This is a genomic window from Mammaliicoccus sp. P-M58, assembly GCF_022386165.1.
Taxonomy (GTDB): domain Bacteria; phylum Bacillota; class Bacilli; order Staphylococcales; family Staphylococcaceae; genus Mammaliicoccus; species Mammaliicoccus sciuri.
In genome coordinates, this window is record NZ_JAJNJI010000009.1 from 1 (window position 1) to 57,671 (window position 57,671).

Annotated in this window: 60 protein-coding genes and 1 pseudogene (2 of these 61 only partly in view); 49 read left to right on the forward strand and 12 right to left on the reverse strand. The window is 31.7% G+C overall.

Annotation, left to right across the window (positions count from 1 at the left end):
• From LQ694_RS10400 to LQ694_RS10570, 35 genes and pseudogenes are all read left to right on the forward strand, one after another.
• On the forward strand, positions 1-230 hold a 230-nt coding region (locus LQ694_RS10400; RefSeq protein WP_239772028.1), incomplete at its 5' end, for a hypothetical protein.
• A gap of 69 nt (positions 231-299) precedes the next feature.
• Positions 300-491 carry a hypothetical protein gene (locus LQ694_RS10405; protein WP_058591535.1) on the forward strand — a complete coding sequence of 64 codons (192 nt, stop codon included), beginning with the start codon at positions 300-302 and terminating at the stop codon, positions 489-491.
• A 1-nt stretch (position 492) separates the two neighbouring features.
• Positions 493-690 (forward strand): hypothetical protein, encoded by a 198-nt coding sequence (locus LQ694_RS10410; RefSeq protein ID WP_152291813.1) that lies wholly within the window; start codon positions 493-495, stop codon positions 688-690.
• Positions 691-789: 99 nt separating this feature from the next.
• Positions 790-1,023, forward strand: a complete 234-nt coding sequence (locus LQ694_RS10415; protein ID WP_172965078.1) for a hypothetical protein — start codon at positions 790-792, stop codon at positions 1,021-1,023.
• A 4-nt stretch (positions 1,024-1,027) separates the two neighbouring features.
• Positions 1,028-1,195 (forward strand): hypothetical protein, encoded by a 168-nt coding sequence (locus tag LQ694_RS10420; protein WP_172965077.1) that lies wholly within the window; start codon positions 1,028-1,030, stop codon positions 1,193-1,195.
• Entirely contained in the window at positions 1,162-1,620 is a 459-nt protein-coding gene (locus LQ694_RS10425; protein ID WP_152291811.1) for a hypothetical protein, read from the forward strand. Before LQ694_RS10420 ends, LQ694_RS10425 begins: the two co-directional genes overlap by 34 nt.
• Before the next feature lie 202 nt (positions 1,621-1,822).
• Positions 1,823-1,984: a hypothetical protein gene (locus LQ694_RS10430; protein ID WP_172965076.1), complete on the forward strand. Its 162-nt coding sequence runs from the start codon at positions 1,823-1,825 to the stop codon at positions 1,982-1,984.
• 10 nt (positions 1,985-1,994) lie between these two features.
• The gene (locus LQ694_RS10435) at positions 1,995-2,429 is read left to right on the forward strand and encodes an HNH endonuclease (protein WP_152291810.1); all 435 of its coding nucleotides are present in this window, start codon (positions 1,995-1,997) and stop codon (positions 2,427-2,429) included.
• A gap of 239 nt (positions 2,430-2,668) precedes the next feature.
• The gene (locus tag LQ694_RS10440) at positions 2,669-3,124 is read left to right on the forward strand and encodes a phage terminase small subunit P27 family (RefSeq protein ID WP_058591531.1); all 456 of its coding nucleotides are present in this window, start codon (positions 2,669-2,671) and stop codon (positions 3,122-3,124) included.
• Positions 3,121-4,821 carry a terminase large subunit gene (locus LQ694_RS10445; protein ID WP_152291808.1) on the forward strand — a complete coding sequence of 567 codons (1,701 nt, stop codon included), beginning with the start codon at positions 3,121-3,123 and terminating at the stop codon, positions 4,819-4,821. Before LQ694_RS10440 ends, LQ694_RS10445 begins: the two co-directional genes overlap by 4 nt.
• 10 nt (positions 4,822-4,831) lie before the next feature.
• Positions 4,832-5,038: a hypothetical protein gene (locus LQ694_RS10450; protein ID WP_096791162.1), complete on the forward strand. Its 207-nt coding sequence runs from the start codon at positions 4,832-4,834 to the stop codon at positions 5,036-5,038.
• A 22-nt stretch (positions 5,039-5,060) separates the two neighbouring features.
• Complete coding sequence (locus LQ694_RS10455; protein ID WP_152291807.1) at positions 5,061-6,314, forward strand: phage portal protein; 1,254 nt, start codon at positions 5,061-5,063, stop codon at positions 6,312-6,314.
• Complete coding sequence (locus LQ694_RS10460) at positions 6,307-6,894, forward strand: HK97 family phage prohead protease (protein ID WP_096791164.1); 588 nt, start codon at positions 6,307-6,309, stop codon at positions 6,892-6,894. Before LQ694_RS10455 ends, LQ694_RS10460 begins: the two co-directional genes overlap by 8 nt.
• A 165-nt stretch (positions 6,895-7,059) precedes the next feature.
• Positions 7,060-8,229: pseudogene (locus LQ694_RS10465) on the forward strand (phage major capsid protein); the annotation flags it as partial.
• A gap of 73 nt (positions 8,230-8,302) precedes the next feature.
• Complete coding sequence (locus LQ694_RS10470) at positions 8,303-8,602, forward strand: head-tail connector protein (RefSeq protein WP_185160456.1); 300 nt, start codon at positions 8,303-8,305, stop codon at positions 8,600-8,602.
• Positions 8,586-8,918: a hypothetical protein gene (locus LQ694_RS10475; protein ID WP_185160455.1), complete on the forward strand. Its 333-nt coding sequence runs from the start codon at positions 8,586-8,588 to the stop codon at positions 8,916-8,918. The genes LQ694_RS10470 and LQ694_RS10475 overlap by 17 nt, the downstream gene beginning before the upstream one ends.
• Positions 8,909-9,301, forward strand: a complete 393-nt coding sequence (locus LQ694_RS10480) for a hypothetical protein (protein WP_185160454.1) — start codon at positions 8,909-8,911, stop codon at positions 9,299-9,301. The genes LQ694_RS10475 and LQ694_RS10480 overlap by 10 nt, the downstream gene beginning before the upstream one ends.
• Complete coding sequence (locus LQ694_RS10485) at positions 9,298-9,693, forward strand: hypothetical protein (RefSeq protein WP_231493075.1); 396 nt, start codon at positions 9,298-9,300, stop codon at positions 9,691-9,693. The genes LQ694_RS10480 and LQ694_RS10485 overlap by 4 nt, the downstream gene beginning before the upstream one ends.
• Positions 9,694-9,714: 21 nt before the next feature.
• On the forward strand, positions 9,715-10,311 hold the full coding sequence (locus tag LQ694_RS10490) for a major tail protein (protein WP_058591522.1): 597 nt from the start codon (positions 9,715-9,717) through the stop codon (positions 10,309-10,311).
• Positions 10,312-10,405: 94 nt separating this feature from the next.
• The gene (locus LQ694_RS10495) at positions 10,406-10,891 is read left to right on the forward strand and encodes an Ig-like domain-containing protein (protein WP_185160453.1); all 486 of its coding nucleotides are present in this window, start codon (positions 10,406-10,408) and stop codon (positions 10,889-10,891) included.
• Between the two features lie 76 nt (positions 10,892-10,967).
• Positions 10,968-11,327 carry a phage tail assembly chaperone G gene (gene gpG, locus LQ694_RS10500; protein ID WP_152291802.1) on the forward strand — a complete coding sequence of 120 codons (360 nt, stop codon included), beginning with the start codon at positions 10,968-10,970 and terminating at the stop codon, positions 11,325-11,327.
• 15 nt (positions 11,328-11,342) lie between these two features.
• A complete protein-coding gene (gene gpGT / locus LQ694_RS10505) occupies positions 11,343-11,852 on the forward strand; it encodes a phage tail assembly chaperone GT (protein ID WP_185160550.1) in 510 nt (169 codons plus the stop codon).
• A gap of 32 nt (positions 11,853-11,884) precedes the next feature.
• Positions 11,885-16,657, forward strand: coding sequence for a tape measure protein (locus tag LQ694_RS10510; RefSeq protein ID WP_185160452.1), 4,773 nt, complete (start codon positions 11,885-11,887; stop codon positions 16,655-16,657).
• Positions 16,654-17,487 (forward strand): phage tail family protein, encoded by an 834-nt coding sequence (locus LQ694_RS10515; RefSeq protein ID WP_185160451.1) that lies wholly within the window; start codon positions 16,654-16,656, stop codon positions 17,485-17,487. The genes LQ694_RS10510 and LQ694_RS10515 overlap by 4 nt, the downstream gene beginning before the upstream one ends.
• Before the next feature lie 10 nt (positions 17,488-17,497).
• The gene (locus LQ694_RS10520; RefSeq protein WP_185160450.1) at positions 17,498-19,051 is read left to right on the forward strand and encodes a prophage endopeptidase tail family protein; all 1,554 of its coding nucleotides are present in this window, start codon (positions 17,498-17,500) and stop codon (positions 19,049-19,051) included.
• Entirely contained in the window at positions 19,044-19,562 is a 519-nt protein-coding gene (locus tag LQ694_RS10525) for a hypothetical protein (protein ID WP_185160449.1), read from the forward strand. The genes LQ694_RS10520 and LQ694_RS10525 overlap by 8 nt, the downstream gene beginning before the upstream one ends.
• 12 nt (positions 19,563-19,574) lie before the next feature.
• A complete protein-coding gene (locus LQ694_RS10530) occupies positions 19,575-21,281 on the forward strand; it encodes a phosphodiester glycosidase family protein (RefSeq protein ID WP_204179312.1) in 1,707 nt (568 codons plus the stop codon).
• Between the two features lie 14 nt (positions 21,282-21,295).
• A complete protein-coding gene (locus LQ694_RS10535; protein WP_185160447.1) occupies positions 21,296-22,951 on the forward strand; it encodes a BppU family phage baseplate upper protein in 1,656 nt (551 codons plus the stop codon).
• 2 nt (positions 22,952-22,953) lie between these two features.
• Positions 22,954-23,451, forward strand: a complete 498-nt coding sequence (locus tag LQ694_RS10540; RefSeq protein ID WP_231493076.1) for an XkdX family protein — start codon at positions 22,954-22,956, stop codon at positions 23,449-23,451.
• A 69-nt stretch (positions 23,452-23,520) separates the two neighbouring features.
• On the forward strand, positions 23,521-23,973 hold the full coding sequence (locus LQ694_RS10545) for a phage holin family protein (RefSeq protein WP_058591511.1): 453 nt from the start codon (positions 23,521-23,523) through the stop codon (positions 23,971-23,973).
• An 84-nt stretch (positions 23,974-24,057) separates the two neighbouring features.
• Positions 24,058-24,912 carry a peptidoglycan recognition protein family protein gene (locus LQ694_RS10550; protein ID WP_185160446.1) on the forward strand — a complete coding sequence of 285 codons (855 nt, stop codon included), beginning with the start codon at positions 24,058-24,060 and terminating at the stop codon, positions 24,910-24,912.
• A gap of 473 nt (positions 24,913-25,385) precedes the next feature.
• Positions 25,386-25,583 (forward strand): hypothetical protein, encoded by a 198-nt coding sequence (locus LQ694_RS10555; protein ID WP_185160445.1) that lies wholly within the window; start codon positions 25,386-25,388, stop codon positions 25,581-25,583.
• Positions 25,584-25,761: 178 nt separating this feature from the next.
• Entirely contained in the window at positions 25,762-27,249 is a 1,488-nt protein-coding gene (locus tag LQ694_RS10560) for a glycosyltransferase (protein ID WP_185160444.1), read from the forward strand.
• A 26-nt stretch (positions 27,250-27,275) separates the two neighbouring features.
• Positions 27,276-29,435, forward strand: a complete 2,160-nt coding sequence (locus LQ694_RS10565) for a bifunctional glycosyltransferase/CDP-glycerol:glycerophosphate glycerophosphotransferase (RefSeq protein WP_204184929.1) — start codon at positions 27,276-27,278, stop codon at positions 29,433-29,435.
• Entirely contained in the window at positions 29,419-29,580 is a 162-nt protein-coding gene (locus LQ694_RS10570; RefSeq protein WP_204184928.1) for a hypothetical protein, read from the forward strand. Before LQ694_RS10565 ends, LQ694_RS10570 begins: the two co-directional genes overlap by 17 nt.
• Positions 29,581-29,804: 224 nt before the next feature.
• Here LQ694_RS10570 and LQ694_RS10575 read toward each other — a convergent pair whose 3' ends face one another.
• The gene (locus tag LQ694_RS10575) at positions 29,805-30,215 is read right to left on the reverse strand and encodes a YolD-like family protein (RefSeq protein ID WP_204184927.1); all 411 of its coding nucleotides are present in this window, start codon (positions 30,213-30,215) and stop codon (positions 29,805-29,807) included.
• A gap of 526 nt (positions 30,216-30,741) precedes the next feature.
• On the opposite strand from LQ694_RS10575, the gene LQ694_RS10580 reads away from it, so the two are divergent.
• On the forward strand, positions 30,742-31,068 hold the full coding sequence (locus tag LQ694_RS10580) for a fibrinogen-binding protein (RefSeq protein ID WP_159315219.1): 327 nt from the start codon (positions 30,742-30,744) through the stop codon (positions 31,066-31,068).
• Between the two features lie 230 nt (positions 31,069-31,298).
• Positions 31,299-31,931, forward strand: a complete 633-nt coding sequence (locus tag LQ694_RS10585) for a hypothetical protein (RefSeq protein ID WP_196968627.1) — start codon at positions 31,299-31,301, stop codon at positions 31,929-31,931.
• Positions 31,932-32,599: 668 nt separating this feature from the next.
• On the opposite strand, the gene LQ694_RS10590 is transcribed toward LQ694_RS10585, so the two are convergent.
• Entirely contained in the window at positions 32,600-32,809 is a 210-nt protein-coding gene (locus LQ694_RS10590; protein WP_058612188.1) for a hypothetical protein, read from the reverse strand.
• A 329-nt stretch (positions 32,810-33,138) separates the two neighbouring features.
• Here LQ694_RS10590 and LQ694_RS10595 point away from each other — a divergent pair, with 329 nt between their 5' ends.
• The gene (locus LQ694_RS10595; RefSeq protein WP_065381051.1) at positions 33,139-33,246 is read left to right on the forward strand and encodes a putative holin-like toxin; all 108 of its coding nucleotides are present in this window, start codon (positions 33,139-33,141) and stop codon (positions 33,244-33,246) included.
• 204 nt (positions 33,247-33,450) lie between these two features.
• Here LQ694_RS10595 and LQ694_RS10600 read toward each other — a convergent pair whose 3' ends face one another.
• Complete coding sequence (locus tag LQ694_RS10600; protein WP_196968626.1) at positions 33,451-33,936, reverse strand: tetratricopeptide repeat protein; 486 nt, start codon at positions 33,934-33,936, stop codon at positions 33,451-33,453.
• A 420-nt stretch (positions 33,937-34,356) separates the two neighbouring features.
• Positions 34,357-35,442, reverse strand: coding sequence for a flavin monoamine oxidase family protein (locus LQ694_RS10605; protein WP_196968625.1), 1,086 nt, complete (start codon positions 35,440-35,442; stop codon positions 34,357-34,359).
• A 495-nt stretch (positions 35,443-35,937) separates the two neighbouring features.
• On the opposite strand from LQ694_RS10605, the gene LQ694_RS10610 reads away from it, so the two are divergent.
• Together LQ694_RS10610 and LQ694_RS10615 are read left to right on the forward strand one after the other, a co-directional pair.
• Positions 35,938-36,405 (forward strand): GNAT family N-acetyltransferase, encoded by a 468-nt coding sequence (locus tag LQ694_RS10610; protein ID WP_058612184.1) that lies wholly within the window; start codon positions 35,938-35,940, stop codon positions 36,403-36,405.
• A 34-nt stretch (positions 36,406-36,439) separates the two neighbouring features.
• Positions 36,440-37,168 (forward strand): alpha/beta hydrolase, encoded by a 729-nt coding sequence (locus LQ694_RS10615; RefSeq protein ID WP_196968623.1) that lies wholly within the window; start codon positions 36,440-36,442, stop codon positions 37,166-37,168.
• A 34-nt stretch (positions 37,169-37,202) separates the two neighbouring features.
• Here the strand turns inward: LQ694_RS10615 and LQ694_RS10620 are convergent, their stop codons facing one another.
• Positions 37,203-38,141: a 1,4-dihydroxy-2-naphthoate polyprenyltransferase gene (locus LQ694_RS10620; RefSeq protein ID WP_025905471.1), complete on the reverse strand. Its 939-nt coding sequence runs from the start codon at positions 38,139-38,141 to the stop codon at positions 37,203-37,205.
• Between the two features lie 205 nt (positions 38,142-38,346).
• Between LQ694_RS10620 and LQ694_RS10625 the strand changes: the two genes are divergently transcribed.
• The 4 genes from LQ694_RS10625 to menB are packed head-to-tail and all read left to right on the forward strand — an operon-like array spanning position 38,347 to position 42,959.
• On the forward strand, positions 38,347-39,681 hold the full coding sequence (locus tag LQ694_RS10625; RefSeq protein ID WP_239772030.1) for an isochorismate synthase: 1,335 nt from the start codon (positions 38,347-38,349) through the stop codon (positions 39,679-39,681).
• A 2-nt stretch (positions 39,682-39,683) separates the two neighbouring features.
• Positions 39,684-41,363 carry a 2-succinyl-5-enolpyruvyl-6-hydroxy-3-cyclohexene-1-carboxylic-acid synthase gene (gene menD / locus LQ694_RS10630; RefSeq protein WP_196968622.1) on the forward strand — a complete coding sequence of 560 codons (1,680 nt, stop codon included), beginning with the start codon at positions 39,684-39,686 and terminating at the stop codon, positions 41,361-41,363.
• Positions 41,344-42,165 (forward strand): 2-succinyl-6-hydroxy-2,4-cyclohexadiene-1-carboxylate synthase, encoded by an 822-nt coding sequence (gene menH / locus LQ694_RS10635; RefSeq protein WP_196968621.1) that lies wholly within the window; start codon positions 41,344-41,346, stop codon positions 42,163-42,165. The genes menD and menH overlap by 20 nt, the downstream gene beginning before the upstream one ends.
• The gene (menB, locus tag LQ694_RS10640) at positions 42,138-42,959 is read left to right on the forward strand and encodes a 1,4-dihydroxy-2-naphthoyl-CoA synthase (RefSeq protein WP_171992079.1); all 822 of its coding nucleotides are present in this window, start codon (positions 42,138-42,140) and stop codon (positions 42,957-42,959) included. The genes menH and menB overlap by 28 nt, the downstream gene beginning before the upstream one ends.
• A gap of 65 nt (positions 42,960-43,024) precedes the next feature.
• Here menB and LQ694_RS10645 read toward each other — a convergent pair whose 3' ends face one another.
• The gene (locus tag LQ694_RS10645; RefSeq protein ID WP_196968620.1) at positions 43,025-44,623 is read right to left on the reverse strand and encodes a M20/M25/M40 family metallo-hydrolase; all 1,599 of its coding nucleotides are present in this window, start codon (positions 44,621-44,623) and stop codon (positions 43,025-43,027) included.
• Positions 44,624-44,638: 15 nt separating this feature from the next.
• The gene (locus tag LQ694_RS10650; protein WP_049319891.1) at positions 44,639-45,796 is read right to left on the reverse strand and encodes an aminotransferase class I/II-fold pyridoxal phosphate-dependent enzyme; all 1,158 of its coding nucleotides are present in this window, start codon (positions 45,794-45,796) and stop codon (positions 44,639-44,641) included.
• A gap of 126 nt (positions 45,797-45,922) precedes the next feature.
• Between LQ694_RS10650 and LQ694_RS10655 the strand changes: the two genes are divergently transcribed.
• Positions 45,923-46,459: a hypothetical protein gene (locus LQ694_RS10655; RefSeq protein ID WP_025905464.1), complete on the forward strand. Its 537-nt coding sequence runs from the start codon at positions 45,923-45,925 to the stop codon at positions 46,457-46,459.
• Between the two features lie 52 nt (positions 46,460-46,511).
• On the opposite strand, the gene LQ694_RS10660 is transcribed toward LQ694_RS10655, so the two are convergent.
• From LQ694_RS10660 to LQ694_RS10680, 5 genes are all read right to left on the reverse strand, one after another.
• A complete protein-coding gene (locus tag LQ694_RS10660) occupies positions 46,512-47,513 on the reverse strand; it encodes an acyltransferase family protein (protein WP_058612177.1) in 1,002 nt (333 codons plus the stop codon).
• Between the two features lie 148 nt (positions 47,514-47,661).
• Positions 47,662-51,357, reverse strand: a complete 3,696-nt coding sequence (locus LQ694_RS10665; RefSeq protein ID WP_275583836.1) for a glucosaminidase domain-containing protein — start codon at positions 51,355-51,357, stop codon at positions 47,662-47,664.
• A gap of 119 nt (positions 51,358-51,476) precedes the next feature.
• Positions 51,477-51,899 (reverse strand): GNAT family N-acetyltransferase, encoded by a 423-nt coding sequence (locus LQ694_RS10670; protein WP_058612204.1) that lies wholly within the window; start codon positions 51,897-51,899, stop codon positions 51,477-51,479.
• A gap of 348 nt (positions 51,900-52,247) precedes the next feature.
• Entirely contained in the window at positions 52,248-52,727 is a 480-nt protein-coding gene (locus tag LQ694_RS10675) for a DUF2538 family protein (protein WP_179296634.1), read from the reverse strand.
• An 18-nt stretch (positions 52,728-52,745) separates the two neighbouring features.
• Complete coding sequence (locus LQ694_RS10680) at positions 52,746-54,020, reverse strand: LCP family glycopolymer transferase (protein WP_049319895.1); 1,275 nt, start codon at positions 54,018-54,020, stop codon at positions 52,746-52,748.
• A gap of 197 nt (positions 54,021-54,217) precedes the next feature.
• Between LQ694_RS10680 and LQ694_RS10685 the strand changes: the two genes are divergently transcribed.
• Positions 54,218-55,066 (forward strand): WecB/TagA/CpsF family glycosyltransferase, encoded by an 849-nt coding sequence (locus LQ694_RS10685; protein ID WP_227531805.1) that lies wholly within the window; start codon positions 54,218-54,220, stop codon positions 55,064-55,066.
• A gap of 122 nt (positions 55,067-55,188) precedes the next feature.
• Positions 55,189-56,562 (forward strand): AMP-binding protein, encoded by a 1,374-nt coding sequence (locus LQ694_RS10690; RefSeq protein WP_218696747.1) that lies wholly within the window; start codon positions 55,189-55,191, stop codon positions 56,560-56,562.
• Positions 56,544-57,671, forward strand: the 5' portion of a protein-coding gene (locus LQ694_RS10695) for a thiolase family protein (protein ID WP_096791251.1). 15 nt of this gene lie beyond the right edge of the window; only the first 1,128 of its 1,143 coding nucleotides appear in the window; its start codon is at positions 56,544-56,546; its stop codon lies off the right edge, out of view. The genes LQ694_RS10690 and LQ694_RS10695 overlap by 19 nt, the downstream gene beginning before the upstream one ends.
• Positions 57,649-57,671, forward strand: the 5' end (the start) of a protein-coding gene (locus LQ694_RS10700) for a hypothetical protein (RefSeq protein WP_065381061.1). Its footprint extends 340 nt past the window's final position; 23 of the gene's 363 nt are visible here — the first part of the coding sequence; its start codon is at positions 57,649-57,651; its stop codon lies beyond the right edge, outside the window. Before LQ694_RS10695 ends, LQ694_RS10700 begins: the two co-directional genes overlap by 38 nt.

Here is a 57,671-nt window from a genome sequence, read left to right on the forward strand (position 1 = left end):
TAACAATATCGCTTATAGCACTATACGCATTTATCAAACGATCATATAAGTATGCGAGTGTGCAGGATGAAGTGGAGGCACCAAATAGTTTTCAAGGATTAAAGCAAGGTGATGTATATAAAGATAAAAGTGGTAATCAAATCATGCTGACTAACCAAACACCGTTAGATTATGAGTCAGATAAGTATAAAGAGGCAGAAACATGGTTCAGTGGAGTTGGTAGACATTGACATTCGGATTAATACTATTCGCAGCAATACTGATAGCACTAATTATTATGGCAGTTAAGGAGTGATTAGATGTTGAATAAAGATATAAAAAATATGATGTTTGAGTTAACTTTAGAAGACTATAAAAAACAAGTACAAACCGAAGAGAATAGATTAGGTTTTTGCCAAATGAAAGTACTCTTTGATGAAATAGTAAGTGTAGGTTTTACTGAAGAACAAGCATTTAAGTATATTATCACGATGATGAAGATGGAGGATTAATATGACATTACCAATTATAGCTTTAATAGCATCTTTGATAGCATTAGTGATTAACCTTACTTTCGTGATTATCAATTATAAACATGAGAAAGCATCTGATGTTTATTCATTTGATGACAAACCTTATGTAACAAAAGGAGAATTATATTCATTACAAAATAATTTGAATTTACTACAAAACAAAATCATTAGTATTTAATCTAAAATATTACCTCTTACAAAAAGTTATGAAGAGGAACAACAAGAAAAATTAATTGAAATACGCAAGGCTCACTGGAAATCATTTAATACATGGAAAATGCAAAAAGAAAGAATGAATCGTGATGCAGGAGATACACCAATATGTGGCGCTTGCTATAACAACAGTTTGGAATTGGATGTTGAGTATAAGACAGTTGAAGGTGAACCATATTGTGCATCGTGGGGAGACGTTGTACATTTAGAGTCAAAGAAAGATTATCCATTATCAGCAGAACAGAAATGTACCATATGTGGACATGTAGCTGATAAGTGGAAGTGTAAGGAGTGTTAATAACATGTGGATAATTATATCAATCATACTAGCCATTAACTCAATGTGGTTACTTAAATTAAATAAAGATTTAATAGAACGTAACGAAGAACTGATAGCAACTATGGTTATTAACAGCATTAATAAGGAGGACGATGAATGTACACACCATCAGAAGTCAGACAAATCATAACGGATTATAATTGGATGAAGAATATAATAGACTCTAAAGTATATGAAAATGATAGTACAAGTATTGGTCAATATGGTATAGAGTCCTCAATGCCTAAAGCGCAGGGTACTACTGGAGATAAGGTATTAGTGAGGGTATTGCGCAATGATAAAGAATATCGTAAGCATCAAGAGTTGATAGATAAAATGGCAGTGATAGATGATAATGAAGAGCTTATCACAAACAATAAAGATTACCACATACTACAGTTGCTCAAGCAGGGAGAGAAACATAAACGTATCATGTCCATAATGAAAGTAGGGAGAGATAACTTCTATGATCGTTTAAGAGATATCGTCATGATTTTATCAAATGCCCAATACGACAGAACCGACACATCGGACACATCGTACACTTCGGACAGTATTAAACAAACGGGGGATTAAGTATTATACTTACCGTATAGGAATAGTTACGGGGTTATCCCGTAGTAAACATATGAAGGCATGCCTAATAAGGTGTGTCTTTTTTATATGGTGCTATAGCCACATACCCATTATGCGAACACTCTGTATACAACGGTACTAGATACCCGACCTTAACAAATATATGCTAATGGGTTATGGCTGCACTAGAAGGAGTGAACACATGGTTAAAGTAAAGGTAGTCAAATACAGCAAGAACAAACTCATACCATTTGAAGAACAAATCAATGAAGTATTAGAAGAGTTACAAAGTGTAGTAAATGATTATACTATTGTTGACTTCAAAGTAATCAATGAATATAAAGTTTTAATTATTTATAAGTAGAAAGTATGTGATGATAATTCCAGTTCGTAAATGCTTTAAAGTAAATTGTAATAATCTTATTCCATTTACTGAGACTTATTGTGATGATCATAAAGATATGAAGAACGAATCAACTAAGAGTTATGAAACATATAGATATGAAAGAGATAAACAATTCATTAAAGAATATAATTCTAAAGTATGGAAACAGACTAGAAAGTCTATCATGTTACGTGATGATGGATTGTGTCAGTATTGCTTAGCTGAAGGTATCATATGTAAAGCAGAAGTAGTTGACCATTTTATACCAATGAGAGACGACTTTGACAAACGTTTTGATGCCGATAATTTAGTAGCAAGTTGTATCAGACACAACACATTGAAAGAGAAAGATGAACAAAGGTTGCGTAATAAACAAATCACCCTAGAAGAATATAAAAACAAATGGAAGTACGGGGATGATTGAACAACTATTGGTTGACAAATCTTCCGAACTAAACTCGAATAAATTTTGATTAACATTCGTAAAAGGGGACTAAACTTTCTACGCCTTGATGTGAAAGGCTTTGAATAACGCCCCGAACTCTTCTTCGAGCAAATGTTGAAAAATAATTTGAAATATTTGTAACTTTTAGTTGATTTAATAGTAAATATACGAACTTTTGGTTATAGTTCGGAATTAATTGAAAGGGGTGAGCCGTTAAAGTGGGTAGACCAAGAAAAACATTAGAAAATCAAAAGGCGCGTTTAACAACTGAACAGCAAGAAATAAAAAAGCAAACTGAAGAAGCTCTTAATGAGCTCACACCTTTACAAAAAACGCCGCCTAATTGGTTAGACAATGTTGCAAAAGCAGAATATAAAAGAATATATCCATTGATACTTGAGTTACCAATTAAGAGTTTGGATTTAGCTTTACTTGCTATGTATTGCCAAACATATTCAAACTACATTGACTCAACTAAGAAACTTGCTCGTGAAAAGGTTGTAGAAACTGAACGAGGTTCTAAATTATCACCATACTACACAATTCAAAGAGATAGTATTACAGCTATGAATTCAATAGCGCCTAAATTAGGGTTAACTTTAGACTCAAGAATGAAAGTTCTTACACCAACTAAAGAAGAAAAAGAAAAGGACATAATGAGTGATTTCTTATGATGGATAGAACAACAGATTATGCCAAAAAAGTAGTTAATGGTGAGATATTGGCAAGTAAAAAGAATATTCAGGCAGCAGAAAGACATTTAAGAGATATGAATCTAAAAGTACTTAATTATCACTTTGATGTTGAAAAAGCAAATAAAGTAATAGATTTTATAGAAGTTTTACCAGTACCTAAAACGATGAAAGAAATGAAACTTAAACAATTCCAGTGTTTTATAATTGGATCGCTCTTTGGTTGGGTTGATGACTTTGGAAATAGAAGATATACGGAAGCCTATATAAGTATGGCACGTAAAAATGGGAAAACACTATTACTTGCTGGTATAGCAATGCATGATTTAATACTTGGTCAAGAACCTAAGTATGAAAGAATGATTGGTATTGTATCTAATACACAAAATCAAGCTACTAAGGCTTGGGGTGATGCACATACGCAATTAAAAGCCTTAAGAGAAAAATCAAGTATTGTTAAAGATATGACGAAGTTAAAACCTAGTGTATATGAACTAATAAATAATGATGACAGAAGTGTTATTAAAGCATTCAGCCGTGAAGCGGATAATCTTGAAGGTGAGCAAATAAGTACAGGTATTATAGACGAAGCTCATTTATTAAAAGATGCTAAGGTGTATGAAGGGATAAAACGAGGACAAACTTTACTTAAGAACCCAAGTCTTTATTTTATTTCAACAGCAGGTACTAATTTAAACGTTCCCTTCTTTGATGAATATCAGTATGTAACTAAGGTGTTAAATGGAGATATTGTAAATGATAATTATTTTATCTTTTGTGCTGAGCAAGATAATGAAAAAGAAATACATGAGCCTGATACATGGATTAAATCAAATCCATTAATTGAAGATGAAGAGCAAGGTGAAATTATAAAATCTAACTTAGCAAAAGAAGTTAAAAAAGGTTTGGAAAAAAATGAATTAAATTCATTATATGTTAAATCATTTAATCTATGGAGGCAAGCTAGTGAAGATACTTTCATAGCATTTAATGATTGGGATGAATGTAAAACAGAAGCAGAACTTGATATTAAAGGTCGTGAAGTATATGTTGGTGTCGATTTATCAAGAAGTGATGACTTAACGGCAATATCTTTTGTATATCCAACTGACAATAAGAAGTATTTTGTCGATTCTCATGTGTTTGTTGGGACTAAGAATGGTATTGAAAGAAAAATTCAACAGGATAAAATTAATTATCACAAATTAGTTGATATGGGTATGGCAACTATTACATCAGCTGAGAGTGGGATAATTGATCCAGAACAACTTTATTATTGGCTTAAAGACTATATAGAAGAATATCAATTGGATGTTAAAGCAATATGTTACGACAGTTGGGAATCTAGTTACTTTGTGACAAAAATGGAAAAAGAAACAGATTATCCATTAGTTGAGGTACCTCAAGATTATAAAAACATGTCACCAGCATTAAAACAATTTAAATTAGATGTTTTAGAAAAAAGAATATTACACAATGGTAATCCAAATCTTAATCTAGCAATTAATAATGCTATTGCTAAACCAGATAATAATAACAATATCATTTTATCTAAAAAGATAAATAGAAATAAAATCGATGCTTTAGTTGCCCTAGTAACAGCATTTACTCAAGCTAGGAACCACGCATTTACAAGTGATATGCAAGATTATATATTATCCGATGATTTCGGATTTTAGGAGGTACCACATGAACAAAAAGAAAAAATCATATATAACGATGGCTACAGAATTTATAACATTTAATTTAGTAGCTATTTTGTTTTTACTAGGACTTATAACAATTGACGTAGGTGCTTTTTTACGTTTTGGATTAGAAATAGGAATGATAGTGGCAGGTGTATCAATTATCTTAATTGCGTTAATCATTCAACATGAAAAAACACTTAAGAAATGATTTAAGGAGGTGTGAATAAAAGGTGGGAATATTCTACGAGACGAGACATAATTACAGTGATAATTCTGATATGAAAGAAGCATTGGGTGTATATCCATTCCAAACCGTACCTTTATCAGCTCTTGATTGGCATGATTTTAAAGCATTAAGAAATAGTGATATATGGACAGCAGTTACTTTACTTTCACGAGACATTGCAAAACTCGATATAAAAGTTAAAGAGAATGGCATATATAAAGATAAAGATTTATTAGAACAACTGATTAATAATAGACCCAATAAACAGTACAACGGTTATATGCTTAAATATATTGTTATGATGAATGCTTTATTAACGAATCATGGTTATATCTATATTGAGAGAAACCCTAAAGGTGGCATTTTAGAATTGTATCATGTAGCAACTAGCAGGGTTAACTTACGATATGATCAATATAAAAATAAGCATTATTATGATTTAACAAATGATGGAGATATTTTAAAAGTACCCTTTGAGGATATTATTGATATCAAACCTTTTTCAACTGATGGACTTAATGGTTTGTCTGTATTAGATGCTTTAGAAGATGATTTAAATGCACAAACATATTCTAAGAAGTTCTTTACTAACTTCTTTACGAATGGCGCACAAGCAGGCTCAGTATTGAAGATGAAAGACGGTAAATTAAGTCGTGAAGCAAGAAACAAAATTAAAGAAGCGTTTCAGAAAGAAAATTCAGGTCAAAATCAAGCAGGTAAAGTTCTTGTTATGGATGAAACGATGGAATATGAACAACTTGAGATATCTACAGACATTTTAGAAGCCATTAATAAGAATACAAGTTCTACTAAAGCAATTGCTAAAGCATTTCAAATTCCTTTATCTAAATTCGGTATGGAAATGACTAACAGTTCTATGAAAGATGTAAACAATGACTACTTGATGAACTGTTTAGGTGGGTACATGAAAATGTGGGAAGCGGAACTTAACTTTAAGCTCATTCCACAAAAGGATGTTTACAATAAAGAATTTAAGTTTGATACGAGTTCGTTTAAACAGATTGATTGGGAAGCATATAAAGAAGGATTAAGAGCTGATTTGGATAAAGGCGGTATTACTCATGATGAATATCGTAACGCAATAGGATTAAAACCTTATCCAAATAATATGGGTGCAATTCCACGTTATGACCTTAATCATATCAGCGCAAATGTCGCTGACGATTACCAATTAAGACAAATATCAACCAACAACTCTGCACCTAAACCGATTGAGGGAGGTGATGATAATGAATAATAAGGAATTTAGAACGTCAGAAAATCTTATAGCAAAAGATGACGAAAAAATGATTGTTGAAGGTTATGCATTACGCTTTAACACAGAGAGTCATTTATTAGGTGAGTTTGTAGAAACTATATCTCCTAAAGCGTTAGAAAATGCTGACTTATCTGACGTAAGATGTTTGATAGATCATAACTCAAGTTATGTATTAGGTAGAACAAAAGCAAACACACTATCATTGAAAGTTGATGATGAAGGTTTATACTTCCGTTGTCAATTACCTAACACATCTTATGCAAGAGACTTATATGAGAATGTAAAATTAGGTAACGTTAATCAATGTTCATTTGGATTTACTGTAGATGAAGACGGAGACGTATTTGAGAAACGTTCAGATGGGTTATTTAAACGAACAGTCAATAAAATTAAAGCATTATTTGATGTAAGTGTTGTGACTTACCCAGCATACGAAGATACAGACGTTGCACCTGCACTAAGAAGTATTGAAAACATTAAAGAAGATGAACATCGTAATAAGATATTAAAGGATAAAGCTAAAATCGAAGTTGAGTTGTTAAAACTTAAGAGGAAGTGATCCATATCTCGGTGAAGGTTAACACCGTTATCAAATAAACTCTGAAGGCATGCCAATTGAGGTAATGCCTATTTTTTATGACTAATTTTAATTAAAAAAGGAGCGATATACATGGATACAGAATTATTAGAACTTCGCACACAACGTGCTAACCTGATTAATAAAGCTAATAGAGCATTAGAAGAAGAAAAAACAGAAGATGCTAATGAAATTATTTCACAAATTAAAGAATTAGATGAACGTATTACGAAAGTAGAAAAAAAGGTCGCTGAGAATGAAAATAACGACGGTGATAATGATGATGAAACAGGAAATCAACAAAAAAATAAGGGAAATGAGGGGGAACAGCGAAATATGAATCCAGCATTCGCAGTACAACCAGGAAATCAAACAAAAGAAGATAGTCAAGAAGTAAGAGATTTTAAAAATTACATTGAAACACGAGCAGATATCCCAGGTGGATCATTAAAAACTGACTCAGGGTTTGTAGTTATCCCAGAAGAAATTGTTACAGACATCTTAAAGTTAAAAGAAGTTGAATTTAACTTAGATCAATACGTAACAGTAAAATCTGTACAAAATGGTTCAGGTAAATATCCAGTCGTACGCCAATCTCAAGTTGCTGCTTTACCAGAAGTTGAAGAATTAGCAGAAAACCCTGAGTTAGCTGTTAAACCATTCTTCCAATTAGCTTATGACATTAAAACGCATCGTGGTTACTTCCGTATCTCTCGTGAAGCTATTGAAGATAGCAAAGTTGACGTGTTAGGTGAACTAAAACAATGGATGGCACGTACAATCGCTGCTACTCGTAACCAAGCAATCATTAATGTTATTAAAAATGGTGGGCCTGGTGAAGATGGTGAAAATACTAAAATCCCAAATGAAGTTGTAAATGGTTCAACTTCTAAGGAAACGATTGACGGTCTTAAAGATGCAATTAACAAGCATATCATTCCTAACTATGAACACAATGTGGCTATCGTGTCTCAAACTGGTTTCAATACGTTAGATAAATTAGCTGATAAAGAAGACCGCTATTTAATCCAACCAGATATTAAAGAAACTTCAGCTAAACGTTTATTAGGTGCAAAAGTAGTTGTATTACCTGATGAAACATTAGGTGAGAAAGGTTCTAACACATTAATATTCGGTAACTTAAAAGATGCTATTACGTTATTTGACCGTTCACAATATCAAGCAGCATGGACTGATTATATGCATTTCGGAGAATGTTTAATGGTTGCAGTTCGTCAAGATGTGCGTTTATTAGACCACAAAGCAGCAGTTGTTATTGACTTAAACGGTGGTTCAACTGAACCAGAAACACCCTAAGCAACCCCAAAACGTTGAGGTAACAGCTAATGCTAAATCTGTTGTTATCTCAGCAGAATAGGGGGTTATACAAATGGAACTCGACAAATTGAAATTGCATATGAAGATATTTCACACAATTGAAGATGATTTGATTAAGGAATATCAGGAATGGGCTGAGGAAGAGATTAAAGATTCTGTTTGTACTGCTCCAAATCGTAATGAAGAGTATTTTGAAAATAACAAGATTTACGACAGAGCAGTTGTTTTATTAACTACGTTTTATTATCAAAATAGAATTGCTTATGATAACGAACAATACCATTCAATGCCTGATGGTGTTTTAGGTGCAATTCAAAAATTAAGGGGGTCATATCATGCAAAGGATGAATAAAATGCACGATATTATCTCCTTTTTTGATATTGTACAAAATGGACCTGAACCAGGTGGGACTATGGTAAAAGTTTTTGACTCATTCGCAGAAATCTATGAACCATCTCAAAAAGACGTTCAACTTGGAAACTTAGAATCATCAACTGTAAATATTACTGTAATTATCAGAAATGCTTATCCAGAATTCGTGCCAACTGTTAATCAACAATTCGAAGTATTAAGTGGAATCTATAATGGCATGAAATTCGACATTAAGCATATCTCGCCTAAAGACAATATTTATTTGAAAGTTGTAGGTGGTCAAAAATGGGAGTAGAAATTAAAGGTTTAGACGACATTGAGAAGACATTAAAGAAGAAATATAGTCCTAAATCCATTGAAGAAGCGGAAAAAAGAGCCGTAAAGTCTGCTGGTAATATGATGAGAAATAAAATCGCAACTGATCTAGATAGTGTTAGAGATACTGGAGAGTTAGCTATTGGAACAGATATTACTGAACCAGAAAAAGTAGGTAATAAAATACAGTCTAAAATATACTGGAGAGGCGAACATAGGACTTTAGCAGCTATTAATGAAAACGGGCATTATGACCGCTCGGGAAAATGGGTTAAGCCAAGAGCTGTTGGGAAAGCTAGCCGACAGTTAAATTTGAATAAGGACCTTTATTTCAAAATAGTCAAAAAGGAACTCGACCGATGAAAGACCTAATGACTGAAATGTACAATGTATTTCTCAAAGATGATATGATTTCTCAATACGTCGATAAACAAGCAATTAAATTTATAACTTATCCAAATGCAAATGATATTAAAAACACAATGATTGTTATTGATGATTTACAAAGTCCAGCCCCTAGAGACTATGCAGATAATGACAATTTAACGTATGAATACGCATATCAAATAGATGTGTTTGTAAAACAGAATAATAATTTCAACAGTCGTTTACTTTGTGAACGGCTTATTTTACGTGTTCAAAAACTAATGCGTGATGAGTTGGGGTTTGTGGTATTAAACACACCTAAACCTAATCATGATGAAGAACACGCTTTGTTTAGACAGACAACAATTTTCAAAGGAAAACAATACTAAAATAATTAGGAGTGAATATAGATGGCTAAATCATACAAAAGTTTTACAGGCCTAACAGGTTTTTACTATAAAACTGAAGGCGGAGAAATTAAAAAAGCAGAACGAATTAAATTCTTACAAGAAATTTCAGTATCAAAAGAACAATCTATTGAAAAAGCTTACGGTGACAATGGAGTTGCTGAGATGGCAGTTACGAATGGAACAGTTGAATTAGAGTCAACATTCCATCACTTACCACTAGAAGACAGAATTAATTTATTTGGATTAGAACAAGATGAGGATGGAATTGTAGCGGTTGGAAATGATACACCACCATATACAGCAGTTATTTTTGAAAAAACAACTGAAAATGGTCCAACCGAATATGTAGGGCTTAAAAAAGGCTTGTTTACATTCCCTGAAGTATCTGGTCAAACAAAAGAAGATAGTGTTGAGTTCTCTCAAGACCAATCAACTGCTGAATTCATGGAAACAGAAATCGAAGGATTTAAAGAGCCAAAAACAATGTTACTTGCAAAAGATGAAAAAGGTTCGACTAAAGGTCGTGACATGTTATGGCAAAAAATCTTCGGAGAAACTTTTGAAGGTGGATCTGAAGAAGAAGGTAATACACCCTAGCACTCCCCAAAATGTAGTAGTAGATGCTAACTCTAAATCGGCATCTATTACTGCAGAATAGGGGTAATCATATGATCATTAAGGAGGTCGTGAAATGGCTGATACATTAAAAATATACAAAGGCGATGATGTAGTAGGTACTGCTGAACGACAAGAGGATGGTAAAGCAAAAGTCACAATTGATGGCTTGGAGGCAAATACCGATTATCCTGCAGGAACTTACAAAGCATCGTTTGAAAACGACAATGGAGAATCAGAAAAAGTTGACGTACCCTCATTCAAAACTAAGCCTATCTCAGTATCAGGTGTGGCATTATCACCTAAAACTGCAAGTATTGAAGTAGGTGGGACAACTAAATTAGAAAGTACAGTTTCACCCTCAACAGCAACAAATAAATCAGTATCATATAAAAGTTCTGATGAAGCAGTCGCTACAGTATCAAGCAATGGAACATTAACAGGCGTTTCAGAAGGTGAAGCAACTATTACAGTTACAACACAAGACGGCAATAAAACTGATACTGCAACAGTAACAGTTAACCCAGTTGAAGAACCAGAAGAACCAAGTACAGAAGAATAACTCTAAAGAGGACGTATAGTCCTCTTTTTTATCTATGCGCATATATAAAAACAAAAATTGAAAGAGGTAATTAAACATGACTAAAAAAACAAAAAGAAATTTTATTGAATTAATTAAAGAAGTAAATGATAAAGGTGAAATAACAAAAACTAAAGTATATTTAACACCTGTATTCATTCCGTTCTCAAAATTTACCAAAAAAATGAAGGAAGTAATTGAGTTAGAAAAAGATACAAAACGTTCCGAATATGAGAAGTTACCTGAATTCTTTGCAATCATTTCAGATTTATATAGTAACCAATTTACTGTTGATGAAATGTTAGATGGATTACACACTCCAGAAGCAATGACAGAAGTTCGTAATCAATTAGAATTCTTCTCAGACGGTATTGTACAGGAAGAAAACGAAGCTAAATTAAAAGAATTATTAAAATGACTGGTGGTGTAAGCCATGAAGAAACACTTTATCGAACTTGTAACTCATTATGATGAAGTTGGAAACATTATTGAAAAGCAAGTTTTTTTTACACGTCCTAATATTAGCTTATCGCTTGTTTACGAGTGTGTGGATTATCTAGAACACTTTGATAATAAAAATGTTGATCATCAAATGTTAGCTGATATTGTATCAAGAATTTATGATAGTCAATTTAGTAATAAGCAACTATTAAATGGTTTGCAGTCATACGAAGGATATAAAATATTAATGGATCAGATTGTTTTTGTTGCTACTGGCAACACTGTAGATTCAAGTGATATCTCTAAAGAACAACAAGAAGAAGTTTCGTCATGGGGAGAATTAAAAAATAATCTACGAAGTATGATTAAAGAAGCAGTTAAGAAAGGAGATAAGGACATTAATGATGTTCTTAATACTCCTTTTTATTTTTTTGTTCAAGAGTTAAATGAAGAATCAAAAGTTGTAAAAAAAGAAGAGTCTATGTTAGATGCATTCATGTAATTTAAATCTCTAATGAAAGGATGGTGAAATAATTGTCAGAAGAAGTTAGAAGTATGTCCATAAGCTTGTCAATGGAAGATGCCGGAATTGATAGAACTTTAGCGCAAGTTAGGCGGTCTTTTAGAACTCTCACAAATGATGTGAAACTAGTTAATAAAGAGTTTCAATATGGAGAAAAAGGCATATCAGATTATGAGAATAAAGTCACAGAGTTAAGTAGTGCTGTCAAGATAGCGAAAGGTAACGTTGGTGATTTAGAAAAACAATATCATACAATCGGTAAGGAACAAGGATATACAAGTTCAGAAGCGTTAAAATTACGTCAAGAGTGGGCAAAACAAAAAAATGAACTTAATTTTCTTCAACGTGATTTAGAAGCTGCAACATCAGATTTAAAAGCATTCCAAAAGCAACAAATGATAGCTAATTCAAATTGGACAAAATCAGGTAATGCTTTTAGTGGTATGAGTAAAAGTCTTGATTCAATTTCAAGTAAGTTAACTTCAACTGGTAAATCACTTACTAATAGTATTACAAAGCCTGCATTAATAGCTGGTACGGCTATAGGTGGTATAACAGCAAAGCTTGGTTTTGATAGGTTAGTAGGACTAGATAGTGCTCAAGCTAAACTCGAAGGATTAGGATATTCTACAAAAGAAGTTGGCGAAATTTCTGATCAAGTAACTAATGCTATTAAAGGTGGAATGACAACAATGGCAGAAGGTACTGACGTTGCAGCTGGTGCTCTTGCATCTGGTGTTAAAGAAGGTAAAGAACTTGAGCATTATATCAAATTGGTTGGCGATGCTGCAGTTGGTGCTAATAGACCAGTTTCAGACATGGCAATGATATTTAACCGTGTACAAGGTCAAGGTAAACTAATGACTGAAGAATTAAACATGGTTGAAGAAGGCATGCCAGGTTTTTCTAAAGCAATGGCTAAACATTTAGGTGTTTCTTATGAAGAGTTCCGAAAAATGGTAACTGAAGGTCAAGTCACTTCGAAAGACTTCTTAACAGTTATGGATGACTTTGCTGGTGGTATGGCAGGAGCCTATAGTAAATCATTTAAAGGTATGGTCTCGAATACAAAGGCTTATATCGGAATGATTGGAGAAAGTTTATTAAGTGGTGTATTTGAAAAATCAAAAGACTCATTGGCAGAGTTTGAAAAATTATTACAATCTCCTAGTGTTCAAAAGTGGGCACAAGAAACTGGAGATAAACTAGGAAACGCTGTAAACAGTATAAGTAATGCAATCGGTGGTATTATAAGTTGGTTTAATTCACTTGATAAAGGCACGCAGAAGTCTATAGCAAGCATCATGAAATGGAGTACTTTGATACTTATTGGTATTGGTCCAGTATTAACCATATTAGGCAAGCTGACCGGTGCACTTGCTGGTACATTTGGAACATTTGGTAAATTCTTAGGATTTATGGGTAAATTATCAGTTGAATCTAAAACAGCAGGGGGACTAATAAAAGGTTTTACTAATTTAATGCCAAAAACTGGCGCAGTAATTGGAGCGGTTGCAAATCCTATTGGTTTAACAGTTGTAGCTATCGCAGCTTTAGCAGCTGGATTAGTTATAGCTTATAAAAAATCAGAAACATTTAGAAATATTGTCAACGGAGCTTTTAATGCAATTGTTTCAGGTTTAACAACTTTGTGGAATGGTATTAAAACATTACTGACACCTGTTGTGAATGCAATTAAAGAATTTGGCGGAGAACTTAAGAAAACATTTAGTACTTTTTGGTCTGAAAATGGACCTCAGTTCATGCAAGCGCTCAATAATATTAAAACTGGTTTTGCTACATTGTGGAATGTAATTAAACCTGTAATAGGAGCAATCGGAGTTGGATTTTCTAAATCATTTGAAGCAATCAAAACTATAGTTACTGCATCAATGCCTGTTATTACTCAAATATTTAAAATAGGTTGGACTTTAATACAATCCATTATTGTTTCTGTATGGAACAATATCAAAGGTGTTATTAATGGTGCTCTAAATGTAATTATGGGAGTAATCAAAGTATTTAGTGGTCTTTTCACAGGAAACTTTAAGTTAATGTGGTCTGGCGTTAAACAAATATTTGTTGGAGCTTTCCAATTTTTATGGAATTTAGTTCAGTTATGGTTTGTAGGTAAAATATTTGGTGTATTTAAACTAGGTTTCGGATTAATCAAAGGAATTGTAAGCAGATCACTAGGAAGTGTAAGAGGAACATTCACAGTTGTGTTAAAAGCGATATGGATAATTGTTAAATCAATTTTCACGAACATATCGACATTTATGAAATTTATTTTTTCAAACATCCTTAAAGCAACTAAAGCAATATGGGGATTTATAAAACTAGCAGTAACAAATCCTACACGAGCAATTCTTACGATAGTACGTAGCACATTTAATATTTTATCTAAAACAGTCCGTACAATCTTTACTGTACTTTCTAAGGCGGTTAAGGCAATTTGGACTGGATTGAAAAATGCAGTCGTTGCTACAGCTAAAGGTATGTATGCTTTATTGAAAAATAGATTCGAGTTATTAAGAAGTATATTATCCAACATCACAAGAGTAATAGCAAAAACTATTAAATCTATATGGACGAGCATCAAGAATACAGTTATTAATTTAGCTAAAGCTTTGAGCAATACGGTTAGAGCTATTTTTGACAAAATGAGAAGTTTAATTACTGGAATAACTACTAAGCTTAAAAATGCAGTAGTAAATGGTTTTAAAGGTATAAAAAATAATGCTATAAACCTAACTAAGAATGCAAGAGACGGTGTAGTAAATGGTTTTAAAGCCATGTATAACAAAGGTAAGTCTTGGATTGATAAACTTAAAAACTTTCTAAAAGATTCTGTTTCTGGATTCAAGAGCATTGCTAAAAAAGTCGGTAATGGTGTAGCAAACGGTGCAATCGGTGGATTAAATGCCATGATTGACGGAATCAATTCATTATCAAATAAAATAATGAGTAAGAAATTAATCAAGAAAAAAATTCCAACTCTATCAACAGGTACTGGTATTCAAACGGATAGTAACGGCTTATTGAAACGTGGTACTAAGGCAATTGTGAATGATAAAGGTCCAGGAAATGGCAAAGGTCCTAATGGTCACAAAGAATTAATATATCGTCGTAATGGAAAAGTTGAACGTCCTATAGGTAACAATAAAAAAGTAAGGCTAAAACGTGGTGATGGAGTTATCAATGGCGCTCAATCACAATCATTACTACCACAATTATCAACAGGAACTGTAATGGATAGGTTGTTTGGATCAGGTGCTAAAGCTAGTAAGAAAAAGCCTAAAGATAAGAAAAAGTGGTATGAAAAAGCTGGAGATAATATTGGCAAAAGTTGGGATGCTACAAAAGACTTTGGAAAAGACGTAGCTACTACAACTGGTAAAGGTATTAAGTCGGTTATGAAAGGTATTGGTGACGTATGGGATTACGCTAGTAATCCTAGTAAGTTAATTAATAAAGTACTAGGCGGATTAGGAATTGATTTTTCAGGTATCAAAGGAGCAATGGGAGGTTTCATTGGCTGGGGTGCCAAAAAGTTAAAAGAAGGTATGGTTGACCTCGTTACGGGTTGGTTTGAAGAAGAAGGTGGAGGCGGAGGAGACGGTTCGTCCTTTACTAAGTTCGCAAAAGTTACACCTTATAGCCCTAATAAGCCTGTTCCCGGATATCCAACATCATTTAATGGCGGACGACATTACGGTATTGATTACGCAACACCAAGTGGAACAGTTTTAACTGCACCAACAAGTGGAGTGGTTAAAGCGCAATCCAATCATGGTGGTGGTACTGTTGCTAGATTGTTGAGTGGTAAGGTTGCACAATATTTCTTACATTTATCAGATATTCTCAAAACAGGTAGAGTTAAGCAAGGAGAAAAGTTTGCTAAAACTGGTAATAGTGGGGCATGGACAACAGGTCCACACTTGCATTATCAAGTTGAAAATCCTGCAAGTTCAGAACTTACTAACAAAAATACTATGGACCCTGAAAAATTCTTATCTGGTAAAGGTGGAGGTAATAAAGCAGCAAGTAAATGGGCACCAGAAATTAGAAAAGCTGCAAAACGAATGAAGGTTACTCTATCTTCAAGAGAACTCCAAGGAATTATTGCTCAGATAGACAGAGAGTCTAACGGTAATGCAGGAGTTACTCAAGGAAATATAGGTGATATAAATAATCGTAATGGAACTCCTGCTCAAGGGTTATTACAATATGTACCTAGTACTTTTAACTCTTATAAAATGAAAGGTCATGGAAATATCAAGTCCGGCTATGACCAATTACTTGCTTTCTTCAATAACAGTAACTGGCGCAAAGATTTACCTTACGGAAAATCTGGTTGGGGTCCTTCGGGTAGTAGACGTTTTGCTACTGGTGGAATTATTAGAGATAACGGTTTATATAATTTAGCAGAAGAAGGTCACGAAGAAGTCGTTATTTCTACTGATCCAAAACGTGCTGCTGATTCTATGAAATTAATAAACTATGTAGCTAATAAAGTACAGGGACGTTCAAAAGGTAACAAGCGACCTAATCAAGTTAAGTCTGGTACTAAGACCTTATCTAATAACAATAATGCTGAATTGTTACAAGCACTAACTGAGTTAGTTGCAGGACAACAAGAACAAATGAAAAAACAAGATAAACAAATAAGTATTCTAACTGAAATAGCTATGAAAGCAGGCTTTAACGAAGGAGACGTTAGTAAAGCACAAGGTAAACGTGCAGAAATGTTAGCTTGGAATATGGGAGGTGCTATCACTTGAGGAACAAAACAGTAAGAATATTCGATGAAAATATGAATATTGTATTAACAGATGAATTTAGTAAATTGAAATTTTTGAAAGCAACTGAGGAAGGTGTAGAAAATAGAATAACGTCAACTGAAATACAAGGTGTTGACGGTGTGCTGGTGTCATCAACATCATTCGGTCCTTTCCCTTTAGTATTAAGCTTTTTCTATCGTGGATCAGATGTGTTTGATTATAAAAGTGTTCAAAAAAGATTAAGGGGTATGCTGTATAGGCGTACTCCCTTTTATATTACACACTCTGATAACCCTGGCGTAAAATACGCAGTTTATTGTGATGAAAATGCAATTACAGATATGGGCTATCAGAATGGTACTTTTGATATAACATTTATTGTATTCAAAGGCTATTCAGAATCACTTATGACAACAGATGATTTTAGTTTAAATAGTGAATATTGGCAGTTTGGCAATGGTTTAGTAACCGATCAGGATATAGTTTATGTTCATTCTAAACGTAAGTTTAAAATTTTTAATGGTTCATCTGATACCGTTACACCCATACATCGTCATCATTTAATTATTAAAATGAATGTTAAAGCGCCAAATGGTTTTATTCTTCATAATAAGACAACTGGAGATAAGTTTAAATATAAAAAGGCTATACGAGATAATGACACAGTTATACTCAATGGAGTTTATCCTTTTAAGAATAAAAAACGATGTGGGATTGATACAAACTGGGAGTACATCACGTTAGCACCTGGATATAATGATTTTGAAGTACTAGGTGATGGCGCAATAGTTAAAGAAATCAAATTTACATTTAATTATGTATATAGGTAGGTGATGATATTTGTATAACTTAATTGTCATGGATCGTAAACGAACGATGGGTGAGATATTAATTGATTTTGATTATAGTTCATTTAAATATGAATACGAGAAGAACAACGAACGTCAAATATCATTCACTGCCTTAAAAACAAATCATAATGCTGATGTATTTAATATGTTACAGAACGAAGCTATTTTAAAGTGGAAAGGTCAAGATTACATTATTAAATCAACGTCGGTTAAATCAAATAATCTCATGCTTACTAACGACATTGTTGGTAAGCATATTTTTATGGAATTTCAAAATCACTATATTGATAAAGATATTGAAAACGAAGAAATGAATGGCGATGTAACAGAAGAAGAAAAACCAAAATATACTTTGGAACAATATCTAGATTTTGGTTTTAGAAATAATCCATTAGGATTTAAATACGTGATTAAAGGCAAGTTTGATAAACGTATTGTGATAGACGAATTAGGTAATAAAAACGGCTTAGAGTATTTAGTTGAAGGTGCTGAACTATTCGGATATATCTACTTTGCAGATAATAAAACGATTTATATTTATGATGAAGCGACATTTTATAAGATGTCAGATGAAGTGATCATGTATAAATATAATACTGACGAAGTACAAGCATCTGTAAGTACTACAGAAATGAAAACAATCATTGAAGGTTATGGTTTAAAGAAAACAGCAAAAGAAACGAAGAACTATAACCCGATTAAAACGCCTGCACTTAATTTTAAAGGTAACTTTATTAAAACGGGTACATGGCGTACTGAATCAGTTGGGGCATCTTTTGAAGTACAAATTGATTGTCGATGGGGCAATGAAACACTGATGTTTAACTTCAAAAAAGGAGAACTAGGTGGCGTTTGGGACTTTTATTTAGACGGAGAATTCTATGAAACAATGAGTGCATGGTCTAGACGTACAATTACTGAACCATTAGTCATTGCTAAGAACTTATCAAAAGGACCTCATACATTTAAAGGTATATTCAGAGGTAAAGACAACAAAATTGATTATAAATCTAAAAAACCGACAGGTTATGTTGGGACAGAAAAATCAACATTATTTAATATCACGGCAGTTTTAAAAGGTAAAGATATCTATAAATTATATAAACAAGTTAAGTCTAAAAATTATGATGTGTTTGGCCATATGAAAGCTGCTACTGTTTTTGATGACAATGTTGAAAGTCTTGACGAACTTGAAGCATTACTTAAAGAACAACTTGTTGATGAACCTGTTGTTGAAGTTTCGACTAATTACTTAGGTTATGAGCAGATACAAGAAAATCATAAAGTACATCTGAAACACAAACCATTACAATACGACACTGATTTAAAAGTTGTGAAGTTAACAGAATCACACCCAATTATGAATGTACCTGTTGAAATAGAATTCAGTAATTCACGTAAAGATATTGTACAGATACAACAACTCATTAATCGTAATGTGCGTAATGTCAAAAGTGCGCTCAAGTACGGAAGTGGTACTTCAGCTAATGTAGGTAATGGCACTAGTTGGGTTTCAACTGGGGTGGTGACGGTTGATGAGTAGAGATGTAGAAATCAAAATGGCGCGTGATCAAAGTGGGGAACAATTCTATACAAGAGCACATGTTGATGGTTTAGATGGTTTTGAAGAATACTATCAATGGCAATTAGACCTACAAAATAGTATTTACGATTTAGCGACATCTATTAGAGATTCAGGGTGGATTGAGTATCAAGTAGGTCCCCCTAAAAATGGCTTATATGCGACAGACGGTTTTAGTTGTGGTATTCGAGAAATCGTACATCAATATGGTGAACGTGGCGAAAAAAGAATCACAAGAAAAATGATACGTGTTAATATACGTAATTTTACAAACGGTGAACAGATTGCACAGTTACCTAATGGGTTTATGAAATATACGCAAGTTTTTTATTCTAGATCAGGTAGTGGTAAACAACCTATCATGGTTGAAATCCGAGGGAATGGTGCTTTGAATGTCTATATCGATAGTTCGAATCAATCGGGAAGTAGCAACAGTAACTGGATATATGCACAATTTGAATGGACAGAATAAAGGAGGGTTTAAATGAAACGATATAATGACAACTTCCCTAGAGAAATTAATGATCAATTCCGAGGGAATGTGATTGATAATGCGAGAATGTCTCAAGAAGATAGAGAAATATTATATAACATGGTTAAAGAATACCGACAATCTAAAAAATCAAGTGATATTAAACATGGAAATTCTACAGTAGAAAAAGAAATTAAGAAATTAAATAATAGAGTGAAAAATCAAATTATCGGTGCGAATGGTAATGCGACTGCTGAAGTAAAAGATATGCGTGTTGATACACAAGGGAACTTACATGAACTTGCACAAGATAGACTTAATGAAGATTTTGGTCGAATAGATGACATTGCAAGTACTGCTAAACAAACAGCTGATACGTTAGAAACACAAATGAATACGGGTGCTTATTATAATGAGGTATCTCATTTTAGAGGACGTAAATTTGATACAACGTATTATATTACGCATATTCCACATTTAGACAGTCAAGGTAATATCATTAAGTTAAAACGTGGTTTATATGGCAATAATCCTAATAAACCAGCACATATGACACCTTCTGATTTTGCGCGTAAGACAAAGGCTACTTTTGTGAGTAATGCCAGTACTGGTAGTGGTAGTCAATTGAAAATGCACGGTCAACAATTATATGAAGGGCAAATATTAGATAGTGTTAAGGGTGATGAGTACCCAGCATTAAATGATAGATGGACACTAGCGATTGGTGACGATAATACATTGACTTCATTCCCACCAGATGTACAAGCTAGTGAGATAAGAAATAAAGGCTATAACAACACAGTCAGTGGATTTGGTCCTATTATTTTAGATGGCAAAATCATTGTGAAAGATGGTGACTATAGTCCTAATACGATTGTAAGTCATCCTAGACAAGTTATCGCGCAATTACCTAATAAAGATTTAATTTTCTTTAGTTGCGATGGTCGTGAGAATAATACACATACCATGGTTGAAAAAGGTATGACACTTCAAGAAGTGGCTGAGACATTACTAGATCACTATGATATTCAATTTGCCTACAATATGGATGGTGGTGGAAGTACAGCATCAGTTGTACGTTCACATAAACTTAATCGTTCAATGGACGAAAACAAAACAACTGAACGTAAAGTGCTAGATTTCTTATATGTTGGAAAAGAAGGCGTACAGTTACGTGACCAAGATATGCAAAATGCTTACCAAGATATCGGAGAAGTAAGGGACATGGTTCAAGAAGTTAGAGGTATGTTATACAGTCTTCGACGTATTAGTGGTAAAGAATTCGGTACTACTGGATATGATGGATATACAGGGTTGTTAGCATTTGATGATGAAGGTAATCCGCGTAAGAAAATTTACCAAGGACCAGAAGGTTGGCGCTTTTGGGATTATGATGTATCTCGTACTATATTTAGAATTCAAGAAGATGAATTGCAATTTAATAATAGAGCATTGGCTCGTATGTTTAGTGCGCCAGAATCAGTTACAGATATAAATTCAGTAAATTATGGTGGCTTTTATCATGTACCAAATACAGCAAAAGGCTCACCATATCCAAAAGTTTCAAGTGCAATGGTGTTACATTTAAATGTAAGTAGAGCCGATTTTGATGATGCGAGTACCGCATTCCAAATGGCTATTCCTTTCGGTAGAAGCAACAACTTTAAAATCAAAAGAAGAACATACGCTCAAGGTGCATGGTCACAATGGTTTGAATAAAAAGGAGGGATTAAATGTATAACAAAGAAGGTCGAATAAAGCTGGAAACAACAGCACATATTCAAAATAGACTAGATACAAATATACAATTTTATAATACTGATGTAGGGACTGCTGATCTAGTGTTTGATGTAACTAGAAATGGTAGTCCTTTATTAGTAAGTTCAGAAAACGCAGATGTATTTCTAATATTAAAAAATGGTAAAAATTATATCGTTGATAATGTTGAACCAATAGACCCTATGAAAGGACGAATGAAGTATACAATCCCAAATGTATTTTTAGGCTTAACAGGTAATGTAAATGGTCAATTGTTTATTGCAGTACATGGCAAAGAGGATATTGTTACAGAAGTTGAGTTTAGTTTTAAGGTTGCTGATAGTTTAATTAATACAATACCAGCAGTTGATAAACTCAACGAAATACGTACCTTCCAAGAGTTTCGAGAAAGTATAATGAATACAATTAATGAAATTAATGAAGCCTTAGCAAATGGTCAAGATTATGTATCTCAAATGGAAACAGAAAAAGCTAGTGGCTTGAAAGCATTAAATGATAGGTCAACTCAAGTCATGCAAGAAATTGCAACATTAGTGAATACATCTAAAAAAGATATAACAGATTTGAAAAATAACACAATGTCAGAATTAGATAATAAAGCTAACCAAATTAAGGCAGACGTTGAAAAATTAAACAAGTACGATACAAGCGATTGGCAAAAAGCAAAATTGATTCAAGATAATGGTCAATTACAAATTGTTTCATTAGCAGATGATTTAAATAAGTTACATGATTTAAAAACAGGTTTCTATTATACGACTACAACACCAATAACAGGAATAGGTGCAACAAGTACAGCAGGATTTTTAGAAGTACTTGAGAGAAATGGCGGTATCTTAAAACGTATTACATTTAGACCTTATAACTCTACTCAAATTTGGCAGAAACGTTTTTACAATACGTGGGAGGACTGGGAAAGAGTTAACCCAGAAGATTATAAAAGAAAATGGTTAGGTACATTAGGACAAGAAGGTAATACTTATACAGATGTTCTTAGCCTACCGGGTGGTAAATATGAATGTACAATTCCTTCTGATGCTTTTAGTGTTAATGCGCCACAAGACCCTAATGGTGGTTCTTATATTGCAGAAATAGATGTAACAGAGTCTGAAAATGGACGTAAACAGTTAAGATTAATTGCTAGTTCAAGAAACAATGAATATAGAGCGACTATTCATACTAATAATGTATTTAGTGGTTGGAAACGAGTACAAAATGCTGAAGAGTTTGAAACATTAAATAACGATACAGGTTGGATAGATTGGGAAATTAAAAATGATGCCACTAAACGTCAAACAGATGCCCCTAATGCTATACAGTGTCAATATAGAGTTAGAATGGTTAATGGTATTAAGATTGCGCATTTAAGAGTGAACGTCAACAATCTTGTGACACAAACTGCGTTTGGTTCAATTCCTTCACATATGGTACCAAGAATAGAACATTTTTATGCAAGAACACCTGTCACAATGAATCCAGCAGTCGTATTAGTAGACGTAACAGGTGATTTGATGTTTTATGTTAATGAAACAGATAAAGCTAAATGGCTACCTGGTCATTATATTGTTGGCGAATTCAGTTGGATAATAGATGAAGTAGGAGGGAATTAACCATGGCAAAAACCGTATATTTATATGATGGCACACCTAGAACAGTTATAAGTGATTGGGATTATCCTAATGAACCTTATACTGAAATTCCACCTTATGAAGGCATATGGCAACCGTTTTATTTTGATCCAGACTATCAGAGATGGATTGGTTCTGAACCACCTTTGAAGAACAGTGATTTAGAAAGATTAGAAGAAGCTATGAATTCTCAAAACGAAAAACTTAAGCTATTCATTGAACGTAGTAATAAAATAGAAGCGCATAACCATCGTCTACTTAAATATGTAGGCGATATTTTATTTCAAATTGCGAATATAAAACAAAATGTTGACATAGCTGATAATGCCATACAGCTTTCAGATGTTCAATATATGTACGACAATGGTATTTATACCAACTTCACCATTAAATTACTGGTTGATAATGGCTCACTTACTAAAAGAGAATACAAAGAAATTACCGGTGAAGATTACCCAGTAAATATAGATGAAAACGAATAAAATCACAAGGCACTTACTTCGGTAGGTGTCTTTTTATTATAGATAGCAAGACTATAAAGGAGTGAGAATATGGAGGAAATAAGAGTGAAATTTACAGAATCAGAAGCATTTCATACATTCATCTATGCAGGAGACATCAAGCTTATGTGGTTTCTGATGATATTAATGGGTTTAGATATTGTTACAGGATTATCTAAAGCTGTAAAAAATAAATCATTGTGGAGTCGAAAGTCTATGTTTGGTTTTGCAAGAAAGATGATGATTTTTTGCATTATTGTTTTAGCAAATATTATTGATCAAATATTAGGACTTAACGGTGGTTTATTGATGATAACAATCTTTTATTACATTGCCAATGAAGGACTAAGCATTATAGAAAATTGTGCTGAAATGGGCGTGTTAGTTCCTAAGGAAATTGCTGAAAAATTGCAAGTTATTAAAAGTGATAAAGGTTCAACAGTCAAACAAGAAATTAAAGAAGAATTTACAACTAAACACAATAAAGAAAATGATATTAAATAAGTCGGCTAAATAGTCGGCTTTTTATTATGACTTGGTTATGACAGTGCAGTTATAGCCAAGAAAAAACTAAAGGAGAGATTTATAATGAAAGATATTTATTCAAAACACATTCAAGGTAGTAAATTAACAGGTAAAAAGGCGAGTATAGCAGGTATTGTTATTCACAACGATTATGGTTCAATGACACCTAATCAATATTTACCATGGCTATACACGAGAGAACAAAACGGAACGCATGTTAATGGATGGGCTTCAGTTTATGTAAACAAAGATGAGACACTTTGGTATCACCCAACAGATTATATTGAATGGCATTGTGGAAATAACTGGGCCAACAGTAATCTGATCGGATTCGAAGTTTGTCAATCGCACCCAGCAGCAAGTTTAACAGATGCCCAGTTCAAATTAAATGAAGAGGCAACATTTAAAGTGGCAGCAGCCGTTATGAAATCTTATAGCTTACCAGTCAATCGCACGACTGTTAATCTTCACAGACAGTATTTCGGCACATCTTGCCCTCATCGTTCTTGGGATATGCATGTTGGGAAAAATGCACCAGATACGTTAGCTAATCGTAATAAGTTAAAAGATTACTTTATTTCTCGTATTAAACATTATTACAATGGTGGTAAAAAAACAACATGGAAATGGTCTGGTCAAGCAACGGTTAAGAAAGGTGTAGAACCAATCGCAGCTAAGAAGAAACCTGGTTTGAATGAACCAGCATTACCATCGTCAAATAACATCTTAGCAGATCAATATATTAACTTCTTCTCAGTAACTAAAAAAGATGGTTTCTGGTGGGCAGAGTTTGAATACCCAACTAATCCAAAAGCTGGACGTTTCTACTGTGCATTAGGACCAATTACACACAAAGATGAAAAGTTAGAAAAAGAAACAAAATTATGGTTTGACTTGAAGATTACAAGTAAGAAGTAGTATTATATGTTTACCCTATTTAGTTTACCGGCTAGATAGTTCATACACACAAACCCCACTTACATGCATAGTGGGGTTATTTTTTTATGTAAAAATTTAAATAAAAATAATGAAAACACTTGATATATCACGGTATACCGTGATATAATTAATTTATCAAGTCAAGGGAGGGATAAGATGTTAGATAATATAGAAAAAATCGTCAATATTATCTTTACAGTGATATCGACTATTGCACTAGTCAAAGCACTTAAAAAAGATAATAAAGACGATAAGGAATAAAGGAAAGGGCGCTAAGCCCTTCCTACTATATTTATATTCTAACATCAGAATAATATGAAAACAATTGCTATAATTCTCGTTGCTTTGCTTTGGATAAATTTGTTTTTGAATAATGGTTCTTTAAATATTTTGCTTACTGTAGCAACAACTTTAGTTTTACTTAAATTAATGAAAGACAAGTAGGTGGTAATATGATTGACTTTGACGATATAATAAACGACATCAATGAATTATTAAAAAACGAAAATGGATCTCAAATTTCTAAAAATACTGGTATACCATATCAAACTGTACAAGATTTGAGGAATGGTAAAGCTTCATTAGAATTTGCAAGATTTAATACTATAAGAAAGCTATATGAATACGCAAAAGATCACATCAATGGATAGTATATTTACTTATTAAATACTAGGAATAACAATTTACAATTTATTCATAATGTGTTTTAATTAGTTTACAAACTTTTTTATCTTAATTAAGTTTGATATGCAGCCTCACTCTTATGAGTGAGGTTTTTTTATAACAACTTTTAAGTGAAAGGTTATATAAAATTAAGGGGTGATTTTTTTGTTACATACTATTACATCGACACTACCGAAAGTTCATGGGGGTAGGACTAAATCATTATTATATAGGATTAAATTTCTTGAAGAAAACCTTAATCAAAAGTCAGTCATACATACAACAAACTACGATCCAGATTATTTAAATATATATGTAGATTTTAAAGAAAGAGGCATTATAAATGATTCTTTAATAATAAGAAACATTTATGAATGGCTATCTAACAATAACTTGCTAGAAGTGTATTCAAAACCAACTATGTTTAATAAAGGAACAAAAGAAACTAAGGTTAAAGTACCGAATTTAAGAGAAGAAATTGATAAAAATATAATTAGGTATTATAAAGACAAAGAATATGTTCTATATAGAAATTTTTATGAGGGGACTAATGTATTAAAATTTGAAGATTTCATGTGTCCTTTCTCAAAGAAGAAATTAGAAAGGCGAGAATATACTAAAAATGGAGTACTTCATAGAATCACTAATTATTCTGCAACTAAATACTCTAAATTATATGAAGAATATTATAATAAAAAAGGGGATTTATATTTAAAAAAACATTTCTCTGATATAGATAAAAATAAATTATTGTATATTGTGCTTTATCGAGATGATAGACCATTTAAATTTTTTGAAAATGAGAAAGAAATGTTTACTTACTATTTCAATCATGTTCTTGAAGATGGCTCAATCGTATTTAACGATGCTAGGTTATTAGATAAATCATTAATTGAGTGTAATAAAAAGTTGAAAAGGGTATTAGTATTTCACAGTACTCATTTAATTAATAGTGGTATTAGAGGCTCTTACAAACTTGCATTAAGTAAAAACGAGAAAATTGATAAATATATAGTCCTTACTAATTATCAAAAGAAAGATATTCAGCAAGACTTTGAAATTAATGATAGTAAAATAAAAGTCATACCCCACTTTGTTGAAGAAATAAATGACGCCAAAAATATTAATAAGATTGACCAATTTTGTTATGTGGGTAGGATATCTAAAGAAAAACAAATTGATCACATTATACAAGCTTTTAGTAAGTATATTAACAAAGGATATGAATCAAAATTACTTATATATGGAAAAGATGAAGACGGAGAAAAAAACAAATTACAAAACCTCGTTAATGAATTAAATTTAGAAAATCATGTAGAGTTTAAGGGTTATACAAATAACCCCAAAGAAGTATTTAGGAATTCGATAGCGTCTATATTAACGAGTGAATTTGAAGGATTTGGGCTAACTATAATGGAAAGCTTAAATAATGATTGTCCTATTATATCTTATAACATAAAGTATGGTCCCAGCGAATTAATAGAAAATAATCAAAATGGTATATTGGTAGAAAAGAATAATATAGGTGAGCTAGCCATTGCTATGGAAAATGCTAGAAATAATCCTCTTAAAGATGTAAAATTAAGTGAAAACTTTAGTAAACAAACTGCCATCAATAACTATAAAAAATTATTAGATGAACTACAAGAGTAAACAATTTAGAAAATGGAGAGATAAAATTGAATAAGCTATCAATTATTATTACGTATTATAATAATGAAGAACATATTTTAGATTGTATTGAAAGTATGAAGAAGCAAAGAAATCAAAACTTTGATTTAATAATAGTTGATGATGGTTCGACTGATTCATCAGCTAATTTGATTAAAGAAGCAACTAGAGATTACGATAAAAATATTACGTATATTAAATTAGAAGAAAATGCTGGACATGCACATGCCAGAAATAAAGCATTAGAAAAAGTAAACACGCAATATCTTATGTTTTTAGATGCTGATGATCAATTAGCAAGTTATGCAGTTGAGTGTTATTTGTCAAAAGTTAATGGATTAGATGGTTTAATAGCACCTATTCATAAGTTTGCAATCAACAAACCACAATATGTAGACAAAGACAAAATAAGAATTGAGTATTTAACTCAACAATCAAATCCTAATTCATTTTTAAGAAAAAATACTGCATGTAATATTTTATTTAAGACAGCAATTATTAAAGCGCATAATATTAGATTTAATGAAAATTTAAAAATCTATACAGACGCATCATTCATACTTGATTACATTAACTATGTAGAGAGGTTTGTAAGACTATTTGACTTCCCTTTTTATTACAGAGGGGAAGTATACGATCCTTTCAATGGAAATACCCTAAGTGACCAAGATTTTATTTTAACATTTGAAGATTATGTTAATAGTTACATTGATTCTGTTAAGAGAACAAATAATAAAAAAGTACTGAACTTTTTAACTTATAAGATGAAACTAGAAATTAAAAATGGTTTTGACCCTTCTTTAAGAGACATTGAATTAAGGTATAATATGCTTGAGAAACCATTGGTTAAGATTGTTAAGACAATAAAGTGGGATTTATTAAAAGATGCAAAACTACTTTATAATTTAGAAATGCTATTTTTATCTATGAACGCTGTGGAAAATGCTAAATACGTCAACAATTTAAGAAGTGTAAGCAGGCACGTTAAAAATATAGTGCAAAATAATAAAATGAAAAATAGGTCTAAATATCAGTTGTTGGATAAGAAAGAATCTGTTGATTCAAAAACAATTGTATTTGAATCATTTGGTGGTAAGAACTATAGTGATAGCCCGAAATATATCTATGAGTATATGCAAAAAAATTATCCTAAATTAAATTATATTTGGGTATTCAATAATCCAGATAAAAATGTAATTATAGGTAATGCAGAAAAAGTAAAAAAAGGTTCTAAAGAATATTATGCTGCTTATTCTAAAGCTAAATTTTGGGTTACTAATGCTAGGTTGCCGTTGTATTTGAATAAAAAAGAAAATCAAATATATATTCAAACTTGGCACGGTACACCATTAAAACGCTTAGCTAATGATATGAAAGTTGTAAGAATGCCAGGCACAACAACAGCTAATTATAAAAAGAATTTTTATGCTGAGACTTCAAGATGGGATTATTTAGTATCTCCAAATAGATATTCAACAAATATATTTAAAACAGCATTTTGGATGGATGAAGAACGAACTTGGGAAATCGGTTATCCACGTAATGATGTGTTAGTTAACAGAAGTGATGATCAAGAACACATCAATCAAATTAAAAAAGACTTGAATTTACCAGAAGGTAAAAAAGTTATTATGTATGCTCCTACATGGAGAGATGATGAGTTTGTCAAAAAGGGACAATACTTATTTGATTTAAAAATCAATTTAGAAAATCTACAAAAAGAATTAGGAGAAAATTATGTAATTCTATTAAGAATGCACTATTTGATTGCTAATGCTTTAGATTTAAATGGTTATGAAGATTTTGCGATTGATGTATCTAATTATAGTGATATATCTGAATTATATTTAATATCAGATGCACTTATCACGGATTACTCATCAGTAATGTTTGATTTTGGTATTCTTAAAAGACCACAATATTTTTTCGCATATGATATAGAGAAATACGATAAAGGCTTAAGAGGTTTCTATATGGATTATATGAACGATTTACCAGGTGAAATCATAACAGATGAATTTAAATTAGCTGAAAAATTAAAAAATATAGATGAACATAAAGTAAAATATAAAGATAAAATAGAAAAGTTTTATGATAAATTCTGTTCTTTAGAAAAAGGTAAATCATCTAAGTTTATAGGGGATTATATACATGAAAAAACAAAATAGTATCTTGAATTTATTAGGAATAGTTACAATTATAGGATTGTTTATAAAATACAAAGAAAATATAATTAATTTTATTAATCCTTATGATGATGATAAAAATGATTATATAAATATAGATAGAAATGATGATGAAAATTTGATTTAAGTTAATTAATAAAAACTGTTTGTATGTTATAGTGTAATTATACTATAAAAAGGAGTGGTTACAGTGAGTGAAAATATTAAAGATTATGAATTAGTAGATTTAGTTGTTGATGAAAAAGGTAATTACAAAGCTTCAATAAAAAGACCTGATGGTAAAATTATTAAAGTACCACCTGAAAAATAGTATATATAATATAAACACATCTATTATTAAGATAGATGTGTTTATTTTATTTCCACAATGCAATCCATACTTAGTAATACTTTTTCGCCATTCTCCAATACCTCTAATTTATTTCTTTCACTATCAAATTTATTAATCTCACACTCAATCGTTTTATAATATCCATTCTCCCAATACTTAATTGTTGCTGGTGGATCATAAAATAATTTTTGTGCTAATACATCGTTCAAATCACGTAAGGCTAATTCATCGAACGCAGGTTTATCAACTTTGCTTTGGTCTTCGATAAAACCGTTAATCGTTTCATATTGTTGTGGCATTGTTGCAAATGGTGCCCATTTAATCATCTTACGACCTTCTGGGATATTACTGTTTAAATATTCTTTAGGTATCTTACGGTAATCAGTTTCATATTTGTAGGGTTCAGGCATTCCAGGGTTAATGATTTTCAATTTAAACACCTCACGTATAATTAGTAGTTTTATTATACGAACAAACGTTCTGTTTTGTAAAGTGAGACTATTGATAAATTTTTAATTATTTTGGTCACAAACATGTCACAAAATCAGTGTAACAACGGTTATTACAAGGTTTTTAAAATCCCTCCATCTCCGCTCAGATTAATTAGTCACGTATAGTGAAAAGAAAAAACCTTGATAACTCAGGGTTTTTTCTTTTTTTATTTAGGCGGAGTTAATATTTTTGGGCACAACGTGGCTATATATGAATATCCAAAAGCTCACCTAAATGAAATAGGTGGGCTTTTTTAGTTTGTAAACGTGATTAATGTTGACCACAATGTTTAATGAAATATTTGATAATTTGCCACATTATTGTATGTAAATCATTAGTGGAAGTTCAGCAAGTCAAAAACCTGATGATGTCATTCGTATTTAATAATTAATTAAGAAATAGTTAATGGTTTTATATCACTCATTCTATAAAATATACATATACTTTATAGATAGGAGAATACACATGCAATTATCAAAAAAATTACTATTAGCATTTACATCATTAGGATTGGCACTAACAGTTTCGATAGGAGAGGCTGATGCTAAACAAGCTGAACAAACTCAGGTAAAATACAATGCCTATGATTACAAGAAATCATTAGATGAAAAGGTTATGGCAGCTAAACAAGCTGTAAATAAGCTGAAACGCGATAAAACGATTAAAAGCCATAGAGTTGCTCAAAGAGCAGTAAATAGAATCCATGAAACGGCTGGTAAATCGTATGCTGCAGAAAAGAAAAAATTGCAAAAAGAAATAGACATTGTACTCAAAAATAATTACTTAAGATAATATGAAATTTCTTTCACACTTTCATCTTACTAGTTTATTTATTATGTTTTAATATATCTATGTGTGAGAGTTAAATATACATTAAGTTGATTGGCGAGATAATTGTCGCATTCAAGATAAAGACCCACTTTAATTAGTGGGTCTTTTTTTGTGAAAAATCAAATTATTTATTATCAACTATATACATATTTTGGATAATTGGTATATAATGTAAAAAAGGAGGTTTTATAATGAAGTTGCAAAAGTATATTATTTTAATATTAGTATTAGGACTAGTTAGTACTGTCATATCACCATTTGCTGAAGCTAAAGAGAACGAAAATGAGTTTAATGTAGGTGATGTTATAGTAGATGACCAGAAATACATAGAAGTTAGTAATTATGATGAATATATTAATGCCAATGGACCTGTAGCTATAGACCTTGATAATTTAACTGAAGATGATCAAAAGAAAATCATAGATTTTGAAAATAAAGTTAATAGTAATACTTCGTTTAGGTCGGCGGTGCCAGCTGCAAGAAATAAATGTTATAATAAGAAAAATTTAAAGAAAAAGTATTACACTCAACGTATATCAAATAAGCAATTAATAGGAACTGCTACAGCTATAAAAGGAAGTAGGATTAGTGGAAAAGCTATAGCTAAATCATTAGGTAGAAAAGCTTTGGCTAAATTTTTAGGTGGACCAATTACATCAATTGCGCAAGGAGGTTTTTTAATAGCTGGTGGAGGTAATATGGCTCTTGGTAAAAATGGTTTTGTGATAAAAGGCTATAAAAGACATTTATGGCTGAAAACACACCCTAGAGGGTCGTCAGTTTGTTATTATGATAATAGAGTTACATCTGTAAATAGATACTAAAAAAGTCGGGTTAATATGCCCGACTTTTTTAAATTTATATAACTAAAAATAAGATTATGGAAAATATAAATAAAAATATAGATATAAATATATTGAATTTTGCCTTTTCTCTAACGTCTGCTAAAAAAAATAGGGATAAAGATAGTAAAATTATAGGTAAGAAATAGTTACTATCCATATAAATGAAAGCAATTATTAAAGTTAAAAAGCCTAAAACTATAAATGACCAAAAGGCGATTTTTGTTTTGAAAATATTAATAGGTATTACACTCCTTTATATGTTTAATGTTATAATCTATTATTATCATAATTTTACAAATAAAGGAAGTTAAAATTTATATTTGGTTTAAAGAGGTGTAATATTTAACTTTATCTTCACTTAAAAACCTCTCCTACAATTAGTATTTTTCATTATAGGAATAGTCTTTTTGTAAAGTATAGATAAAATTTGATGTGTCAAATGTGTGTCAAAATGATCCAGTTTATTATGTATTTATCTGAAAGTATAAGCGCCAAAAACCTTATAATATAAGGCTTTCTGTTATTATCTGAAAGTATATTAAAGGACTCCATCTCCGCTCAGATTAATTAGTCACGTATAGTGAAAAGAAAAAACCTTGATAACTCAGGGTTTTTTCTTTTTTTATGTATATTTTTATTTCTAGCTCTTATCTTATTTTTCTATTTTTATTTTGTTTGCTAGCATCTAATACCTTTGAAACGAGAAGAGTGAGCATAATTGTAAAGATTATCATGCTAATTACAGCAATTACTCTAGCGATAGGGTTTTCTTTATAAATAACAGCGTAGAATCCTTGTATAAAGAATAATATGTAGATGGGTAATGTAGATAATAATATGTACTTTGGTTGCTTCATATTTTCACTCCTTGTAATGATTTAAATCATAAAAAATAGCCATCTTTAACTTTGGCATGTTAAATGGCTATTTTTATAGTAATTAACAAAGCCATCGTTTTTATAACTGGCTCATTGGACAATGTGTTACAGCACGTTGTTTTCTCGTTTGTATAAAATCATAATTTGGAATATTTTATCTATTATGGTCTTGAATATATATATAACAAATACTGGGAATTTGGTATATTATAACAGAGCAAGTTGTATAGATGGTGGCCGATCTTAGTATAAAGTGAGGTGATGCTTATGAAAGTATCAACTAAATCTTTAGAAAGGAGAAGGCTCTAGTGGTACCAATTGGCGATGCGCTAAACTTAATGTTTAGTTTCGGTAGTTTTATCGTACTATTATTAGGTTTAGTAATCACAATTGTTAAATTAAACCAAAAAAAATAAACCATCTCTTTCAACTATAGACCTGTTAGAGATGATTTATTTAATCATTTGTAAATAAGGTCACCGTCTTTATAACGGGCTCATTGGACAACGTACACCAACACGTTGTCCTTTTTTTCAATTGAATTATAACATAATTTGGTAGAACTTGTCTATTTTATAGTTGAATTATTACATGTGACCTTCTATATAAATATGTATATATCACTTGAATATCTTATCTAGATTTTCATTGTAAAATTTCAAAGCATTTTTATATTCATGAATCTCAGTATTATCAACATTTGTTAGCAATGTATCAATTAATAGAGAAACAGACTCCTGATTATTATTCATATTATAATGTGTAATAGCAAGAAAAATTTTCAATACAGGGCTGTCATCAAATTTTGTTAATCCTTCATTTAAAATCTGCTCAGCTTCTTTGTATTTGCCAATACTTCTATAAGTACTTCCTAAACCTATATAAGTATCTTTTAGATATATTAGGTCTAAATTGTTATTAATAGCTTTATGATAATAATTAATAGCCTCGTGTTCTAATCCTAAATTATCTAGACACCATGCCATTTGATAATTGTAATATGCATTGTTAGGATCTTCGCTTAATATATCTTCCATTTTTTCTTTTGCTTTTATATATTCTTTCTTTGATCTTAATTCGATAACTTCGTCGATCGTATTCGTCATCATAAACCCCTCCAATAAGATAATATTACACTATCTATTTAATATTATCCATACACCTTATTATATCCAATTTATGTAAAATGTATTTACAAATTACAACCAAAAATTATAATAAATAAAAAGAGCTAATTTTCGTTTTATAGAAAGGGGAAGGAAAGTTGAAAAGAAAAATAAATAAAACGGGAATTGTAATATGTCTTATTTATTGTTTTGTTATGTATTTTATATTAAGTATGTATGATCAGCACATTGGCAACCATGACAATAATACACACTACGTATTATTACCAATAGGAGTAGTGATAATAAAAATTATTTTTGAATATATCATTAAGAAAGATATTTTTGATAAAGAACAAAAGTAAAATAAAAACCTTCTCTTAAGACTATCGATTAGTTTGAGAAGGTTTATTTTTTAGATTAGTGTTTGTTATATTCACTTAAAATTTGTTTGAAGGTTGAATGAGCAGAATTTAATGCACCTTCTAAATGACCGCCATTTTTCTGATCGTATTCTGTACCAGCGAAGTATATTCTTTCTGGTGGGTTAACGGGTGGTTCATATGTTGGAAAGCTTTCTATATTTAATTTATCTCCTGAAGTGGTCATATAAGTATCTTGTGACCAATCTTTATAATAAATGGATTGATAATTTTGAATTTCATCCCCGAATAGTGTTGTTAATTGATTTACAACTTTAGTTTTAATTTCTTGTTCTGTAAGTTTACTTCTACTTTCTGGTGAAAGACTAAAGAATCCAAATAATGCAGCGTTACCTTCATCCGTTGTTGCATCGTAAACTTCTCTTAAAGGTCCTACCCAACTAATGACATTACCAGATAAGTTCTGCTCTCTCCAAAATGGCGATTTATATGTTAATACTATTTTAGCTTGAGCACCCATCCATGTTGGTTTATTTAATAAATCTAAATAGGTTTCTTGATTGAATTTGGGTGAGAATGTTATATTTTCTAGCAATAAACGAGGTGGTAAACATAGTACAACTTTGTTTGCTGTATATGAAATTGATTTCTTAGTTTCATTATTAAAAGCATCAATCGTATAATTGTCATTATTTTTAGTGACTTTTTCAACTATTGTATGAGTATGTATCGATTCATTGGGAATATCTTTTTTTATAACATCAATTAGTTTTTTGACACCACCAATAATACGATAACTTTTACTATTTACAGCATCAGAATCAAATGATTTTATATTGCTGTCATTACTCAGCTGTAATAAACTTTTTCCATTATTAAACTGCTCCATAGTTGGGATATTTAAATCTTTAATTAATTGTGTAATCGTAGGTTCTTTTTCTGGCCAATACCAAGTAGGTCCTAAATCGAAGTAATTTTTTTCATCTTCAATTTGTGTCAAAACTCTTCCACCTAAGTGTTCCCTTGCTTCTAAAATTTTATAAGGAATATTCTCTTTTTGTAGAAGGGATGCTAATCTTAGTCCAGCTATTCCGCCTCCAATGATTATGATATGATCATTCATCTTATACATCCTTTCTTTTTGAAAATTAAGATTATTATATCAAAAGGATATATAGTATAAAATACTTTTATCATTCTCTTAAGCGGTTTAGTAATCGCAATTGTAAAAATGAACCAAAAAAAATAAACCATCTCTAACAACTTTTGACTAAAGAGAGATGATTTATTAAATCATTTGTAAATAAGGTCACCGTCTTTAAAACGGGCTCATTGGACAATGTGTAGTAGCACGTTGTCCTTCTTCAAAGAAATAATAACACAATTTGGCAATATTTGTCTATTGTGAAAAATTAATGATTAAGAGGTGTCTTCGATATGAAAGCAAGTATAAGTATTCGTAAAACGACGAAGAAAGAGAAGATTGAATCGCTAGTTGCTGTGAGTATTTTGATTTTAGGGATTTTGTTTATTAAATGGTTAAACAAATAATTGTATTTTTGTTTCTAATTTTTAGAAGTGTATAATGAACCTAAATATAGAGATTGGTGGGGATTATATGACTGTTGAATTAAAATTAATGGAAATGCAGGACTTTAATGATTTTTATGAGGTTTCTTTGAAAGAATTTGCTGATGAACAAGTGAAAAGTGGTTCTTGGTCAGTTGAAGAAGCCGATGAAAGAGGTAGAGCATATTTTAAGAAACTTCTACCTGATGGTTTACATACGGAAGGTCATAAAATTTTTAATATCTTTAATGAAGGGGATAAGGTTGGTATTTTATGGCTACATGTTTTCGAGAAAGATCATGTATTAAAGAGCTTTATTTACGATATTAAAATTGACGAATCTGAAAGAGGTAAAGGTTTAGGTAAAATGACGATGCAAGCTTTAGATGAGTATTGCAAGGAACATGACATTAAAAGTATTCGACTCCATGTTTTCGGTCATAATCAAATTGCATATGAGTTATATAAAAAAATGGGGTTTGAAACGACAAACTATTATATGGAAAAAGCGTTATAATAGGGATATCGAAATTGAAATCGGAGTGATTTGATTGTTGAAATTGAAAGAATCTCAAAATGTATTTTTAAAAGGTGGAGATGAAGCGGTTATATTATTGCATTCATTTACAGGTACAGTAAGAGATGTAAAAGCTTTAGCAGAGTTTCTAAACGAAGCGGGATACACGTGTTATATTCCAGCTTATAAAGGACATGGATTAAGTTTAGAAGGTTTATTAGCTTATACGACAAATGATTGGTGGGAGCAGGTACGTGATAGCTATCACTATTTAAAGGATAGTGGATACGAAAATATTCATGTGCTTGGTGTTTCATTAGGTGCGCTTATGTCTTTAAAACTTGTCGAAACATATGATGTGAAGAAATGTATAGCAATGTCTACACCTCATAATAGAACAAATAAAGATATTAAAAGAAGACTCTATCATTATGGAGAAAGAATTAACCAGATCCAAGATTTAGATGAAGATGAAAGTAAACGCCAACTTGCACTCATTGATGATTATGACGAAGGTGCACGTATTTTCACATCATTTATAGAGGATATTATGAATCATTTAGAAGCAGTAAAAATACCTATATCTATAAAATATGGAGAATTAGATCAAACATTCTATCGAGATAGTGCAGAGAAAATATTTCATGATATAGCATCAGAACACAAAGAATTAACAGCCTATAAAAATGCAACACATTTAATGACAAGAAGTGACGATAAAGAACAAATTGAACAAGATATACTTGAGTTCTTAAAATATTAAGACCATGCCAACATTTGTTGGCATGGTCTTATTTTTATAATCCACCTAATAAACCACTAATATATACACCAAGTGCTAATAACAATCCGAAGATTGTGTTTGCTTTACCTGTAGCTGCCATTGCAGGCATCATTGTTTGTGGTGTGTCATTTTTGTTAAATCGACGTACGGCTTTGATTGGGAATGGTGCAGATATTAAGACGAGCAACCATAAAAGAGAGCCGTATGGTTTAAATAATGCTAAGTAAATAACAAAGACATATGCGAAAATATAAAGAATTGCCATAGTCATGATAGATAGTCTTTTACCGACTAAGATCGCGTAAGTCTTTCTACCACTTTGTTTGTCTTTTTCGCGGTCCCTAATGTTATTTGCTAAGTTGATAAGTCCGATTGTAATAGAAACAGGGATACTTAATAATGCTGGATAAAAGCTTAAAGTACCTGTTTGTATATAGAATGAAATCATGACAATTACAAATCCCATGAAGAATCCAGCAAATATTTCACCGAATGGCGTCCATGAAATAGGGATTGGTCCACCTGTATAAAAATAACCGATTGCCATACAAACTAATCCTATTGGTATTAATAGCCATGTACTTTGCATGCATATGTAAATACCTAATATGACAGCTATAACATAGAATGCTATTGCTAAATTATAAACGGATTTAGGAGACATACCATTTCTTACAATTGCGCCTCCGATACCGACAGAAGTATGGTCATCTAATCCTCGCTTATAATCAAAGTATTCATTAAACATATTAGTTGCTGCTTGTATTAAAATACTTGCGAGTAACATTGCTAATACGACTGAAATTTTAATGGATGCTTCAGCACCTGTTAAAAAAATCTTTGATGAAGCGGTACCCAATAGGACAGGAACAAATGATGCTGTTAGTGTATGTGGTCTCATCAAATGATAATATTTTTTCAAGCCTGAATGCTGTGATAAATTTTGTGACATGTATTTACCTCTTAAATTTATATTTTTGACAGTATTAGTATATGCTTTCGCTATCAATTGGTCAATCACTGTAATTGTGTAAAATTTTAATTTATATTCTGTATTTAAAGTACAATATTAACGCATGTTGACTTAAAAAATGATAAAATAAGTAGATAGATATTTTTCGGAAAGAAGTGGAAGTGAAATGGCCTTGAGGACGGATTTGAAGCAACAGATAATTTCTGAAATCGATGGAAATAAAAATTATATTTCAGTTGAAATTGAGCTTCAATATCAACCAGATTTAATCCATTTATTAAGGGAAGAAATCAATTATACAGGACAACATTTTTATTACAAATCTAAAGATTCTAAATTAGAAATGTGCGGAATTGGATATTTATTAGAAGCTAGGTATTCGCATCTAGAACATGATGATATATATGAATACTGGCAAAATATTAAAGAACAATTAAATACGATTAAGTTACATGATGAAAAGCACCATCTAAAATTCTTTGGTGGCTTTCAATTTTCAGAGCATTCATTAACGAATGAATGGAAAGATTACGGGATGAGTCATTTTGTATTGCCTAAATATTTGGTGACAAAAGAAAATGGTCATTATTATCTTACTTATACGGATCATGGTAACAAATTCGATATCGATAATATTAACGAAGTTATAAGTATTTTAGAAACAGAAAATGAAAAAATCGAATCGAGTGAACCTGTAGTAGTGGATAATAAAGATATTCAAAGTGAAGAATGGAAAGCATTAGTTACTAAAGTTGTTTCACAAATGAATGAATCTGTAGCCCTACAAAAAGTCGTACTATCTCGAAGAAGACAAATTGAATTTGAAAATCATGTTAATGTTGAAGATGCATTACAAAGATCATTAGATTCAAATGAATCAAGCTATTTATTGCTATTTGAATCAGGTAATTCCCAATTTATTTCACAAACACCTGAACAACTTTGCCAAATAGAAGATGGTAAACTATATACAAATGCAATTGCTGGTACGATTTTAAGAACAGAAGACGAATCAAAGAATGATGAATTAAAAGATGAACTTCTAAATGATTCTAAAAATCAATTTGAACATCGTTATGTAGTGGATAGTATCATTCATGACATTCAATCATTTACGAAACAAATTGAATACGATAAAAAGCCAACCATACTCACAAACAAACATTTATATCATTTATATACGAAAATACAAGCAGATTTACTATCTGAAAATGTATTAGAAATTGTTAATCAATTGCATCCAACGCCAGCATTAGGAGGATTTCCTAAAGTTGAAGCGATTAAATTTATAGAACATGAAGAGTTCGGAACAAGAGGGTTTTACGGCGCACCATTAGGTTATATAGATTTAGAAAATAATGGTGAATTTGTTGTATCTATTCGTTCTATGTTAGTGAATAATCATACTGCAACATTGTATTCAGGTTGTGGTATTGTAAAAGATTCTGAAGCAATATCTGAGTTTGAAGAAACAGACTTAAAATTTAAACCAATGTTGAAAGCACTAGGAGTGATGTAGAATTGAGTACACATATTGAAAGTCTCACTAAACAAGTATTTACATTTGTTTCTAAATTATATGAATATGGTGTCGATGATGTTGTTATTAGTCCTGGATCACGATCTACACCATTAGCAATAGCTTGTGAACGACATCCGCATTTAAAAACATGGGTTCATCCAGATGAAAGAAGCGCAGCATTTTTTGCACTTGGTATAATCAAAGCAAGTCAAAAGCCTGTCGCAATCATTTGTACTTCAGGAACGGCTGCATCTAATTATATGCCAGCTGTTTCTGAAGCGTTTATTAGTCGATTACCACTTGTTGTTGTAACGAGTGATAGACCACATGAATTACGTAATGTGGGTGCACCTCAAGCAATCAATCAAGTGAATATGTTCCAAAACTTTACGAAGTTTCAATTTGATATGCCTATAGCTGATGAGTCAGAAGGTACATTAAATGTAATTAATATGAATATGATTAAAGCTGAGAAGCATTTTGTTGGTCCACAAAGAGGACCTGTACATTTTAATTTTCCATTTAGAGAGCCGTTAATTCCTAATGTGAAATTAAGAAGATATTTGTCTTCTAAAAGAAAATTAGAAACAAAATACCAAAAATCGATTGATTTTACGAGTATACAAACATATATCGAAAAACCAAGAGGTGTCGTTATTGTAGGAGATACACAAGGTCAAGATTTATCTCAAATATTAACTTATTCAGCTATCCATAATATTCCTATATTAGCTGATCCATTAAGTAATTTGAGAAAATTAAATCACCCAAATGTGATTTCTACTTATGATGCACTTTTCAAAGGCGGTTTAAGTATTGAACCGCAATTTATCATCAGAGTGGGGCAACCAGTCGTTTCTAAACATTTAAACAATTGGTTAAAAGAAGTTAAATGTCCACAAATTCTTGTGCAAAATAATGATACACCTGATGCCTATCCTAAAGTACCAACGATTTCAGTGGAACTAAGCCCAAATGATTTCTTCAGACAAGCTCAAGATGTAACACCCACTCAAAACAAGAATTGGTTAGAAAAATGGATAACAATGGATAATGAAGCGAGTGCATTGATTGAAAAATATATCGATGAAGAAACAGATGAAGGTGCTGCAGTAGGTAGTTTATTGAAAAAAATGACTTCTAAAGATACTGTATTTGTTGGTAATAGTATGCCGATAAGAGATGTCGATACATTTAATTTAAACTCAAAAGCTGAAATAGCAGCTAATAGAGGTGCGAATGGTATTGATGGTGTGGTGTCGACTGCACTTGGCATGTCTGTATATAAAAAAGTTACACTTATCATAGGTGACGTTTCATTCTTTCATGATATGAATGGCTTGATTATGAGTAAACTTCATGATTTAGATATTACAATTGTATGCTTAAACAATAATGGTGGTGGCATCTTCAATTACTTAGCTCAAAAAGAAGAAGCACCTGAACATTTTGAAAAATTATTCGGTACACCACTTGATTTAGATTTCCAACATGTTGCGCATCTATATGAGTTAGGATACGAAAAGTTTGAAAGTGTTTCTGATTATAAGAAACAAACATTACCACAATTTGGTTCTTATTTATACGAAATTCTAACGAATAGAGAAGAAAATACCGCAACACATAGACAACTTTTTGAACAAATGAAAGGTATTCAATATGTTAAATCACCGCGTTAAGTCGTATGATGAACATAAACCGTCTATTATTTTATTACACGGCTTCATCAGTGATTATACTTCATTTCATTTAGTTGAGAGTACCTTGAGTAACAAAGGCTTAAATGTAATAACCATTGATTTACCCGGACATGGAAATGATGAATCAAGTTATGATGAAATATGGTCAATGGATTTTATTGTTTCTAAGATTAAAGAAGTCATTGATTATTTAGAACTTGATAAGATTTATTTGCATGGATATTCTATGGGTGGACGTGTTGCGTTAAGCTTTGCTGTGCAATACCCAGACCTATTAAGCGGCTTGATTTTAGAAAGTGCTAGTCCAGGACTTAAAGATCCATCAGATAAGCAGAATAGAATTGAAGTCGATCATAATAGAGCAGCGCGCATTCAAGAAGTTGGATTACATCAGTTTGTCGAGGAATGGTCTAAACTACCATTATTTAATAGTCAATCTTTACTTTCTACTGAAGAAAGAGAACGCATTAAACAGATGAGACTTTCTCAAAATCCCAACGGCTTAAGTAAAGCACTTAAAGATTATGGTACAGGTTCACAACCATCCAATTGGCATCATGTGAATACAATGAATGTGCCAACTTGTATTATCGTCGGTCAAAAAGATGAAAAGTTTATTCAAATAGGTAAACAAATGAACGAAAGTATAAAAAATAGTAAATTTTATATTGTTAATGATGCTGGGCACACAATTCATGTGGAACAACCCTCAAAATTTGATACAATAATAATAGAATTTATTTTAGGAGGCAAATTATGTCAAGACAATGGGAAACTATAAAAGAATATAAAGAAATTAAATATGAATTTTTCGAAGGTATTGCTAAAATTACAATCAACCGTCCAGAAGTACGTAATGCATTCACACCTTTAACAGTTCAAGAAATGATCGATGCTTTCTCTAGAGCTAGAGATGATGAAAGAGTAGGTTCTATCATCTTAACTGGTGAAGGCGACTTAGCATTCTGTTCAGGTGGAGACCAATCTGTTCGTGGACATGGTGGTTACGTTGGCGATGACCAAATTCCAAGATTAAATGTACTAGATTTACAACGTCTTATCCGTGTTATTCCTAAACCAGTAGTAGCTATGGTTAGAGGATATGCTATTGGTGGTGGACACGTACTACATATCGTATGTGACTTAACAATTGCTGCTGAAAATGCAAGATTCGGTCAAACTGGACCTAAAGTAGGTTCATTCGATGCTGGTTATGGTTCAGGCTATTTAGCAAGAATTGTTGGACATAAAAAAGCACGTGAAATTTGGTTCTTATGTCGTCAATACGATGCAAAAGAAGCTATTGATATGGGTCTTGTAAATACAGTTGTACCATTAGATAAAATAGAAGATGAAACTGTTCAATGGTGTAAAGAAATGATGCAACATTCACCAACTGCATTACGTTTCTTAAAAGCTGCTATGAACGCTGACACTGATGGATTAGCTGGTTTACAACAATTCGCTGGTGATGCAACATTGTTATATTACACTTCAGACGAAGCAAAAGAAGGAAGAGACGCTTTCAAAGAAAAACGTCAACCAGACTTCGATCAATTTCCTAAGTTTCCTTAATATTGATACAAATAAAAACAAGAGGTTGAGACATTTCATAATGTCTCAACCTCTCTTTTTTTTCATTATAATAAATGCTTTCTTATGACTTGCTCAATAATTGCAGGTATTTCTTCAAACGCACTTTTCATATTGATGCGTTCTGTTACTTGATGAGCATCTTTACCGATAGGCCCAATATTAATAACTGGTGCACTTATTTCTTGTATATCTTTAAATGGTATAAAGTATGATTGATTAAACACAGGTGTTTGTTCAATATAACTTTCAAATCCTAAATCGTCTTGTCTATATTTGGCGTAACTCAGATCACTAATGCCATTAAAGAAATATTGTCTTTTTGAAACTCTATCAAACTGACTTAAAGATGTATCACAAACAGATTGAACAATTTCATCAATAAATGTATCTTCAGAAGAGTGCGCAGCTGGATAATAAGGTGGCGCAAAAAATGTCACAACACTTGGTCCTAAACCTTTTAACATATGCATAAAACGGTCTGTAATTTCTATAGATTGTGCTCTTTCATCATGAATTTCATGAACTGTTTGTTCAATAATTTGATTAATTTTACTTTCACCATATTCTTTTATTGCGCGTGCTTTTAATTCTTTGAAAGTTAAAAGGTTAATTGATAATGTTTTATCAAAACCCTCAGATTTTAATGTTTCTTGGTATGCTTTTTCGCAAGTATGAATAGCATCTCTGACAACATCATTAAATATTTTAAAAGCTTGTTCTGCATTTCTGTTAAATAAGAATACATTATATAATGAAACAGTTCTAAATGGTGTTTGAACGTCATAATGATCTTTAATATCTCTACTCATGAGAGAAACTGGAAGCGGCGTCGTTTCATCTTTGTATGTTTCCTTAAACAAAGTACAGTATTCCATTTTGCTATTAATAAAGCTTTGTATGTAATTCGAACTAATACCATTCAATGGTTGTCCAACATGTGTTTCTTTACCATAGCATAATACTGAAGGCATAATTTTGCCTATTGTCCCTGAATATACATAATGATTTGGGTCATTTTCTGCTTGTGAAAAAGTAGGTTCACTGTTTAAATGTAAAGCTATATCTAAATGATCTTCCTTACGAATTTGATTGAGCTTTTGAACGGCTGCATGCATACCTTTAGACTCAACTTCTTCATCAGGTACTGAAACAACGATTATGTTAATATCCCATGATTCTTGTATTGCTTTTTCTATCATAGACATATGTATCATAAGACCTGGTTTCATATCCATTGAACCACGCCCAAATAAATAATTGTGCGTTTGGATATCTTTTTTAGCATCAGGCGTTAAGTATTTCATATCTTGTCTAAATATTTCTGTGATTTTATCCATATCAAAAGCATCATCTTTATATTCGCTATAATCATCGATACCAACAGTATCAAAATGACTTATACAAACGAGCGTTTTTTTAGATTGTGGTGCTTTGTAATATGCAAGAACTGCATGACGACCATCCCCAGTCGGTTGCAGCATAACTTGATGAGCATTACGCTTAAAATAATCTAACTTTAAGTATTGATCTCTTAAAAAGTAAGGAAAAGTCTTTTCTCCTTCTGAATGTGTTATAGATTGATGTCTGACTAAACTTTTAAGTAAATCACTTCTATTTTCAAACGTTTGCCATAATAAATCCATTGTATTTCAGCCCCTTTAAAATAGTTCTTGAATCATTCTTTCTAATCTATTCAGTCCTTCTTCAAGTGCTTCTAAATTATAAGCATATGAAATTCTAATATAGCCCTTACCAATATGGGTGAAAGCTGAACCTGGTACAATCGCGACATGGTAATCTTCAAGTGCTTTCATACAGAATTCATAATCATCCATTCCGAAATGTGAAATTTGTGGGAAAATGTAAAATGCACCTTGTGGTTTTTCATTTAATTTAAAGCCTATGTCAATCAATCGCTTGTATACATAATCTCTACGTTCTATATATGCTTTATTCATTTCCTTAGGCGAATCAATTGCATTTGTTAGTGCTTCAATTGCAGCGTATTGGCTCGGCACATTCGCACAAATACAATTATAGGCATGTACAAAGGTTAATTGTTTCATAACATATTGTGGTCCTAATAAGAATCCGATTCTTAGACCAGTCATTGAATGTGATTTACTCAAACCACCTAGTAAAATACATTGATCTTTGATTACGTCATACGAAGCGAAAGATGTATGAGTCTGATTAAATGTATTTTCTGCATATATCTCATCACTGACAACATAAATAGGGTAGTCTTTAAATACATCAACAAGTGCTTCTACTTCTTGTTGATTCAACGTAATTCCAGTAGGGTTATTTGGATAATTCAGCAAGATAGCTTTTGTTTTATCAGTTATATGAGATTCAACTAATTCAGGCGTTATTTTGAGGCCAGTTTGGGTAGTATCTATGTATATAGGTTTAGCACCTAACAATTCAATAAGTGGGACATACCCAGCATATACTGGTGAAGGAATTAATACTTCATCGCCATGTTCAAGAATACCTCTTAATGTCGTGTCTAACGCTTCGCTTGCACCATTTGTGATAAGGATTTCATCTGTTTCAAATGAAGCATTAAAGCGATTTTTATAATATTGTGCAACGATTTTTCTCAATTCTGGTAACCCAGCATTATGAGAATAAGATGTAAAGTTATGATCAACTGCTTGTTTCATTGCATCTTTAACACTTGTTGGTACAGGAAAATCGGGTTGACCAACTGTTAAGTTAATCACATCATCAATTTCAGGTATACGGTTAGATATCGCTCTAATTCCAGACACTTGAAGTTGAGATGCAAATTTATTTAATGGTAATTGCATTTTTTTCACCTCTTCAAAACGATAGTTTAATTATAACTTTAAAAAGCATACAAATAAATGAATATAGCAAAAATTTAGAAAACGTATTACAATAAGGGAAACATTACAATAATAGGGGATGTTTATATGGTGAATTTAGCTAATATGAATCAACGATTAAAGTTACTACTATCTTTAAATATTTTTGATTGGTTACCACATCCAACGTTTGTATTAATACAAAATAATGATGAACAATGGATGGTTTCGTTTGAAGAAGATTCAATACATATTTGTAGAGCAGAAGCTCAATTACCACATTTTCATCGATATTATTTCGGACAAGATAATCGACTTATTAAGAATGCGCAATTCCATATCAAATTTAAAGTGAAAGAAGAACTATCGTTAGACGAAAGAAAATTTGTTTCAGATTTTATGCAACCAACGTCTAAAAAAGAGAATCCAATATTATTTATTCAGTCAGATACACCGTATACGCAAGAGTGGGTAGATTATTTAACATACTTATTAAGCGCGAGTTATGAAGTATTAGAAAATCTTTATAATAACAATCATGAGTTAGCGCCCATTACACATAAACATGTACAAATACCAGCCTATTTATTAAATAGTGAAGATAAATTTATAGGAACGATATCGTATGCAACATTAATTAGATAAACAAAAAAGCCAATCCTTAAGTTATGTACTCAAAGGATTGGCTTTTAAATGCTTATTTTTTCTTTTTTGGTGGCTTTTTAATGTTAACAACAGGATTTGCATAATGTCTTACAATGTCGCTACTAAAGAAGTACACAATAGCAATTGTTATAAGAATAATAGCAACCCAAACATAGGGTTGGTCTAATAACATTTGATCCCATTCTTTTGAACGAAATAGACCTACGAAAAGGCCATGTAGTAAATAAATAAACATTGTTCGAGAGCCAATATAAGTTAATGGTAACTTACGCTCTGGTATTAAGTTTAAGAAACTAAATGTTGAAACGAAAATGACAACATATATGAATAATCTTTTAAATGCACTATAAACATCTACATCGCCTTCAAGTGCTGAATATGGTTTGCTACCAAATAACCATTCAAAGTTATAGTCAGTTAGTAAATAAGCGATAAAGATAACGATTAAACTAATGGAAGATAACCACATATGTTTTTTATTTCTTAAAATAAATGACTGTTCTTTATTAATGTAATAGCCTAATAAGAAAATTGGGAAGAATACAAATGTTCTTGATAGACTAAGTTTTGCATTAATAAAGTCAAAATAACCGACAACTAAACCTAATAATATTGCTACTGTGAATGTGATATATGGATTGAAGTTTCTCACAAAATGCAAAATAATATGCCATGAGAATAAACTTACTAAGAACCACATTGCCCATTGTGGATCGAAGGGACTAATATTTAATGTATCGTCTCTATCAATATAGTAGTAATATAAACCATAAAATAATTGGAATATTAAATAAGGTAATAAGAGTTTGATTGTAATTTTTTTTATGTAACCTGGTTTTCCTACACCTTTAGCAAAGAATCCTGATATCAGTACAAATGCTGGCATATGGAAACTGTAAATAAACATATATAGTGCTTTGAAAATATGACTTTCATTAACATAAGATCTTGTTAAATGACCGAATACAACTAACACAATTAAGAAAAATCGCGCGTTATCAAAATAATGGTCTCTTTCTTTTTCGTTTGCCATGAAAAGTGCTCCCCTAAAACGATAATCTACAATTTGCTTGAAATGTAGATTATAAATTAAATTTTTCAAAAGTACAAATAATTTTATTTCGTTAATACTATAAAATCAAACGAATGCCTTATGAAAGGCATTCGTTTTAACTTTAGTATTATGCTTTATATTGATCAACATCGTAATATTGACCATCTGTTTGAATCTGTTGATAGAAGTCGCTAATTCGTTTTGCATTAGACTTAGCAAAGTCTATGCCTGTAGCATATTGATGAACGCCAGGATTTTGCGGATTAAATCTCATTTTATAGAGTGTGTTTTGTCCAGATTTAATGTAATTATTAGCTATAAATTGAGCACCACCTAAGATTGCTTTTTCAGGTGTGTTCCATCCTGCTTGTTGTGCATATTTAATACCACCATATAATGCATTTTTATCAATAGCGCCAACCCCAAACATATTATAATATTTTGTTTGAGCATTTAAATCAACATTACCATTTTGGTCGATTGATCCACCATTAGCTAAATCACTTGTACCATTACCAGTTTCTAATAACGCATGTGAAATTAAATATATTTCATTAATGCCTACTGCTTTTGCTGCTTGGCTAAAGGCATTACCTTGATTTTCAAGAATCCCTTTACCACGTAACAATTCATTTAATTTAGTTGCTGAAATATTTTGAGACTTGTTTAGGTCTAAAAATTGATATTTTTGAATTGGGTCATTTACATATTTACTTGTATCCATAGCATCTTTAACTTCAGCTCTCGTAGCATTTCTAATACCACTTGCTAATACTTTTTTAGGTTCAGAACCATTTCTTAATGCCATTTGAATATCTACAGCTTGATCTAACGTATATGGGCTAGTTGAAACATTTGTTGATTCTGTAGCGAGTTGTAAATACTTAGCATTAATCCATACAGTTTTACCATTTAATAAACCTTTATACCATAATTCATTACCAACTTTTTGAGATGAAATAACTTTAAAGTATGAATATTGGTAGTTTTGTAATGAACCTAGTAATGTTTTTTTAGATACTGAAGGTTCACTATAGAAATATCCACTGTTATCAAAAATTAAGTAGTTTTGATAGTTTTCTTTTAAAGCAATAGGCTGATTGTTAACAGCACTTGATTTTATAGCATTTGTCTTTTTAGGTTGAGCGACAGTTGGTTTATTAACAACTTTTGGTTGTGTTGTTACTTTTTGTAATTGAATGTCTTTAGCATTCACCCATCCTAATGGAATGGCATTATTATCTTGAAGTAGATAATATGTTTGATTATTATAAGTAGATTGTTTACCAATCTTGAATGTTTTTCCTGCTTTGTTGATTGCAGGTACAGTTTTTTGGTCATATACAGAAGTATATACACCAGAGATATTTTTATTAACTTTACCTAAATAGTTAACACGAACCGTTTTAGCAACTGCATTTGTTTTTGTTGTGTTAGAAGCAACAGGTTTCGGAGTTGCCTTAGGTTTCGCTGTGTTAGAAGCAGCAGGTTTCGGCGTTGCTTTAGTATTGTTTTGCAGTTGAATGTCACTAGATTTCACCCAACCTAAAGGAGTGCCGTTATTATCTTGTAATAAATAATATATTTGGTTGTTATAGTTAGATTGTTTACCAATATTAAATGTTTTACCAACTTTGTTAGCAGCTGATTTAGTTTTAGTATCATAAACTGAACTATAAACACCTGATGCGTTTGTATTAACTTTACCTTTATAGTTAACAACTACTGTTTTTGCAGGACTCGCTACAGGCGTAGTAGGTTTAGGCTTAGACACAACAGGTGTAGACGGTTTAGGTTTAGAAACTACTGGTGCAGTCGGTTTAGGTTTAGAGACTACAGGTGTAGTAGGTTTAGGTTTTGACACAACAGGTGTAGTCGGCTTAGGCTTAGAAACTACAGGTGTATTGGGTTGAGTTACGCTACCTGTTTTGTATAAATATTTCTCTCGCACTAAATCTATAAGTTCATTAAAAGTATAATTATTTTCAGCAAACCAACCATATGGGTCACTATGATCCGTACCACCTAAATATCTTGAAACAGCATCATGAGACCATAAAGTACCAGTACCATCATTTTCAGCACTATCAAATGGTAAGCCGTAATATGATAAATTAGTTGCGATATAATCTGCATAATTGTTAATAGAGCGAGCAAAACGATCTCCGCCATAAACACGAACTAATTCTACATGTATGAATCGTTCATTTGCGACGCCACCAGCACCCCAAGCTAAGTAATCAGTTGGCGCAACTTCAATAATATTATTATCATCTACAAAGGCATGTACAAATGCACTTTCATAGTTGTTTTTCATATATGCAATTTCGCCTTGAATTGTTGAATTAGGATTTGCAGTTTCATGTGCAATAATACCTTCAGGTTTACCAACACCATTACGATATGGAATTTTTGGAATATGACTTGAAAAATCTTCAACATATGTCGGAACTGCATAATTATTATTTCTAATTTGATTATTTATTGACGAACTTACTGTAGGACTATAAGAACTAGATGTAGTAGCGACAGCTTTTTTAACAACAGGCGCACTACTTACTGATCTAAATGCAAAAGTGCTAACTTGTGGTTGAACACTAGCAGTTTCTAATTGAACTTTGGCATTTTGCGTACTATTAGCCACTTCAGTATCTTGAGCATCATTAGTAGAAGTAGGCTGAGCTAAGTCATCAGAAACCTGTTCATTGTTTATTTCTTCAGTATTGTCTTCTTTTGTAGTTACATCAGTATCTTGATCTACTTCATTAGAAGTAGATTGAGTAGTATCTTCAGAAACTTCTTGGTTGTTATTAACTTCCGTATTATCTTCAGAAGAAGCTCCTTCAGTTTTTTGATCTTCTTCGTTAGAAGTAGGTTGAGTAGTATCTTCAGAAACCTCGTTGTTATTCGTAACTTCAGAATTATCTTCAGTAGAAGCTACATCAGTATCTTGATCTTCTTCGTTAGAAGTAGATTGAGCAGTATCTTCAGAAACCTCGTTGTTATTCGTAACTTCAGAGTTATCTTCAGAAGAAGCTACTTCAGTTTTTTGATCTTCTTCGTTAGAAGTAGATTGAGCAGTATCTTCAGAAACCTCGTCGTTATTTGTAACTTCAGAATTATCATCAGTAGAAGCTACTTCAGTTTTTTGATCTACTTCATTAGAAATAGATTGAGTAGTATCTTCAGAAACTTCTTGGTTGTTATTAACTTCCGTATTATCTTCAGAAGAAGCTCCTTCAGTTTTTTGATCTTCTTCGTTAGAAGTAGATTGAGCAGTATCTTCAGAAACCTCGTCGTTATTCGTAACTTCAGAGTTATCTTCAGAAGAAGCTACATCAGAGTTTTGATTTTCTTCATTAGAAGTAGGTTGAGTAGTATCTTCAGAGTCGTTATTCGTAACTTCAGAATTATCATCAGTAGAAGCTACATCAGAGTTTTGATTTTCTTCATTAGAAGTAGGTTGAGTAGTATCTTCAGAAACCTCAGTATTATCCTCAGCAGAAGTTACATCTGTGTCTTGTTCTACTTCATTAGAAGTAGGCTGTACTGATTCATTAGTTGTATTTTCTACTTTTTGGTTAGGCCCATCAATTATAGATGGATCTTTATATTCTTTAGTACCTGAAACGTTTAAAGATTGGCTTTTTAATTCTTTTTGTTCATCTTGAATCTGACTAGCATTATCATGTTGTTCAATGATGTTTTTATTTTCTTTGTTTGTGGTTTGTTCTTCTGCATTTACTTGATGTGATACAAGCGTAGTACCTGCTAAAGTCATTGCTACAAGTGCGGGTGTTTTGTAATAGAATTTTTTATCCATAAACAATCTCCTTTTGTATAGGTATTTATTTATAATCAGTATAAGGCTTTTTAATATTAAAAGATGAACTTTTTAAGAAATGTAATGTAACTTTAATATTTGAGATATTAATAATTTATCTAAAAAGTTAATTTCATAAAATAGTGAGGAATCTTTTCTTCTAAGAATTCTTCACCTTCAGTTTTGTAACCTAATTTTTCATAGAAACCTTTAGCGTGTGATTGTCCATTAAGTACTGTACCTTTATATCCATCTTCACTAGCTTTTTGATTAATAAAATTCATCACATCTTTACCGTAACCAAATTTTCTATAAGGTTTTAAAACGGCAACTCTCTCTACTTTCGCATAGCCATTTTTATAATTTCTAAAACGACCTACCGCAGCTGGTTTATCATTATGATATAGAACAACATGCTTAGAAACATTTTCAAATTCATCTATCTCTGCATCTATAGCAACACCTTGTTCTTCAACGAATACAATTTTTCTAATATTTAACCCATCTTGTATGTCTTTTTGGCTTTCTGCAATTTTGATCATTATGATACCTCCATTGTTTTGATTCAATTTATTATACATTATGATTATTCTAATTGATGTAGTAAATTAAAAACTCAAGAAATAATAAATAGTTGGTAAATTTAGGGGTGTATTTATCAAGACAGGGCAAACAAGATAAATAGGGACGTTGTATTTATCAAGACAGACAAAACAAGATAAATAGACATCACCAATATTGCAAGACGATGCCGACTAGCAACATTGGGTGACTGAATATTGCAAGTGAGGCATGACTAGCAACATTCACACTATATAATCTCTATTAGCCCCATCTCACTTCTGTTCACACAAAAAAGCTGAACCATTTTATATGGATCAGCTTTTAATTTATATTTTTTGAACTGCTTGTCTTCTAACGATTGCGGTATATTGCCAGAATAATCTTAATTGGTGAATACTCCAATTTGTCATACCCATTGTATATCCGCTCGGTGTAAATATTTGAATTTGGCTTGTTTCTAGTGCTGCTGCTACTAAATATTGTAAATGAACACTTAATGATTTCATTTCTTCTGTTAAACCTGTTTCTGTATATACCCATGAAAAAGGTAAGGGGTTATCAAAGATATTGATAACATTAAATATTTCTGGGATGGCAATGATATAACAAGCGCCATCTACAATTGGATCGTTGTTTGCTTGATTATAGTATAGTAATAACGCTTCATAATTCTCATGATGTTCGTGATTAACATAGTACAAATTTTGTCTAAAGTGAGACAAATCTCCAGAATGAATAATTTGATTTTCAAGTGCATCAAACATTGTATTGATTTGTTCATATTTTTCATATGTTTTACGTTGAATCATAATTTGCCTCCTTTCCTAGTAAACTTCTGGACCAGGTTGTTGAGCGCTTTGATCCGGTGCTTGACCACTTTGATCTGGTGTTGCTTGTTGAGGTACTTCTTGTTGAGGTACTTCTTGTGATGGTGCTTGTTCTATAGGTTGTTCTACAGGCTGCTCAGACGGTTGTTCAGTTTGCTGCTGAGTTGATTCTTCAGTATCAGGCTCTATAGCAGGTTCGACTGTTTCAGCTGAATCGCTATTAATAGATGTGTTTCCACTCTTTAGACTTTTCTTAGATACTTCAATATAAGGTGTTAGATCTCCATATGCTTGAATCATCAAATAATTCATTAATTCTGTTTTCTTAGTCTTAGGCAAGTTTAAGTCTTTTCTAAGTTTATTAGACAGTTCTAATAAATTATCTAAGTCAGGATTGAAGAAGTAAACACCATTAAAATTAGCATCAGTTCCTGTAACTTGTTCGGTTTTAATTTTTACTTTACTTGATGAATAAGTCGTTGCTAAGTTTTGGATATCTTCAAATGAGAAATTGTGTTTCGCATTTTTACCAACGATTTTAACTAAGTCATCTAATTTATTAATTGAATTTGTTTCTTGAGCTTTTTTGATAATGGCTTTAATCATTTCCATTTGACGTTTACCACGTTCTAAATCTGAATCTTGTTTTCTTGAACGAACAACGGCAAGCGCTTCGTCACCAGATAAATTACGTTTACCTTTTTTGACTTTAATTCGACCTTTATCTTCTGTGTTTGGCTCATTTAAATCAAACGGCACGTTATATTCAATACCACCAAGTTCATCAACAACTTCAACAAAAGCTTCCATATTAATTCTTGCATAGTAATCTACTGGAACATTTAATGTACTTTCAACACTTTCCATTGAACCTTCTGGCCCATCTATTGCATGAGCATGCGTGATTTTATCATAATATTTTACGGCTGGTATATAACTTAATGTATCACGTGGAATACTAACCATACGTATTTGTTTTTTATCTCTATTAAAAGTTGTATAAATCATAGCATCAGTGCGAGATTGGTTAGCCTTTTGACCACCTTCACGTCTTGATGTACTATCATCGACACCTAGAAATAATACCGATACATGATCTAAACTAGGATCTACTGGTTTATCTCTTAAAGATGATTTACTTTTTTTAGAATCAAGAAATGAGTCATTAATTGCACCTTTAGTTTCAAGATAAAGCATAAGTCCAAATACTACGGGTAGAATCATGAGTACTATTGACATCAAAAGTAAACCTATTTTTGCGAATCTTTTCATATTATATATTTACCCTTCTATTCGTATTGTGTTTTGAAATATCTATTTTTGCATATTATACATCATATATGATTATACAAGTAAAATTCAACAATTTAAATGAATTATGTGTACTACTTATCAAATATAGAATGTAAATTTGTTGTAAAATTTATGGAAATGGTGTAAATTATAGTGAAGAATGAGAGGTGAGACAAATGGCAAAAGTACTAGAAAAAGATTTAAATAGTATAAGTGAACAAATAGAGTTAAACAGAGAGAATTCGTATGATGTGATTAAGCCTCCAACCGTTAATGTTCTAGGTTTGCCATTTGCAAACCTGACGGCGAATGAAATGGTAGAACGTATTAAGTATTTTGTAAATCAGGAAACGAATGACAATTTATTTATTGTAACAGCTAATCCTGAAATTGCACATTATGCTTATAGCAATAATCATTATCAACGACGTATTAAACATGCAGATTACATTGTACCAGATGGTATTGGTATTGTTAAAGCAGCAAAATATTTAAATACGCCATTAAAAGAACGTGTTCCGGGAATAGAGTTAATGGAAGAAATGTTGAATATTGCAAACGCAAGTAGCAAGAGAGTATTCTTATTAGGCTCTTCTAAAGAAGGGGTTAAAGCAACTCGTAAAATTTTAGAAGAACAATACCCAAATATTACGTTTGATCATAAACATGGCTATAAACATGTACTAGATTATAAAGTAACTAAGAAAATAAAGAAATTTAATCCAGACTTTATTTTTGCGGCAATGGGTTTTCCTAAACAAGAAGATTGGATTTATTATAACCGTCATCACTTTAAACATACTGTAATGATGGGTGTAGGTGGCTCATTTGATGTCATAAGCGGAAATGTTAAACGTGCACCAAAAATGTTTATTAAACTTAATTTAGAATGGTTATATAGAATTATAACTGATTTGAAGCGTGTGAATAGAGCTCTTAAAATTCCACTGTTCTTAAAAGAAGTTCAATTCCAAAAATCATGTACACCTAAAAAGAATAAATATGATTATATGAAGAATAGATAATTTAGAAACACCTTAATGTTGAATTTTAACATTGAGGTGTTTTATTTTATGAGGATTTTTATCTATTTAATTGTTAACTAAATGTTATGATAAAGGTAACAATAAAAGTAGGTGACTTTGTAATGCAAGTACTGGAACTCATAAATCAACAATTAAATACAAAAGAAGATAGAATTGCCATGTATATTGATGAGACGCATATAACTTATAACGATTTAATGATAGAATCTGAAAAAATTGCCACAGCGTTAATACAATATCCAAAGAATATTATGATTGGTATTACGATGAAAAACCCCATTCAGTTTATAAAATGGTATATTGCAGCTTTAAAGTGTGAACTAATACCATGTATCCTTGATCCTTATATATCTGAAGAGAAAACGAATGAATTGTTAACGCTATATCATATTCCATTATTAGTAGATGACAGTAGTAAAGTTACGTATCGAAAAATAGAAAATAATACATCATTACCGCGAGATATTTTACATATTGGATTTACTTCTGGGACGACAGGCATACCTAAAGCTTATATGAGAAATCATCAATCTTGGATTCAGTCATTTAAATATAATGAAGACTTACTTAAGGGTTATACAAACATTATTATAGCTCCTGGTCCATATGCACATTCTTTAACACTATACGCTATGATTTATACATTATGTACAGGTAGAACATTTATTGGCCAAAAGAAATTTAATACGCAAATTCTAAATAAATTAATCAATAAATTTAGTGAAAATCAAACAATGTTTATAGTACCTACAATGCTATATAGTTTATTGAATCATAACGTTCATTTAATGAATGTTACAAGTATTTTTTCATCAGGTGCAAAATTATCTACTCAAATATTTGAAAAATTTAAGCATAAGTATCCTTATATTGATTTAATTGAATTCTTTGGTAGCTCTGAAGCGAGTTTTATAAGCTACAATATTAATGGACAAGCAGATTCAGAATCTGTAGGTAAACTATTTCCATCTGTTCAAGTTCAAATTAAAGATAAAGATGAAAATAATATAGGTAGATTATATGTCAAAAGTGACATGACTTTTAGTGGTTATTTGAATGAAGATGTCAGTGATGAGTGGATTAAAATAGGTGATTGGGCAACAATTTCCAAAGACCAAGAACTACGATTATTTGGGCGAGAAAGTGACCGTTTAATTATTGGTGGTAAAAACGTATATCCAGAGATTATTGAGCAAAAATTATTAAATCTAGATATTGTTGATGAAGCAATTATTATAAGTAAGCAACATAATAAATTTGGGGAAATAGCTATTTTATTATATAAAGGTAAGGATGATTTGGAATATTTAAACATGAAAGAGTATTTATTAGCATGTGGATTAAGTCGTTATGAAATACCATCTCAGATGATACGGGTTAAAAAGATGAAATATACAGCTAGTGGGAAGATAGCAAGATATAAGATGAAATCTATTTATGAATTAGGAGGAAAAGCATGGAACCAGTTATTGTAGCTGCAAAGCGAACGCCATTTGGTAAATATGGCGGTATTTTTAAACAGTTGGAACCTGAAATACTTTTGAAACCTTTATATGAATATTTGTTAGCTAAACATGCTGAAGCACTTGAACATTTAAGTGATGTTGTTTTAGGAAACGTAGTAGGAAATGGGGGAAATATTGCGAGAAAGTCATTGCTAGAAGCAGGTTTACCAGTTGATATTCCTGGTGTCACAATAGATAGGCAATGTGGTGCAGGATTAGAAGCGGTAACGTATGCTTGTAGAATGATCCAAGCAGGTGCTGGTGAAGTTTATATTGCTGGTGGTGTTGAAAGTACAAGTAGAGCACCTTGGAAAATCAAGAGACCACAATCAGTTTATGACGCACCTGAATTTTTTGAGCGCGCTTCATTTGCACCTGATGGAGAAGATCCTTCAATGATTGAAGCGGCTGAAAATGTTGCACAAGTCTATCAAATCTCTAGAGAAAGTCAGGACGAATTTGCATACAATAGCCATCAAAAGACAATAAAAGCTATGGAAAAAGGTTATTTATCAAATGAAATTTATCCGATTAAAGTAGGGAATGAATGGATCCAACATGACGAAGGCGTTAAACCTAAATTAACTTTAAGAACGTTATCACGTTTAAAACCACTTATTAAAGATGGAACTGTAACAGTAGGTAATAGTTGTATGAAAAATGACGGTGCGGTTTTACTTTTAATTATGAGTAAAGAAAAGGCGACTACTTTAGGTTATCATGAAGGATTGGAATTTATCGAAAGTTCTGTAAAAGGTGTTGATCCAAGATTACTAGGTATAGGACCAGTACCTGCTGTAGAAAGTGTATTGAAAAATTCACAATTAACAATGAAAGAAATTGATTGTGTTGAATTTAATGAAGCATTTAGTTCTCAAGTGCTTGCTTCAAAAGATATGTTAAATATTCCCGACGATAAATTTAATTTGTATGGTGGCGCATTAGCTATTGGACATCCATATGGAGCTAGTGGTGCAAGTCTCGTTACACGCTTATATCATATGAAAGAAATTGAGACATCGATAGCAACAATGGGAATAGGAGGAGGCATGGGACATGCAACATTATTTAGAAGATGG

Bases quoted from the DNA above. Each gene is read 5' to 3' on its own strand.
- gpGT (WP_185160550.1), top strand. From the start codon at position 11,343: ATGAAGAAACACTTTATCGAACTTGTAACTCATTATGATGAAGTTGGA.
- LQ694_RS10425 (WP_152291811.1), top strand. From the start codon at position 1,162: ATGTACACACCATCAGAAGTCAGACAAATCATAACGGATTATAATTGG.
- LQ694_RS10570 (WP_204184928.1), top strand. From the start codon at position 29,419: ATGAAAAAACAAAATAGTATCTTGAATTTATTAGGAATAGTTACAATT.
- LQ694_RS10420 (WP_172965077.1), top strand. From the start codon at position 1,028: ATGTGGATAATTATATCAATCATACTAGCCATTAACTCAATGTGGTTA.
- LQ694_RS10620 (WP_025905471.1), bottom strand. From the start codon at position 38,141: ATGTCACAAAATTTATCACAGCATTCAGGCTTGAAAAAATATTATCAT.
- LQ694_RS10410 (WP_152291813.1), top strand. From the start codon at position 493: ATGACATTACCAATTATAGCTTTAATAGCATCTTTGATAGCATTAGTG.
- LQ694_RS10685 (WP_227531805.1), top strand. From the start codon at position 54,218: ATGGCAAAAGTACTAGAAAAAGATTTAAATAGTATAAGTGAACAAATA.
- LQ694_RS10470 (WP_185160456.1), top strand. From the start codon at position 8,303: ATGGAACTCGACAAATTGAAATTGCATATGAAGATATTTCACACAATT.
- LQ694_RS10430 (WP_172965076.1), top strand. From the start codon at position 1,823: ATGGTTAAAGTAAAGGTAGTCAAATACAGCAAGAACAAACTCATACCA.
- LQ694_RS10545 (WP_058591511.1), top strand. From the start codon at position 23,521: ATGGAGGAAATAAGAGTGAAATTTACAGAATCAGAAGCATTTCATACA.
- LQ694_RS10490 (WP_058591522.1), top strand. From the start codon at position 9,715: ATGGCTAAATCATACAAAAGTTTTACAGGCCTAACAGGTTTTTACTAT.
- LQ694_RS10530 (WP_204179312.1), top strand. From the start codon at position 19,575: ATGAAACGATATAATGACAACTTCCCTAGAGAAATTAATGATCAATTC.
- LQ694_RS10405 (WP_058591535.1), top strand. From the start codon at position 300: ATGTTGAATAAAGATATAAAAAATATGATGTTTGAGTTAACTTTAGAA.
- LQ694_RS10550 (WP_185160446.1), top strand. From the start codon at position 24,058: ATGAAAGATATTTATTCAAAACACATTCAAGGTAGTAAATTAACAGGT.
- LQ694_RS10665 (WP_275583836.1), bottom strand. From the start codon at position 51,357: ATGGATAAAAAATTCTATTACAAAACACCCGCACTTGTAGCAATGACT.
- menH (WP_196968621.1), top strand. From the start codon at position 41,344: ATGTTAAATCACCGCGTTAAGTCGTATGATGAACATAAACCGTCTATT.
- LQ694_RS10415 (WP_172965078.1), top strand. From the start codon at position 790: ATGCAAAAAGAAAGAATGAATCGTGATGCAGGAGATACACCAATATGT.
- LQ694_RS10445 (WP_152291808.1), top strand. From the start codon at position 3,121: ATGATGGATAGAACAACAGATTATGCCAAAAAAGTAGTTAATGGTGAG.
- LQ694_RS10480 (WP_185160454.1), top strand. From the start codon at position 8,909: ATGGGAGTAGAAATTAAAGGTTTAGACGACATTGAGAAGACATTAAAG.
- LQ694_RS10450 (WP_096791162.1), top strand. From the start codon at position 4,832: ATGAACAAAAAGAAAAAATCATATATAACGATGGCTACAGAATTTATA.
- LQ694_RS10605 (WP_196968625.1), bottom strand. From the start codon at position 35,442: ATGAATGATCATATCATAATCATTGGAGGCGGAATAGCTGGACTAAGA.
- LQ694_RS10645 (WP_196968620.1), bottom strand. From the start codon at position 44,623: ATGGATTTATTATGGCAAACGTTTGAAAATAGAAGTGATTTACTTAAA.
- LQ694_RS10485 (WP_231493075.1), top strand. From the start codon at position 9,298: ATGAAAGACCTAATGACTGAAATGTACAATGTATTTCTCAAAGATGAT.
- LQ694_RS10590 (WP_058612188.1), bottom strand. From the start codon at position 32,809: ATGAAGCAACCAAAGTACATATTATTATCTACATTACCCATCTACATA.
- LQ694_RS10660 (WP_058612177.1), bottom strand. From the start codon at position 47,513: ATGGCAAACGAAAAAGAAAGAGACCATTATTTTGATAACGCGCGATTT.
- gpG (WP_152291802.1), top strand. From the start codon at position 10,968: ATGACTAAAAAAACAAAAAGAAATTTTATTGAATTAATTAAAGAAGTA.
- LQ694_RS10525 (WP_185160449.1), top strand. From the start codon at position 19,044: ATGAGTAGAGATGTAGAAATCAAAATGGCGCGTGATCAAAGTGGGGAA.
- LQ694_RS10650 (WP_049319891.1), bottom strand. From the start codon at position 45,796: ATGCAATTACCATTAAATAAATTTGCATCTCAACTTCAAGTGTCTGGA.
- LQ694_RS10690 (WP_218696747.1), top strand. From the start codon at position 55,189: ATGCAAGTACTGGAACTCATAAATCAACAATTAAATACAAAAGAAGAT.
- LQ694_RS10670 (WP_058612204.1), bottom strand. From the start codon at position 51,899: ATGATCAAAATTGCAGAAAGCCAAAAAGACATACAAGATGGGTTAAAT.
- LQ694_RS10655 (WP_025905464.1), top strand. From the start codon at position 45,923: ATGGTGAATTTAGCTAATATGAATCAACGATTAAAGTTACTACTATCT.
- LQ694_RS10435 (WP_152291810.1), top strand. From the start codon at position 1,995: ATGATAATTCCAGTTCGTAAATGCTTTAAAGTAAATTGTAATAATCTT.
- LQ694_RS10495 (WP_185160453.1), top strand. From the start codon at position 10,406: ATGGCTGATACATTAAAAATATACAAAGGCGATGATGTAGTAGGTACT.
- LQ694_RS10600 (WP_196968626.1), bottom strand. From the start codon at position 33,936: ATGACGAATACGATCGACGAAGTTATCGAATTAAGATCAAAGAAAGAA.
- LQ694_RS10475 (WP_185160455.1), top strand. From the start codon at position 8,586: ATGCAAAGGATGAATAAAATGCACGATATTATCTCCTTTTTTGATATT.
- LQ694_RS10555 (WP_185160445.1), top strand. From the start codon at position 25,386: ATGATTGACTTTGACGATATAATAAACGACATCAATGAATTATTAAAA.
- LQ694_RS10535 (WP_185160447.1), top strand. From the start codon at position 21,296: ATGTATAACAAAGAAGGTCGAATAAAGCTGGAAACAACAGCACATATT.
- LQ694_RS10610 (WP_058612184.1), top strand. From the start codon at position 35,938: ATGACTGTTGAATTAAAATTAATGGAAATGCAGGACTTTAATGATTTT.
- LQ694_RS10585 (WP_196968627.1), top strand. From the start codon at position 31,299: ATGAAGTTGCAAAAGTATATTATTTTAATATTAGTATTAGGACTAGTT.
- LQ694_RS10540 (WP_231493076.1), top strand. From the start codon at position 22,954: ATGGCAAAAACCGTATATTTATATGATGGCACACCTAGAACAGTTATA.
- LQ694_RS10580 (WP_159315219.1), top strand. From the start codon at position 30,742: ATGCAATTATCAAAAAAATTACTATTAGCATTTACATCATTAGGATTG.
- LQ694_RS10680 (WP_049319895.1), bottom strand. From the start codon at position 54,020: ATGAAAAGATTCGCAAAAATAGGTTTACTTTTGATGTCAATAGTACTC.
- LQ694_RS10460 (WP_096791164.1), top strand. From the start codon at position 6,307: ATGAATAATAAGGAATTTAGAACGTCAGAAAATCTTATAGCAAAAGAT.